This window comes from Paenibacillus sp. BT-177 (assembly GCF_025846815.2).
In the GTDB taxonomy this organism is placed as follows: domain Bacteria; phylum Bacillota; class Bacilli; order Paenibacillales; family Paenibacillaceae; genus Paenibacillus; species Paenibacillus polymyxa_C.
The window spans coordinates 342,809-400,479 of record NZ_JAOYTP010000001.1 but is presented as its reverse complement, the minus strand read 5'-3'; the positions used below and the strand labels follow the sequence as shown (position 1 = coordinate 400,479).

Genomic DNA, 57,671 nt, shown 5'->3' with positions numbered 1-57,671 from the left:
GGTGGTCTAGATACGGTCAATAACGTGTTGTCCAGATTAAATGATGTTCAGAGCTACGACAGTAAAAGCCTTCAGCCCATTGCGGAGCAGATTCAATCTGCTTTCTATCAGTTGGAGGATGCAGCGTTTCAATTACGCTCTTATCGTGAGGATATTGAATTTAATCCGGGCAAGCTGCATGAGGTGGAGCAACGTTTGAATCAAATTACCGGGTTACAGCGAAAATATGGTGATAGTATAGAGCAGATTTTGGAATACTATAGCCGTATTGAGCAGGAAACCGATCTGTTGGAAAATAAAGATGAGCGGCTGGAGCAGCTCATTGCAAAGCGGGATGAGTTGCTTTCGAATTTGCTGGAGATTGCTGAAGAGCTTACAGAGGCACGTGAAATTTGTGCTGAAGAGCTTGCAGAGCAAGTACAGCAGGAATTAAAAGATCTTCAAATGGAAAGAACGTCACTCAAGGTGCGTATTGATCCAATTGAGGATCCACGTGGATATGAATATAAAGGTCTAAAGGTACGACCTACCAAGCAAGGGATAGATAATGCGGAATTTCTGATTTCGCCCAATCCCGGTGAGCCACTTCGCCCACTCGGTAAAATCGCTTCCGGTGGTGAGTTATCACGTATCATGTTGGCGATGAAAAGTATTTTTGCGCGTCATGATCAAATTCCGGTGCTCATTTTTGACGAGGTGGATACCGGGGTAAGTGGTCGTGCAGCTCAGTCCATAGCCGAGAAGCTTTATCGTTTGTCTTCCGTTTGTCAGGTGTTTTCCATTACTCATTTGCCGCAGGTGGCATGTATGGCAGATCATCAGTACCTGATTGAGAAAAATGTTCATGACGGACGGACCATGACTCAAATTGAGGGACTAACGGAGGAAGGTCGTGTCAAGGAATTGGCACGGATGCTGGGCGGGGTAGAAATTACCGAAAAAACATTGCATCACGCACAGGAAATGCTGAATTTGGCGGAAGGAAAGAAAGCCTGAAAAGAGCGGCTGGCGTAATGATTAACAGTTATAAAAGCCTGGGGGCAAGGTTACCTTATAGGTACGCAATTGGCGACCACCTTTACTCGTCAAGCGAAAGAAGCAAAGGGAGCGTGACAGCCATTGAATTTTTACTCCAGGATCAAATTGCTCGGTCTTTTGCTTGTTTTTCTTATGTGTTCTCTCGGTAACGCTCAGCATGTGCAAGCAGCGCTGCCTCTACAAGCTTCTTTGGATTTGTTCGGCACTAAAAGCATGCAAACAACCCAAGAAAGCGTGGTTCCCGATTTGAAAGTATACCCAGGGGGGCAGACGATCGGGGTCAAAGTAAAATCTTCAGGAGTGCTTGTCGTAGGTCACCATATCATTCAGGAAAGCAATGATCGTAAGGTGTCACCTGGTGAGACAGCTGGTATTCGCCTAGGGGACCGGATTACACACATGAACGGCAAACCCCTTAATAGTCTCGCCAGGGTAGCGGAAGCCGTGGACGAGGCAGGTAAAAACAAAAAGCCGCTGGACATCACGCTTTGTCGAGGTGAGCAGACGATTTCCACCAAGTTAACCCCAGCATATGATCAAGATGATAAAGCGTGGCGGCTTGGGTTGTATATTAGAGACTCGGCTGCAGGCGTAGGTACATTAACGTTTTATGCACCGGATCAGGGGGTTTACGGGGCGTTGGGTCATGTAATTACCGATATGAATACTCAAACTCCCATTGTTGTGGGTAGTGGAGAGATTGTGCAATCCAATGTGACGTCAATTGCGAAGAGCCAGAGTGGGGAACCAGGAGAAAAACGTGCTCATTTTCTCAAAGATCATCGGATCTTAGGAAATATAGAACGAAATACGAGCTTTGGAATATTTGGGAAAATGTCAGATGAGCCGCAGAATGGATTGTATTCGACGCCCATTCCGGTGGGACTTGCGAATGAAGTAAAAGAAGGACCGGCAGAAATATTGACTGTATTGGAAGGTCAACAAATTCAGCGTTTTCAGGCAGAAATTGTACACATTTCTCAGCAGGATAAACCGGCAACCAAAGGGCTTGTGATTCGGGTTGTAGATCCTAAACTATTAGATAAGACCGGCGGAATCGTGCAAGGAATGAGTGGGAGTCCGATTATCCAAAATGGTAAGCTGATCGGAGCTGTAACACATGTATTCGTTAATGATCCTAAATCAGGTTATGGATGTTTTATCGAATGGATGTTGCGTGATGCAGGAATCATGCATAATAAATTGAGCTTGAAGTCATCCTCTAATCTTAAGGCGAGCTAGTGGCCTTAAGATTTTTTTGTCGAAAAGCAGGGGAATAACTCAGAATTGCAAGATAAAAATTCAATTATAATTGAATTAATAAAAAAAATAAATAAAAATAATTTTCGACAGAAGGAATTCATAATTCGATGTCGAAATCATATACTCCGACAAGAAATATTTATTTAATGCAAACAGATGTCCCAAAGGAATAACACTCAATAAGGAGGAAGTACATTGCAAAAAATTGAGGTATTGTTGGCTGATGACAACCGGGAATTTACGAATTTGCTTGCTGAATATATTTCCGATCAGGAGGATATGGAAGTTACAGGAATCGCCTTCAACGGTGAAGAAGTACTCCAACGCATCGCAGAATCCCGCAACATACCTGATGTACTTATTTTAGATATTATTATGCCTCATCTGGATGGTCTCGGTGTATTGGAGCGTTTAAGAGAAATGAACCTGACTCCACAACCGAAAATCATTATGCTGACTGCATTCGGTCAAGAAAATATTACACAGAGGGCCGTTCAACTCGGGGCATCTTATTATATTTTGAAGCCGTTTGACATGGAAGTGCTTGCTAACCGTATACGCCAATTGGTAGGACCGCAATTAGTCAGCAATAGCCCGGTAACCGTTTCATCCATGCGGTCCAACGTTGTGCCTATGGGTAAGACGAAAAACCTGGATGCCAGCATCACGGCTATCATCCATGAGATTGGCGTACCAGCTCACATCAAGGGCTATCAATATCTACGCGAAGCCATTACGATGGTGTACAATAATATCGAAATATTGGGAGCCATCACCAAAACCCTATATCCGGCAATTGCCGAAAAGTTCAAAACGACGGCATCTCGCGTGGAACGTGCCATTCGTCATGCTATCGAGGTAGCATGGACCCGTGGAAATATCGACAGCATCTCCCACCTGTTCGGTTACACTATCAATATCAGCAAGTCCAAACCAACCAACTCAGAATTTATAGCGATGGTCGCAGACAAGCTGCGGATTGAGAATAAGGTGTCCTGAAAGTCTGATGAGACGCGAAAAAATGAACGTGAGTAGAACGCAAATTCTCAATAATTTATCGATCGTTGCGCCGGAGATTCCGATGAAGCTCTTCGCAATTGAGTTGAATTTTACGCTTTACACACATATCAATAGGTATTTTTGCTGAAACTAATACTAAATAAGTAACATTATTTGAATAACGCTTATCTCTTCGGAGGTGGGCGTTATTTTTTTGCAAGATGTCGCAAATTTGCAAATCCATCAAATTAGGGTAACTAACCGATAGAGGGCCCCTATACTAGGATTCATCGTATGAACGTTCAAAGAGCAATTAAGAGATGCAAGGTTGAATTATACCAAGCATTTAATGAATAAGGTTATGGAGAGACTACGAGCGAGGTAATTGCGGAGAGTTTATTTTATAGTAGGAATATCATTAAGCAAAACCGTACTTCGAAATGATGCTAATCTATCTCCTTATGCGCATCAGAGTGTAAATCTGCCAATATCATTATATTATTGACTTTACTTCCCATTAAAATGTAAGGTATTAACATACACTATTACTAGGGAAGGTTGTTAGATGATGCGGGTAAAAATTTCAATAATTTTGTTAGTGATTGTTTGGTTTTTCACTACCGGCATTTCCGATCTACAAGCTAAACTGGATAGAGGAATAAAAAACACGGTTACATCTAATATGTTTGGTGCCAGTGGAGACGGGACTGATCAGACAAAAGCTATCCAGTCTGCACTTGACTACCTCGAGAGAGTGGGAGGCGGTAAGCTTATCCTTGGCAAAGGTACGTATCTCCTAAGTATCGCTAAGAGTATTCACAGTAAGGCATGTATTGTCATACCCGCCGGAGTGATTATAGAAGGCTCTGGTATGGGTGTCACCATCATCAAACGGATTAGTAGTGAACGGAAGCAAAACGGCGTATTGCTCGTTAATAAAGGCTACGACACAAAGGGTGGATATAAAGCAGCTGGCAATATCGTGTTACGAAATTTCACGATTACAGACGGTGATGTTACCTCCAAGCCGAGGACTTACGGGGACTTGATTGCGTTGGGACATGCGAATAATGTACTTATTGAGCGTGTCCAATCGTTAAATCATGATCAACATTTCGTAGACATTTGCGGTTCGAGAAATATAACCGTGAGAGATTCTATCAGTAATAATCTTCAAGACACCTATGGGACGGCCACAATCCAAGTTGATCGAGCTAAAAACCTAGGGATATGGGGGTTGCTACTTGACGGAACTAATCCAAAAAATATAACTATAGAGAATAACAAAATCAACTCAATGTCCGAACTGGTGTTACAACTTGGGCATGATCAATCTATTGCAGGAGATATACGTGTAGTAAAAAATGCAATAAATTGCTTGAATAAAGCTAGAGCACAAATAGCAATCGGTAAGGACGAAGATACATCAATATTGACTGCAAACATTAAAGACAATCAAATAAAACTCAATAATGCAAATAGTGTAGGGGTTAATCTAGTGGCCAATACAGCCAACAGACTAGAAAATATCTCAATAGCTGGCAATACTATCACAGGTAAGATGCGGTCAGCGACTATTGTAGGCAATTCTGTCGCATCTGCGGGTTTTGAGGACATTTTGTATTCACATTACGTTGAGGTGTAACACATGAGTTTTCTACGCAGGTTGCTATAGACTTTTTTAATAAATCTTTATAATTTTATGTTAAACTTCTCTCTATATGGGTTACTGTGGCATGTCTGATTAGAAGTATAATTAAAACAAACTTTCAAATGAGGTGAATGGATGTCTTTCCGTATTGTTCGAAGTATTTAGTTTCCGGGCTGGAAAAAAACGCGTACCAGCTGTCAAGGGGGAGTCTGCCTCATTGACTACAAAACTAAAATTTCGAATGATCTCGGTCTGCTATTTTGTAGTTTATTATCTTATTTGAAGGTGGATAAAAATGAATTCAATTGAATATAAAGAGTTTTATGATAAGGTTGGAAAAATCAACGGATGGGATTTTAGCAATGTGAAATGTATTTCTGAAGGAGTAAAATGGGACTTCTATAATGAAGTGTCGAAGACGTGCGAGAAGTCGGACATATTGCTTGATATCGGCACGGGTGGCGGGGAAGCTATTTTGTCAATAGCAGCTTCTGCATTACTTTTAGTCGGAATTGACCAATCTGCTGGAATGATTGATACGGCAAGAAAAAATTCTACTGAAGCAGACATAGCGAATGTTCGTTTTCTACAGATGGATGCTGAAAATCTGAATTTTCCCAAGGAATTCTTTAATGTAATCTCTTCTCGACATTCGTGTTTCTCTGCAAAAGAAATAGCTAAGGTGTTAGTTAAGGGTGGTATATTTTTAACACAGCAAGTGAGCGAAAATGACAAATTAAACATTAAAGAAGCGTTTGGAAGAGGGCAGGCATTGGGTACTAAGAAAGACTCGTTGAAAACTCAATGTATTACAGATCTCAATGAAGCGGGTTTTAACGATATTCAGTCATTTGAATTTAATGCAACCGAATACTATCAGACTCCTGCAGACTTAGTTTTTCTTTTGAAACACACTCCCATTATTCCTGACTTTGGACAAAAACAAATGGATTTTGAAATACTCCAACAATTCATTCTGGACAACCAAACTCCAAAAGGAATTAGGACAAATGCAGAACGATTTATGATTATAGCTAGGAAGTAAAACATAAAGGGATACCCGCTTTGGGGTATCTCTTTTTTGCTTGCAATGCTTTAACGGATGAATTGGATGGACGAAAAATAATACTCTCACGCGGTTTATAAAATAAGCGTCAATCATTATATAACGATCACGAAGAGAAATTTTCCTTTTGTAAACAGTTCTGAAATTCCCTTTAATTTTGATATAAACAATGTGTCGATTCTTGTCGATATAATATCTATTATAAAGAGAACTAAGGAGCGAATATATGAAATTTAACATTCGAACAAAATTGTTATTGGGTTTCCTTGCGGTAATAATCCTGTTGGTTGTGATTAGTACAGTATCGATCTCGCGAATGAAAAAGTTAGGCGATACTTCAATGGAAATTGATAGCCATTGGATGCCAAGTGTGACCATCCTCGGAACACTAAATGGTGATATATCTGATGTAGAGCGGCTCTCATTAAACATTATTGTAGAACGTGACACGGAGGAAATGGAGAAGGTTCAGGCCGAATATGATAAGGTTTTAAAGAAAGTTGAAGAAGGCCGAAAAACATACGAAAAATTAATTGCTACTCCTAAGGAACGTGAAATGTATGAACAATTCTCCAAAACTTATACGGAGTATTTGACTAAGTTACCAGAAATGATTGCAGCAGGGAGAGCTAATGATTACACTCAATCAAGCATCCTTCACCAAGAATCCTATAAGTTATGGTATAGTTCAAACGATATGATCAGTCAGCTCATTAAGTTGAATGCAGATGGATCAAAACTGATTACGAAAGAAGCTGTTGACAACTTTATTTCAGGCAGACAATTAGTTATCGTTTTGAGTATTGCAGCCGTTATACTAGCATTGATCATGGCGATCATTATAGCCCAAATTATTTCTAAGCCCATTTTGCGCATCAGTCGTGCTGCTGAAAGCATTGCGTCCGGTGACCTTACTGGGGAAGCCATTGTCGTGAAGGGCAAGGACGAGATTAGTATTTTGGCCCATTCTTTTAATACGATGGTTGCAAATCTTCGTCAACTGATTCAGTCTGTAAGTAGTACGACCGAGCTGGTAACCACTTCCTCGGAGGAATTGACGGCCAGCGCAGAGCAAAATAGCCAAGCAACTGCGCAAATCACCGAAACAGTGCAAGAAGTTGCTACAGGGACAGGTGACCAGGTGGATATGGTGACCAAATCGTCCCAGGCTATTGAGGAAATGTCCATCGGTGTAGAACAAATTGCAATCCGTGCGCAAAATGTTTTTGCATCAGCTCAGGATGCGGCTCACAAATCAGCTGAAGGTAATCAGATGATCCAGCAGGCTGTTGTCCAAATGAATAGTGTGAATGACTCTATGAATAGCTTGGCTGATCTTATGGCTGGATTGGGAGAGCGTTCAGATGAAATCGGGAAGATTATTGATGTCATCACCAATATTTCAAGTCAAACTAATCTTCTTGCCTTGAACGCGGCCATTGAAGCAGCCCGCGCAGGAGATCACGGTAGCGGATTTGCTGTAGTTGCAGGTGAAGTACGTAAGTTGGCTGAACAATCGGCTCATTCTGCTCAACAAATTACGGAGCTGGTGGGATTGATACAAAAGGATACCTCGCATGCTATTGAGGCGGTAGCGTCCAATGGGCGAGATGTCATGACAGGTCGGGAAGTCGTGCAAAATGCGGGTGCATCCTTTGAGCTTATTCAGGAAACCGTTAATAAAGTGGCCAGTGAAATTGAAGAGGTCTCTGCTGGATCGGAGCAAATGTCTGCAAGTACCGATGAGATTGTTGGCTTTGTTAGACAAATTTCAGCGATTGCTGAAGAGGCTGCAGCTGGGACGCAGCACGTATCTGCCGCGACTCAAGAGCAATTGGCATCGATGGAGGAAATTGCTTCCTCTGCAAGAAACCTGTCCAAAATGGCAGAAGACCTACAAGGACAAATTGGTAAATTTAAAGTATAAATCGTATACCGGTTCTATATTTCAGGGGAAAAAGCCGCTCTATTGTGAGCGGCTTTTTCTATTCATTTTTTAATAAATATATTTGCGATTAAAAGGTGGAGATATGCGGAGCCTGTAATTGGAAAGATATGATATAATGGTGGGAAATTCTTTGAGTTGGAGTGATATCATGGACAATAAGACTGAACTTAAAGCAAGTGACCTGCGTCAGTTAGCGATAGACAAAATCATAGCTGCACCATTTTTGAAAGATTTTAAATATCTTAAAAGCAGAAAAGTTTTGAAAAAAGAAAACAAGGAATTTATATTTGAAATTTGTTTCGGCGCGACCAAATTTAGTGCATTAAAAATTTACATTACCGTGGAATCCAAAAGTATAAAAAAGAAATATAGTACAGGGGCTTGTTTTCACAGTGAGTTGATCGCTCTGACCAAGAAATATACGGGCAACAGGGATTACCTTGTGTCCACAGAAGTAGAAAGAGAACGAGTGATCCAAGAGATTGTGGAAGATATCTACACTTTCGCGTTGCCCTTTTTCAAGCGATTTGAAGATGTAGAAACACTAGCAGAACAAGTACATAAGTCAGGCTTTTTACCGCATCGCAAACGTTTTGATAAATTTAATCCGTTGACGAAAAGATTCATTGATTTTTATTATCAAGGGGAGTAATGTAGCCATCTGGGACATTTTTGTCCTCACCTTTGGAAAGTAGATAAGCATTATGATAAGGAGAACGGTGTCCATGGAGTGGATATTACCGTTTTTCAAAAGAATCATGTACAATTTGTAAAAAGGGTCAATGTACTCCTCGGCATACCAAGATTTACCTAACATGATCAATGTCTCGTTAAGAGGCGAGTCGGATGTTGCCCTGGAGGGTAGATTTTTACATGGGTAGCAATCGAATGAACAACACAGAGGCTGTATACACGGATATATACAATCATATGTTATAGGCAAAAGTCATCGCATTGAACGGGCTAGTGGTATGAATGCAAAAGATTTTAAAGCAAAGAGGGGATGAGAGCATGTGGAATAGTCTGACTTGGGTGATCGTCGGCGTGTTGTTGGTGGTGTTGGGTTGGATTGTTATGGCATGGCGTGGACGTAGCGGCAATCAACAAGCGGATGAACATCGGGGCAGTAATGTTGTTGAATTTCGCCCTCGTAAGCCCGCTCGACAATCCCGCACTGGCAATGAAATGAAGTCTAAAGTGTCTTCGGGTACACGCGCGAATACAAAAGCGGCCGATATTCAGGCCCAAGCTGGATTTGGACTGTTTGACTCCATTCAGAGCACGAGTAAACAAAAATGCTCCTTTTGTAAAAAAGAAGAAAAATTAACCTTTTATGCCGATGATAATGGTTCGCTGTATGGGGTATGTAAAGAGTGTAAGCATAAGGCGGAAAGACAGGATATGCTGCCACTTTAGTCTATACAGACTATGGAGAACCGTCATTAAATAATTCTTATAATTAATAAAAACTCCCAACCGTATGTAAGTAAATTGGTTAGGAGTTTTTTTGTTAGTGTTTTACTACATTGTTAGCGAATTTGCCTGTCAATCAATTCCTCTAGCGCATCAGCTATATGATCTGGTCCGTAAGATAGTTCTTCCCTGCTTAAGCTCAACCAGGCATGACGCTCATCCATATCAAAAGCTGTCTCCAGCCAACCGGACAAGCCCCTGCCTCTCCGATCTACTTCTACAAGCACATGGACACCCTCGGGTTCCAACTGCATAATCAGCTCTAGCTCCTCGATATCCCGTGCATACTCCGAGCCAGGCGTAAACTCAAACTCCTGCACAAATGGAACACCGCGTCCAAGCTTGGGATGACGTTCGCAGGTGGAGGAACGGAATCGGAAGCCTAACAGGTGAACCGCCTCAAACACTGTACTCATATAAGGATGCGGCTCGATTTTAAGTGAATCACGATCGGTCGGGTCCAAAGCCATGCCAATATCCAATGCTGTTTCCAGCCAGACAGGCTGTTTGGCATGAGTAACAGGGGTTTCCAAAGGCAATCTGAAGGAAAAGGGGATTTCAAGCTCCTGTCCTTGCTTTAGATGAAAGCCATCAGATACCTTGATCCGCGCAATGCAGCAGGTGGTGACGTTTTTTTTATCATCGTGCTCTACGATATATTCAGTCTTGAGCTCAATATCAATTTTGCCGATTTCCTGGTCAATTTTACCGCCCTTGATACGTATGATGCCGCTAAGTTCTTCTCCAGGCACATATACAGTTTGATCCACTAACGTATCGACTTTGGCTGAGCCGATTCCTGCACTTGCTAAGATCTTGTTAAAGAAACTCATCATTCCGTCCCCCCGATAATCTTATGGTTATGGTATACACTCGAAAACTAAAACTTGTACAGCTTAACCGGATATACGGGAGAATAGCTTGAACCGTTCCAAAAAAAATGCAAGAAAAAAGTAATGGAAAACAATTAGGCGCATGGAGTTGCCGACCCATGTAGCTTACTAATCGCAGTTCACTTTATGGGGAGGTATAAAACATTTACGACAACGAGGCTCATAAGCCTCAGAATCGCCGATCATCACGATAGGTCCTACAGTGGAAGGTTTTCCATTGACCATACGTTGTGTAAATACTGCTTCCGAGCTGCCGCATACAGCGCAGAAGGAAGTCAGCTTCTCGATGTCATCTGCCATAGCGAGCAGACCACCGACATAGCCGAACTCCTTGCCACGGTAATCCAGATTCAGCCCATCGGCAATGACATGCTTTCCGCAATAAGCTAACTCTTGTATGAGCGACATAATATGCCGACTGAAAAACTGGACTTCGTCAAAGGCAACCACATCGGCATCTTTCGTTTCTTGCAAAATACGCTGAACGAGCTCATCCGTGAGTTTTCTTGGAATAGAGATAGCGGGCAGCCGATATCCGATCCGGCTTACAATTTCATCCTCCGCATAACGGTTATCTTCAGCTGGTTTGTAAGCGACCACCTTGCGATGCCCGTATTGGATTAGTTTCTGACAACGGCGAATCAATTCGCCGGATTTTTCGCTGAACATGGGGCCTGTAATAATCGTAATTCGTCCTGTAGGCAAAGCGAATTCCCCTCTCTTAACATGTACATAACGCTGTAAATCTTCATCTCCGAAAGAAAACGCCATTATAGATTACCATAACGAGCCACATACAGACTAGAGAAAATATATTGTTTTTCGACATGTTTTTGTATGTCTATTCCTAAATCGTAAATGTGGTCGTCATTGCTCTGCCGCCGCGGGCATGATATGGTGAAGCATAGTGGAATGAAGGGAAGAGTGGAAGGCATGGACGAAAAAAACACGGATTATAGTGCCAAAAAAAGAGCATTACTGGAACAAGAACTGATTAGCCCGCAAGCTCTGGAGCTAATCATTGAGTTGGAGACAGAGCTTGATCTTCTGAGCAAGCAAAATGAATCGTTTCGCAAGGCATTGCGAGCCAAATCAGCACAAAGTCCAAGAATGTCTACCAAATTACGAGATGCACTGTATGAATGATATGGAGAGATATCTAGATTAGGTAGATGATGATTTGCAGCCTATGCCTAAACGCTAAATTTTGTACAGTGAAATAAAGAGAGTACAATAAGCTATATATAATCAATGTTAATGGAGGAGAAACATGACTATACATTGTGATGTCGCTATTTTGGGTGGAGGAACCGGAGGGTATGTAGCAGCAATTCGCGCAGCCCAGCTCGGCAAGGAAGTGGTGATCATCGAAAAGGACAAGCTCGGCGGAACCTGTCTGCACCGTGGTTGTATTCCGAGCAAGGCTTTGCTGCGCAGTGCGGAAGTATATGCAACGATTAAAGAAAGTGCGCAATATGGTATTGAGACATCTGGAGCACAGCTTGTATTTCCCAAGGTTCAGGAACGTAAGGAAGCCGTTGTGGAGCAGCTACACCAGGGCGTTCAATTTTTGATGCGTAAAAATAAAATTACGGTGCTTAGCGGTAAGGGACGCGTGATTGGACCGTCTATATTTTCTCCTAAAAGCGGTGCAGTGGCTGTGGAGCTAGAAGATGGTGAGATGGAGACGATTGTTCCGGCACACCTCATTATTGCAACAGGATCACGTCCGCGTGTGCTGCCTGGACTGGAGCCAGATGGCGAATTTATTTTGAGCAGTGACGAAGCATTGACTATGGAGAACCTGCCAGCATCCCTGATTATCGTGGGTGGTGGGGTCATTGGCGTGGAATGGGCTTCCATGCTAAATGATTTTGGCGTGGAGGTTACAGTGGTTGAGGCCGCGAATCGACTTATTCCTACGGAGGACGAGGACGTTTCGCGTGAAATGCAGCGCTTGTTAACCAAGCGTGGTGTCAAGGTGCTGACGGGGGCACAGGTGAAGGCTGAAACCTACGGCAAGGATGAGGAAGGCGTACAGATTGACGTGCAAAAAGGTGAAGAAACCGAAACCCTCAGTGCTTCCAAACTGCTCATTTCTGTAGGTCGTCAGGCGAATGTCGAAAATATCGGGCTGGAAAATACGGATATCCGCGTGGAGCGTGGCTTTATCTCGGTTAATGAGCATTTGCAGACAAATGAGCCACATATCTACGCCATCGGGGATTGCATCGGCGGCTTACAACTGGCCCATGCCGCGAGTCATGAAGGCTTGCAGGCAGTTCATCATTTGGCGGGCGAAGAGTTTCACAGCGTACCCAACTATATGATTCCGCGGTGTATTTACACACGTCCTGAAGCCGCAAGCGTCGGCTTGACGGAGCAGGAAGCCCGTGAACGTGGACACCAGGTGAAAACAGGGAAGTTCCCTTTCCAAGCTATCGGAAAATCGCTAGTATACGGTAGTCGAGACGGCTTCGTGAAAGTGGTGGCGGACCAGCAAACCAATGATATTCTCGGTGTACATATGATCGGTACGCATGTAACGGATCTGATCAGCGAGGCCGCTCTTGCGCAATTGCTGGATGCTACGCCGTGGGAAGTCGGACAGCTTATTCATCCGCATCCAACGTTGTCGGAGATTTTGGGAGAAGCGATGCTGGCAGTCGATGGACAAGCGATAGGCATATAAACGTTTCAAATAAATCGGTACTTTTCTTTTTGGGGCGAAAAGGATTATAATGGGGTTAGTCAGAGTTTAGTACCAGGTTTTAAGACAAGATGGTACTAGGTGCTGAAAGTAGGATGTTTGACATTTAAGGAGGTGCCTCAATGAGTTCTAAAGGCGCTGTAGACGCTGGCTTCAGACATGAGCAGCTGGGACTTACTCACGGACAAGTAATTGATATGTACAGATATATGTTGCTCGCAAGAAGATTTGACGAGCGCAACATGCTCCTGCAACGGGCAGGGAAAATTAATTTCCACGTTTCCGGCATTGGACAGGAAGCGGCACAAGTAGGTGCAGCTTTCGCTCTGGACCGGGAAAAGGACTATTTCCTTCCCTATTACCGGGATTACGGATTCGTGCTTGCAGTCGGCATGACGCCGCGCGAATTGATGCTGTCGGCATTTGCCAAGGCAGATGACCCTAATAGTGGAGGGCGCCAGATGCCAGGGCATTTTGGTAGTAAACGGCTGCGTATTGTGACAGGCTCCAGCCCAGTGACGACACAGGTTCCACATGCAGTGGGTGTTGCGTTGGCCGCCAAGATGCAGAAAAAGGATTTTGTGTCGTTTGTTACGTTTGGGGAAGGCTCCAGTAATCAGGGGGATTTTCACGAAGGCTGTAACTTTGCAGGTGTACAGAAGCTGCCAGTCATCATTATGTGTGAGAACAATCAATATGCAATATCGGTTCCGATTCATAAGCAGTTGGCAGGCAAGGTAAGCGACCGGGCATTGGGTTACGGATTCCCTGGTATTCGTGTCGACGGTAATGATGCGCTAGCCGTATATGCCGCGGTGAAGGAAGCACGTGAACGTGCTGTCCGCGGTGAAGGTCCTACGCTAATCGAAGCGATGATGTACCGTCTATCCCCTCACTCCACCTCGGATAATGATCTGGCTTACCGGACCAAGGAGGAAGTGGATGAGAACTGGGCCAAGGACGGCGTAGCCCGCATGAAGAGTTACTTGATTGAATGCGGCATTTGGGACGAGGCCAAAGATGCAGATCTGTCGGCCGAGCTGCTGCTCGAAGTCAAGGAAGCCATTGAATATGCAGACAATGCGCCTTTTCCAAAGCCTGAAGATACGCTGCTGCATGTGTATGCTGATAGCGATGGGGAGGGTCGGTAACGATGGCGATTATGGAATATATTGATGCGATACGTCTTGCTATGAAAGAAGAAATGGAGCAGGATGAAACGGTTTTTGTATTAGGTGAGGACGTCGGCGTAAAAGGCGGTGTTTTTACAACGACTAAGGGGCTCATGGACCAATTCGGTGAGCAACGTGTCATGGATACGCCATTGGCAGAGTCGGCGATTGCAGGCGTTGCGATTGGTGCGGCAATGTACGGAATGAAGCCGATTGCCGAAATGCAATATTCGGACTTCATGCTGCCAGCGACGAATCAGATTATTAGTGAAGCGGCTAAAATCCGCTACCGCTCTAACAACGATTGGAATTGCCCTGTGGTGATCCGCGCCCCCATCGGTGGCGGTATTTTTGGTGGTTTATATCATTCTCAGTGTCCAGAATCTATCTTTTTTGGTACACCGGGTTTAAAAATTGTTGCTCCATTTACACCTTATGATGCCAAAGGATTGTTGAAAGCAGCCATTCGTGACCCTGATCCAGTGCTGTTTTTTGAAAATAAAAAATCCTATAAGCTGATTAAGGGTGAAGTGCCTGAGGATGATTATATCGTTCCAATTGGCAAGGCTAATCTGCTACGTGAGGGTGACGATATTACAGTCATCGGATATAGCCAGCCGTTGCATTTTGTTATGCAGGCAGCTGAAGAATTGGAGAAGGAAGAGGGCATTACCGCTCATGTTGTGGATTTACGCACACTCCAGCCTTTGGATCGCGAAGCCATTATTGAGGCTGCACGACATACAGGTAAGGTTTTAATCGTTCATGAGGACAACAAAACGGGCGGTATCGGTGCTGAAGTATCGGCTATTATTAATGAAGAGTGTCTGTTCGAACTGGATGCACCGATTGAGCGTCTGTGCGCTCCTGATGTGCCAGCCATGCCGATCAGTCCACCGATGGAGAAGTTTTATATGTTAAACAAGGATAAAGTGAAGGAAGCCATGCGTCGTCTCGCAATGTATTAATATAGAGCAGATTCGGGCGAAAGCATTCCAAAAGTGTAGTGGGGCAGCGATAAAACGCGCCCTTCTATGATGTTAAGGAGTTGAAAAAAATGTCAGACCAAACACAATGGAACGACGTGACCATGCCGCAATTGGCTGAATCGCTCGTATCAGCGACAATCGCCAAATGGCTGAAACAACCTGGTGACCCAGTAGAGCAATTCGAGCCAATTTGCGAGGTCATTACAGATAAAGTGAACGCAGAAATTCCCTCCACATTGGATGGGATTATGGGTGACCTGTTGGCAGAGGAAGGTCAGACGGTAGCGGTAGGCGAGCTGATTTGCCGTATCCAGACGAAGTCGGCTGCACCTACAGCATCAACAGGAGGGACACCTGCGGCATCAGCATCTCAAAGCAACGTGCAAGCACAATCCCAGCAGAGTGCTGGGTCGGATCAGTCCATGCGCGGACGTTTTTCTCCAGCGGTCCAAACACTGGCTGCTGAGCACAATGTAGACTTAAGCAGAGTGCCAGGTACAGGCATGGGGGGAAGAATTACCCGCAAAGACGTGTTGAATTTTGTGCAGCAGGGCGGCTCTGCTCCAACTGGAGTGACTGGTCAGACGAGTGGAACCACGCAAGGACAAGGATCTCCTTTTACAGGACTCCAGCAGTCTGCCGTTCAGCATAGTGCACCAGTTCAAAATATGGACCCTGCGATTCCGGTGCGCAACAGCGGCATTCATTTAACGGAAGCTCCAAAAGTTCCTATGATCGAAGTTGAGGGTGGCAACAATAACAGATCCGAGTATTTTATTGATGTTACACCCATTCGTAGTGCAATTGCCCGCAATATGCGGCAAAGTGTTTCGGAAATTCCTCATGCCTGGACGACGATTGAAGTGGATGTGACCAATCTGGTGATGCTCCGCAACAAGATCAAAAACGAGTTCAAACAAAAAGAAGGCATCAATATTACGTATCTTGCTTTTCTCATGAAAGCAGTCGTGAATGCAATCAAGGAATATCCGATCATGAATTCGGTATGGGCAGTGGATAAAATTATCATCAAAAGAGACATCAATATTTCGTTGGCCGTAGGTACAGAGGACTCCGTTCTTACTCCTGTTATTAAAAAGGCCGATCAGAAAAATATTGCTGGCTTAGCTCGTGAAATTGACGATTTGGCACGTAAAACTCGCGAAGGTACACTCAAACTGGACGACATGCAGGGTGGAACGTTCACCGTCAACAACACAGGTTCCTTTGGTTCAATTTTATCTTATCCGGTGATTAACTATCCGCAGGCTGCAATTCTTACCTTTGAATCCATTGTCAAAAGACCAGTGGTTATTGATGATATGATTGCGGTGCGCTCAATGGCTAATCTGTGTCTGTCGCTGGATCATCGTATTTTAGATGGAGTGATTTGCGGACGATTCCTGCAACGGGTTAAAGAAAATCTAGAAGGCTACACCTTGGATACGAAGCTGTACTAATCATCCGAACAGTTAGGTAAATGGACGGAGAGGAAGTGACAGGCCGTGAATAGACGACCGCTTGATGTAACCTATACGAATAGGATGGAATATGCCCATGCTTGGGATGTCCAGAAGGAGATTGTGGGAAAGCTGGATGCGGGGGAGGCGAGAGAAACGCTTATGCTTCTCCAGCATCCACCAACCTACACCATTGGTTCCCAAAGGCATCCTGAGCATTTGCTCCTTACACCAGAGCAGCTGAAAGAGCAGGGAATCAGCGTCTTTCAGATTGATCGTGGGGGAGACATTACATATCATGGACCAGGGCAACTTGTCGGATATCCCCTACTTGTGCTTGGCAACCGAGAGGCGTTAAATCTGCACGGATACCTTCGAAGTCTGGAAGAAGTGATCATTCAGTTGCTGGCATCTTATGGGATTGAAGGGAGCCGTAAGCCTGAATATACGGGGGTATGGATCGGGAATCTTAAAATTGCGGCCATTGGTGTCAAATTTAACAAATGTAAGCACCGCCGGGGCTTCGTAACCAGCCATGGCTTTGCCTTTAACATCAAGTCAGGAATACAGCATGAGGGCTTTGAAGGCATTGTTCCGTGCGGAATTCAGGAATACGGTGTGACATCATTAGAGGACTGTACACAGCAGTCTTTTTCGGTGGAACAGATTGCGAAGGAAATTGTACCGTACTTTGAACAGCAATTTTCATTTGCTGCGCAATGGCAAACGCATTCCTTCCAATAAAGGTCAGGCGGGCAATTGTGTAATTAACACGGGAGCCCGCCTCTTTGCTTGTGCAGCAGCTCGTCCACACATAGCTTCAACGGATCTTGAAGTAGTTCAACCTTGAGCGGTATAGCTATTATAGTGGCATAATAAACGGCTCAATCACCATGAACAGTGTAGAACCAATCATAGCTGCGAGCATAACGTAGACGAAAAAACGAACCCATTTTTTGTTAGACATGTGTAACTCCTTTAGGATAGGTTTAAGTCATAGATAAGAACATCTATCCGTATTGTAACGTAATCGGGAAAGAGAGGAAAGTTTAATGACAGTAGAGATAGTAAAAGACCGAATCGTACAGGAATTTATGGAACTCGTACAGGTGGATAGTGAAACGAAGCATGAACAGGAAATATCACGTGTTCTGAAAGAAAAGTTTAATGCACTAGGACTAGAAGTCGTAGAAGATGATTCTCGCGAAAGAACGGGACATGGTTCGGGCAATTTGATTGTTACCTGGAAAGCGGAAGGTGTGGAGCAAGCACCCAAAATATTTTTCACCTGTCACATGGATACCGTGACTCCAGGCAAAGGAATCAAACCGCAGTTGGGTGAGGATGGCTGGATTCGCAGTGATGGTTCAACAATTCTGGGTGCGGACGACAAGGCTGGGATTGCTGCTTTGTTCGAGGCGATTCGTGTCGTGCGCGAGCAGAACATACCCCATGGTCAAATTCAGTTCGTGATTACGGCTGGCGAGGAATCTGGTTTAATGGGTGCACGGGCGATGAAGCCGGAAGTCTTGGATTCTGACTTCGGATACGCTTTGGATTCGAACGGTGAAGTCGGTTCTATTTGTATAGCTGCTCCCACACAGGCACGTATTGAAATGAGAATTACTGGAAAGTCCGCTCATGCGGGGGTCAATCCTGAAGATGGCATTAGTGCCATTCAAGTCGCTTCTAAAGCAATTTCTAAAATGAAATTGGGACGCATTGATAAGGAGACGACCGCTAACATCGGCAGTTTCGAAGGCGGCGGCGCAACGAATGTGGTCTGCGATTTTGTATTGATCCGTGCGGAGGCTCGTAGTATTGTACAGGAAAAGGTTAATCATCAAATTCAGCATATGCGTGAAGCGCTTGAAACCACTACGCGTGAATTTGGTGCTCAGGGAGAGTTCCGCAGTGAAGTCATCTATCCAGCATTCAGCTTTACGGAGCATGATGAAGTTGTACAGGTTGCACAGCGTGCCATTCAAGGACTGGGAATGGCAACATCAACCTTCCATTCCGGTGGCGGCTCAGATGCCAATGTATTCAACGGGCTTGGTATTCCAACGGTGAATTTGGCGGTAGGCTACCAGAACATCCACACCACAGAGGAAAAGATCAAGGCCGATGATTTAGTGAAGGTTGCTGAAGTAGTCGTAGCTCTGATCCAAGAAACTACAAAGTAAGACTTACTTCTTACATTTACAATATACCGAAAAAAGGGTTCAGGCTAAAGACAGGAACGGTGTTCCTCCTTTAGATCTGAACCTTTTTTGGGGCAGTTAGCGAAGCAATAGTGGCTGTAGGTCCGTATTCCTTTTGCCATTGACGCAGGAGGGCTTGTATCTGCCAGGCTTTGCCGACGATATGGAGGGTGGTTTCAGTTCGGTAGCTTTTCATGTTCTGAAATCTCCTTATAGCAGAAGTTTTGATATACTACCCCCAGCATATGTCCCAAGTGGACAAGTTAGACTAATGTTGGAGATAATTAATAATGAAAGAAAGATAGAAGACGAAGGAGGAAACATGTCTGATGAACGACCAAACGAACGAACAAGTGAACAATCCAACAAACAATACACTTCGCAAGCCTTATTCCAATCCTGCGCTGGAGGAAAAGACCGTGTCCACACAGCCTATTTTTGAAGGAAAGGTCATTACGGTACAGGTAGACACGGTAGAGCTTCCCGACGGTTCCACTGGAAAACGTGAAATCGTAAAGCATCCAGGTGCGGTGGCAGTTTTGGCTCTGCATGAGGGGAAAATGCTGGTCGTGGACCAGTACAGACAAGCTATGGGGCGATGTGAGGTTGAAATCCCCGCAGGCAAGCTGGAGCGAGGTGAAGACCCAATGGAAGCAGCGGGACGTGAATTGAGAGAAGAAACAGGCTATACAGCCAAATCGTTGAAGCTGCTGCACTCTTTTTATACATCTCCTGGCTTTGCGGATGAAATCATACATCTGTATGTGGCCGAAGACCTGGGGCGAGGTGAGATGGAACCGGATGAGGATGAATTTCTGGAGCTATTTGAAGTGACCCTGGAAGAAGCGCACACGCTTATTCGTGAAGGACGCATTAGTGATGCCAAAACGATTCTGGCCGTCTATGCATGGCAACTTCGCCAACAAACAGGGAGCTTCTAAGCGGATGGATACAAATATAATAGAACTTAACAACTACTTTGCAGACTTGCATATTCATATTGGCAGAACGGAGAAAGGAGCTCCAGTCAAAATTAGTGGTAGCCGTGATCTAACGTTTGCCAATATAGCCAAGGAAGCCTCCGGTCGCAAAGGGATTGGGCTTATCGGGATTATTGACTGCCATGCGCCTAATGTACAGGAAGATATTCGTAGCTATTTGCATACAGGTGAAATGGAAGAAATCAGCGGTGGTGGCATCGCATACAGGGATACAGTGATTCTACTTGGCACGGAGCTGGAAATACGGGCTGAAGGTCGTCCCGAAGCACACGTACTGGCTTATTTTCCTGATCTGGCGGCGATGGAGGATTTTACCCAATGGCTGAGTAAGCATATGAAAAATGTCAATCTCAGCTCACAACGGATCTACGCACCGCCACGTGAGTTGCAGCAGCAAATTTACGGTCGTGGAGGCATTATGGTGCCTGCGCATGTGTTCACTCCGCATAAGGGCATTTATGGCAGTTCTGCAGCCCGTATGGAGGAACTGCTGGATATGGAGCTCATTAGCGGGGTGGAACTGGGGCTGAGCGCAGATTCATCTATGGCTGGTTTGATTTCGGAGCTGGATCGTTTCAGCTTTCTCACGAATTCAGATGCCCATTCACTTGGGAAAATTGGACGAGAGTACAACAAATTATCATTGGCGAAGCCCAGTTTTGATGAATTCAGGATGGCTTTGGAGCGGCGTGAAGGACGACGAGTGTGTGCCAACTACGGTTTGAATCCCAAACTTGGAAAATACCATCGCTCTTACTGTCAAAGCTGCGGTACGATTATTGATGAGCAGCAGATGGCGGACGAACGTTGCCCTAACTGTGGCCATACCAAGCTGGTGCGGGGTGTGCTCGATCGAATCTGGAGCATTGCCGATCGTGAACAGCCCGTAATTCCCTCCCATCGTCCTCCGTACATTTACCAGATTCCGCTGGAATTTATTCCAGGCTTGGGTAAAGCCAAGCTGAACCAGCTGTTAGCAGCCTTCGGAACAGAAATGAATATTTTACATGAGGTTATGCAGGAGGAACTGTCAGAGGTCGTCGGTAAAGTGTTGGCAGAGCAGATTGTGCTTTCACGCGAAGGACGCCTGGCGCTGGTATCCGGTGGTGGTGGAACATACGGAAAAATAGCGAAGTCCTAGTAAAGTGTCCTAGTCAAGTCTTGTCTCCCTAAAAAGGCATATCAGCGTCTGCTTGTTCATAACCATAAAATATCTCTGCCGTTGGCTTGGCGCATCATTCGTGATGTTAGGTTTGTAGCGAAAGCTGCCCCATTTCTAGCCATCAGCCGTCGGATTACGGTTGTTTTTTGGACAAACAAGCAGATGAAAGGGGCAGGACCCGATGCAATGGTTTCGTCATACGTTAAAGGATCAGACGCCGTATTATGTTTTCTTGGCTGTACTGTTTCTAGTGGGAGTTGTCTTTGGCGCACTCATGGTAAATGCACTCTCCCTGGAACAGTTACAGGATTTGTCCCGTTACCTGAAGGATTTTTTTGTGACGGTCAATCAAAACAAGCAGGGCTTTGCTGATTCGCAGGCGGCCTCGACCTTTTGGGACAGCGTATCACTACATCTTAAATGGGTGGGCCTCATCTGGGTATGCGGGCTTTCGGTCATTGGACTCCCAGGTATTCTTGTATTGAATTTTCTCAAGGGTGTGCTGATCGGATTTTCTGTAGGTTATATGGTAGGGCAATATTCGTGGAAAGGACTATTATTTTCATTGGTTTCCGTTGCTCCACATAACCTACTCGTGATTCCGGTACTGCTCGTCTGTAGTGTGGCTGCGATGACTTTTTCCATTCATATGATCAAAACTAAAATACTTGCTACTCGGCCATCAGACGGGATGTTGCGTCCGTTGCTTTCTTACGCAGGATTGACTGCTGTGATGATGGTGCTGCTTATCGGCAGCGCATCCTTTGAAACCTGGGTCACCCCGGTTATGATGCAATGGGTCACTCCTATGCTGACGGCTTCCGTGACATCTTGATCTCATTTCAAAATGTTTGACTTTATTTGTATAGACCCCCTATAATAATAGGAGTGAAAAAAAGTGCAGTAGGCAGTAGCTTTGCAGGGGGAGGGAGACACATGGAAGCACGGATCGAAAAAATTAAGCAGCAGCTGCAATCCCAGGGCTACAAACTAACGCCTCAGCGGGAAGCCACCGTCAGAGTTTTACTTGAGAACGAAGATGATCATCTGAGTGCGGAAGATGTATTTATGCTCGTCAAAGAGAAAGCTCCCGAAATCGGTCTGGCAACCGTATACCGTACCCTAGAACTGCTAAGTGAACTGCATGTCGTGGAGAAAATTAATTTTGGCGATGGCGTTGCGCGTTATGACTTACGCGGCGATACAGCCAAACATCACCACCACCATTTGATATGTGTGCAGTGCGGCAGTGTAGATGAAATACTGGAAGATTGGCTGGGACCGTTAGAGGAGCGTTTGGAACGGGAATATAATTTTACTGTAGTGGACCATCGTTTGGACTTCCACGGTATTTGTTATCGTTGTAAGGCGAAGAACGATACAACTGCCCAGAAATCCTCGAGCAAAACCAAGAAAAACAAATCCCAGGATTAATAAGCTGACTACCCAAGCTCTCACCGACGAAGACGCGTTCGGGGGAGCTTTTTTGGTTCGGAATTTACTGTGTAGGACCAAGTGGTATAAAACGGAATAGCTTGTCATACCCTTCCATAGAGAGCCCTACATAGGGACTATATTTTGGGAAGGCGGCTGATCCACATGGTACTATCATTACGGAGAGGACTACAATGGCTGCGCTTGCTGATATTGTTCGGGGTGTTGGCATGTATGTTCTTTTATAGCCTCAGGCTGTTTACAGATTGGATAACACCTGTAGATCATTACCGAATACCGGAAGGACATGCAGTTAAGGTATTTGGCGGACAAACAGTGAATGAAGGGTCCGAGCAACGAATCGGAGTGTTGGAACGTTTACGTTTCTTTTATTGGTATGGTGAGTAGTCTATGTAATCTTCACGATGAGATGATGATATGAAGGCCGCACACGAAGAAGCAGGCGCAACAACTTGAATCGCTGTATGCAGGACAAGGAGACTTTTGGAACTCATGAAAATGTATATTCAACCTTTCGTTCAATATATGGAAGAGGAAAAAGGTTTGTCGCGCAGCACATTGGAAGCGTATCAGCGGGACGTACAGCAGTTTGCCGAATTCGCAGAAAGCTGTGGCCTTGAGCAGCCGGACAATGTACAGCGGTCACATCTGGTGCTGTATTTGGGGCATCTGAAGGAACAGGGAAAAGCCGCGGCGACAATTTCACGTAGCGTCGCCTCTATACGCTCCTTTTTTCATTTTCTCATTCGGGAGGGAATCGCAATCCATGACCCGTCCGTTCTGGTGGAACTGCCCAAGGCCACTAAAAAGAAGCCCTCGGTGTTAACACAGGATGAAATAGAGCGTTTACTGGCAGTGCCGGATGTGAGTGCCCCGCAAGGGGGGCGAGATAAGGCCATGCTAGAGTTGTTGTATGCGACCGGCATCCGCGTATCAGAGCTGATTGCCCTGAACGTGTGTGATGTGCGCATAGATTTGCGCTTTGTACACTGTGGCGGTGAGGCGGGCAAGGAGCGTGTTGTACCGATCAGTCGTGAGGCATCACAGTGGGCACAAGCTTACTTGGACGAGCAGCGTCCAGCGTTGCTGCGACCCGGGCAGGGTGAAGAGGCTCAGACAGAGCAGGAAGCCTTGTTCTTGAATGTATCGGGTCAGCGGCTTAGTAGACAGGGCTTCTGGAAAATAATTAAGAAGTACGCTCAGGAAGCAGGCATAAGCAAGGATATCACGCCCCATACGCTGCGACACTCCTTTGCGGTACATATGCTGGAGGGCGGAGCGGACTTACGCTCTGTACAGGAAATGCTGGGTCATGCAGATCTATCAACGACGCAGGTATATGCACAGACCGCTAGACGGAACATGAAGGAAGTATATGAAATGCATCACCCGCACGGCGGCAACCGCACTTCTCATGATAGCAAGGATCAAACGTAACGTCGCTTTGCTATTATAGAAAATGTGATAATGACTATAACTTTACGATTGTACAAGTCAGGAGAGATATTTATGTCAACAGCCAACCAAGCTACAATTCAGGAAGCAGCAGACTATATCCGTGCCAAGAGCGGAATAACTCCAGAGATTGGTCTTATTCTGGGATCGGGCCTCGGTATTTTGGCAGATTTGATTCAAGATGGAGTTAGTATACCCTATCAGGATATTCCCCATTTTCCCGTATCAACGGTAGAAGGCCACGAGGGGGAGTTACTGTTAGGCACTATTGAAGGTCGCGCTGTCGTCATGATGAAGGGGCGCTTTCATATGTATGAGGGCTATGGCCCGCAACTGACGGCTTTTCCTGTTCGGGTAATGAAGCAGCTCGGGATTCAAAGCCTGCTCGTGACAAATGCGGCAGGTGGTGTAAACACTTCCTACAAAGCGGGCGATCTGATGGTCATCTCGGACCATCTGAATCTGACCGGACAAAATCCGCTGATTGGACCGAACGATGCTGCTCTGGGTGTTCGCTTCCCAGACATGTCAGAGGCATACAGCCGCCGCTTGCGTGAAATTGCCAAACAAACAGCTACCCAACAAGGCTTCAGCCTGCAGGAAGGTGTATATGCCGGATTGCTGGGGCCCAACTATGAGACGCCTGCTGAAATCGTTATGCTGCGTACACTGGGGGCAGATGCAGTAGGGATGTCGACCGTGTCTGAAGTTATTGTAGCTCGTCATGCGGGGATTGAGGTACTAGGCTTCTCCTGTATCACTAATATGGCTGCAGGCATTCTGGACCAGCCTTTGTCTCATGATGAAGTGATGGAGACGGCAGAGAAGGTACGTGAACAATTTCTGAAATTGGTACTGGCGATTATTCCACAAATGTAGATTAAGTATAATTTTCCATTCGAAACGGTGGTTATATTCAAAGAACCCCATATCCGAGCGCCTTTTGATGGCGTGGGATACGGGGTTCTTTTACATACCGCGGTTGAGCTGAGTAAGATTGCCTAGTGAAGAGGGCGTGTGCTCCATGCAGCTGTATTCGCTTTTTCTGCTACAGTTAGTCTATGTCGCTCTTGCACCTTGATCACAATGACCATGAATATAATCCAGTAGATGGATAATGAGTTCAGAAAACGGCTATCCGTTATATTGTTTAACACGATGAACAGGAAGAAGACGGCTGCCGTCAGCCAAGTATACATATCTGTTTTGCCAATTCTGAATTTAAATAAGGTAGTTACGACGAGTATAACCGTTGCGAGTAGTCCTATGAGACCCACATCGATCCACAGATCTCGAAAGCCGCTATGGCTGCTGGTCAGATCAAAGCGGATGCCGTTCGCATAAATGCTGGGCCGGGCTGCCCAGAAGGAGCCATAACCATGGCCGAACCAGTAGTGGCTCTGAATAGCACCATCAATTCCCTGCCAGATTTCCGTTCTTCCGGTTAAGGTTGTTGTTTTTCCGAATTCCGAGGCAATCGCATCTCCATAAGTAAAGGTAAGTGCCAAACCCAAAAGAACAAGTAGGCAGGAACAGCTAACAAAGAACCCCCGCAACGCGATGCTTCGAATTCTTTTGAATAGCAATATAAACAAAATAAATACGAACAGTGAAGATGTCAGCACCAATGAGGTGGTAGATTGGCATTCGATGAGTAATAAGGCATTGAGTAAGATGAAGCCAATATGTAAAGCTTTGCGTGTGCCCCTGAAAAAATAAATGACATGTGAAACAAAACTTAACAGAGAGAGGGTTCCAAGTGTATTTTTATGGCCGGAGATTCCCTTCCACAGTCCAGTATGTTCTATACCGCCATGAATGGCAAAGGAAGGAACGAGTACAACGGCGAGTAGATTGAGTACGCTCAGGATACTTAATGTAACGACTAAGAGGCGTATGCAGCCCTGTGTTGTATAATGGGTGACCAGATAAAGTCCAAAGGTAGAGAAGGCAATAAATTTGAGAACCATGAGCACGGAAGAAGTCTGCTCTTGTTCAGCCCATATACAGGAGGCGGCGATGTACATCATGAGTAAAGTCAGCAACGGATTATCAGCTAGGGTTGCGATTAATGACTTGAGTGAAGGCAGAAGCATGGTGTAGCTAAACAACAAGATAAGCAGGGAAATCGTGATCACTCTGGGAGACAAACCCTGACAGGCAAAGGGGATCGAGAAAGCCAGTAAACCGGCTACTGTGAGTATGTGTTTCACGGTTTCACCGCCTAGATACGTTATGTATCTATAATATACAAAATGTATCTTCTTGTACAATCATAATAAAATATTTATTTTCATTTTTCACGATCCTAGAGCAAGCCTTATTGTGCATATACTCAGTCCATGCTAAGAAAATGAAGAATTCTTCGGGCATAGTCTGAAAGTATTTTCACGTTTTTAACAATGGGGGTGTTTGGGTGGCAGATTTTACAGACCGATTGAAGTTGAATTTGAGTGGTACGGGCAAAGAGTTAACGCCTCAGCAGTTAAATGACAATTTTAAAGCCATTGAAAAAGAATTCATGGAACGCAGTGTAAACGTAAGCTGGTTTGGAGCTGCTGGTGATGGTATTCAGGACGACACGGCAGCTATGCAAGAATTGATTAACAAGACCCCCGATTACTCCATTCTTCACATCCCCAGTGGCCGATACAAAATAACATCTACCCTTCAGATTCGGAAGCAGGGTATGCGCATTTTTGGGATTCATAAGGGCAGATACCGACAGGGTAAGGGAGTTACGTCGATTGAATATTATGGTACGGGTCCTTGTTTCCAAATTGGAGACGAAAGTCTGCCATCGTTTAGTGGCTTTCAAAATGTGCAGTTCCATGACTTATCGATCCGGTACGAAGGGACCGACAGAGCTACCTTAAATAATCCGTTTTCGCAGTCAGTGAAGCGCGGGTATTATGGCAAAGGTACTTTGGGCATTCAGGATTGGAAGGGCGGCGGCGTTGTCCTGGATAACGTGTTGATTGAGCATTTTGAAACGGCTTTTTGGGGCTATGAAAGTGATGTGAACTTATTTAAATGCACGGAGATAAATTACAATAAAATAGGGATTCACTTGCAGAACAGAAGTTCACAGTTTACAAGCATTGCGCTTTTTACGCTCGGAAACGATACGGCGCTGGACCTAAATAGTTCTAACGGGGCGAGATTCATGGCTAGCCAGCACATTAAGGATGGGAGCTCCAGTGATATTCCCATTCTAATAAATGATTTTATGAATGCAGAATTTATAGGCTGCTGGTTTGAGGGACTAAGCAGAGAACACAAGGTGACAGTACCTTCTTTTATTCAAATTGGTGCTACGAAAGAAACCAAAAATGTTGCCTTGCGCGACTCTATTTTGGCGATAGCAGACAAATACGATGACACCCAATCAGTGTGCAATTATTTTGTGGATGTGGTCATTGGCAAAAAAGTTTTGGTGGACGAGGTGGGCGGATATCCCCGTAATCTAAAACAGCTTATTTGTTTCTCTGGTAGCTCCTCCACACAGCAGGTGACACTTCGCTCACATTTGGATTTTAGTTATAGCAATCATCGTTATGACGAGAATAATGGGACAGGGCAAGCGTTGTTACTCGTAGAGAAATATTCGAATAATGGTTTTGAACATTTGAATGAAACCTTTGTCAAAGCCTACCTTGGTTCAAGGCAAAATATCCCTGCAGGTAGCTGGCAGAAAGTAAGGTTCAATCAAATCAATCATGATGAGTTGACCGAATTCGATGGTTCGAATAGTCGGTGGCGAGCCAAGCGAGCTGGGAAATACAGAATACAAGTCTACGTTTCGACCGATCCCCAAGTAGATGGTAACCGGACACGGCTGGCACTTCACCTGAATGATGAGCAGCTTGCCGGAAGTTCTGCCTATGCATATCTCGATGACAGGGTGATTGGCGGGCTGAACTATGGTGCATTGAGTGGAGCAATGGAACTTAGACTTGAAGCGAATTCTTTTATTGATATACGGGTGTTTAGTCAAAATGCAGTGGATATTTTACCGGGTGGAGGTATTACATACCTCACCGTTAGCCGGATTTGAACGATTTTTATAGATCCTGTTACAGACGATACATGTTGTGTCATTTATAGATTGGAAAATAGCACCATGCTGGCTCAGCTTGGTGCTATTTGATGTTTTTATTCATATGGAATATTTTTCTTTCAATCTGACGACAATGGTTAGCAGCACGCGAATAGATCGGGGAGATCAGTAAATGGGCTCCGATGCTTTACGCCAATATGTTGAGGAGGGGACCGATTGTGAAGAAAAAAGTGGTGGCGTTCATCCTGGCTTGTCTGGTAGCCTTGACTGCCGTCCCTGTCGGCGGTTGGGCCGAAGAAAGCAGACCTGAAAGCAAAACCAAAGTAGGATCAGCAGCTGAGCTGGCTCCCGAGGCTCTTTCGGCGATCTTGATGGATGCAGATACAGGCACAGTCATCTATGAAAAAAACAGTCGTGAAAAGCTTCCTCCAGCAAGCATCACTAAGATCATGACGATGCTGCTAACAATGGAGGCCATTCATGATGGCAAGCTCAAGCTGACCGATAAAGTACGGGCCAGTGAGTATGCGTCTTCAATGGGAGGCTCGCAAATTTTCTTGGAGCCGGGAGAAGAAATGACGGTCGATGAGATGCTGAAGGGAATTGCGATGGCTTCGGGCAACGACGCCTCTGTAGCGATGGCGGAGAAAATTGCAGGGTCTGAACAGGCTTTTGTCGAGATGATGAATGCCAAGGTGCAGCAGCTCGGACTCAAAGATACGCATTTTGCCAATTGCAACGGTTTACCCGTAGAAAATCACTATTCCTCTGCGCATGATATTGCGGTTATGAGCCGGGAACTGTTGAAATATCCACAAATTACGAAATATACGGGAGCATATCAGGACTATTTGCGCAAATCCTCGGTCAAGCCCTTTTGGCTGGTGAATACGAATAAGCTTGTTCGCTTCTATACCGGAGCAGACGGTCTGAAAACGGGCTATACGTCAGAAGCAAAGTTCTGCCTTTCCGCTACGGCGAAGCGTGATGGCTTACGTGTCGTAGCTGTCGTACTCGGTGAGCCGAACACGAAGATACGCAACAATGAGGTTTCTTCCATGTTCGACTACGCATTTTCTCAATATACAATGAAATCCATATATAAACCAGGTGAAAAGCTGGGCAGTGTAAAAGTTGAAAAAGGTGTATTACCAGAGCTGGAAATTCAGGCGGACCGTTCTTACAGTGTGCTGGTGAAAAAAGGCGGCAACAAACAAACACTGCGTCACGAGTTGCAACTGACTCCAAGCCTTAAAGCTCCTGTCCGGGTGGGTGACCCCGTTGGTAAGCTGGTCGTCTATCAGGATGGACAACGTCTTAAGGAGTTTAATATCACTTCGCCTGTGGCGATCGAGAAGGCCGGCTGGTGGAAATTGTTTAAACGTACCATGTCAAACCTATTTTCTTTGTAGATTTTACGGGGTTTTCTTCTAGTTTTGTCGGAGGGCAGGAATCGTCTGCGACTACGTAGAAATCCTTGTCCAAGACCGGGAGGAGAGTGAGCAAGCATGAACCTGCAAATTGAAATGGAGCATCACCGGGGAGTACTTATTGTAAGGCTGTCTGGTGAACTTGATCACCATACGTCAGATATGGTCCGTATGCAAATGGATGAGGCGATTCAACGCCGGCAATGCGAGCATATCGTGCTCAGCCTGAAGAATCTTCAGTTTATGGATAGTTCCGGCCTTGGCGTTATCTTGGGACGATACAAACTGATCAAGCAAAAGGGCGGGAAAATGGCAGTCTGTGATGTCAATCCGCCGGTACATCGACTGCTGGATATGTCAGGCTTATTTAAAATCATGCCCATCTATGACAACGAGGGAAATGCGCTCACGGAATTGGAGGTTGTGTCATGAGAGAAGGCACGGGGAACAATTTCATGAGCTTGCAGTTTGCCGCCAAATCGGAAAATGAAGCATTTGCCCGCGTGGCTGTGGCAGCCTTTATTTCCAGGCTTGATCCCACGATGGATGAGCTTAGCGATTTGAAGACCGTCGTGTCTGAAGCGGTGACAAACAGTATTATTCACGGTTATGACAGCGATCCGTCAGGTGTTGTAACGATTAAAGTTGGGATTGAAGCGGACGTGATCACGTTAGTCGTTGAGGATGCAGGACGGGGAATTGAGGATCTGGAGCTGGCCAAGCAGCCTCTCTATACGTCCAAGCCTGAATTGGAACGCTCTGGCATGGGCTTTACGATTATGGAAAATTTTATGGATGAGTTCGAAGCAGTCAGTGAGCCGGGCGGAGGCACGTCGGTCCGGATGAAGAAAAGGATTGAATCCAAGAAAGCTTTATATAATTAGGAGTTGATCCTATGGAAGCAGGAGGAAAAAAAACTTCGCACAGCTATTTGGAGGATACAGAGGTCAAGCGGCTTATTGCACTGAGCCAATCTGGTGATAATGATGCTCGTGAGACACTGGTCAATAGTAATATCCGGCTCGTCTGGTCTGTCGTGCAGCGCTTTATGAACCGGGGGTATGAACCTGACGATCTTTTTCAAATTGGTTGCATCGGATTGTTAAAATCGGTGGATAAATTCGATCTCAGCTACGAAGTCAAATTTTCAACGTATGCGGTACCTATGATTATCGGTGAAATTCAACGGTTCCTTCGAGATGACGGTACACTCAAGGTTAGCCGTTCCTTGAAGGAAACAGCCAATAAGGTCCGCAAAATGAAGGACGAGCTATCCAAACGGCTCAATCGCCTGCCTACAGTCAAGGAGGTTGCTGATGAGCTTGGAGTGACACCGGAGGATGTTGTTTTTGCGCAGGAGGCGAATAAGCCTCCTACCTCGATTCACGAAACAGTGTTTGAAAATGACGGGGACCCGATTACACTTATGGATCAGATTGCCGACGAATCACAGGAAAGATGGTTCGACAAGCTGGCGCTGAATGAGGCCATTGACGGATTATCTGAGCGGGAGCGATTGATTGTGTACTTGCGTTATTATCGGGATCAGACTCAATCAGAGGTTGCAAGTCGTCTTGGTATTTCTCAGGTGCAGGTATCACGATTGGAAAAAAAGATTTTACAACTGATCCGCGATCAGATTGCCCAATAATAATGGGCAGGATTTTAGTAAAACTTTATGCTTACGCATTTTAAAGGGTATTCCAAAGCCATTTTAATGGCCAGGAGTACTCTTTTTTGCGTGCGACAAAAGACAATACACAGAATAGGTTTGCTTGCTTCACTCCATACTAATCGGTAATTACGAGGATAAGGAGGGAATCGGATGAATCATAGTCCGGCTCCTATTGTCTATTTGCGGCTCCGCAGCCGTGTGCGTATGATCCAAGGGCAGGATTTACATTTGGGCGATGTAGCCCATCTGCTGACGGAGCCCGAATGGGAAAAGGATCTGCTTGAACTTGTTCTCAAGCGGCCGCAGAAGCAGGATGGTAACCTGATACTGGTGGACATGCTACAGATCATATCAAAAATTAGAGATCATATTCCGGGAGTTGTAGTTGAATCTCTCGGGAAACCGCATGTACTTGTGGAACTCGTGGAGAGACCCCGTAAGCCATCCAAAATACTGTTCGTGTTGGTATGGTTACTTCTGTTTTTTGGCTCTGCGCTGACGATTATGAACTTTCATGCTGACGTTAGCATGATGGAGGTACAGGTTCGGATTGTAGAAATGATTACGGGACAAAAGGATGAGCACCCGTACTTGTTCCAAATTGCTTACTCGATCGGCATCGGCTTTGGTATGATCGTATTTTTTAATCACTTGTTCAAGAAAAAATGGAATGAGGAGCCGACGCCACTGGAGGTGGAAATGTATCTGTATCAGGAAAATGTGGATCAGTATGTTGTGGCAGAGGAGTATGAAAAGATGGCTCGTTTGCAGCCAAAGGATAAGAAACCATGATATTTGTACAGGCTGCACTTCAGATTATTTTGGGTATCGCTGGGGGGCTGGCGGTAGGTAGCGGTGTGATTGCTTTTTTTATTGTGCTGGATATTATGCCGCGATTAGCACAACTCACCCGGACGTATAAAAAATCACGTGCATACGAAAAGGCGATGATTTTAGGTTCAGTGGTGGGAACCGTGGCCGATTTTTGGAACATCTGCTTGCCATTACCGGGCATATTTACATGGATACCTGGTTTGTTTTGCGGAGTGTTTATTGGCTTGCTCGCCGCGGCTCTAACAGAGGTGCTGAATCTCCTGCCCATACTGGCCAAGCGACTCCATATGACTGTATACATGTTCGGTCTGTTAATGGCAATGGTGCTTGGCAAGGTAACGGGTTCCTTATTTGATTGGTTTGTATACAACCGTTAATAGTGAAAGAGAAGGGGGCAAGAAGTATGGATCACAGAACGGATCAGGATCAGCAGGAGCATTATCATGGAGACGGAGCAATTGGAAAGGAAAATCATACTGACGGGGAAAGTTTGGGCTCCTGGAAGCAAAAGCAGGAGCAGGAAGCCGCCCGTCTTAAGCACAAAAAAGAAAGCGAGCGTTCTGATAATGTAGAGGAATCCATTCGTTATTGGCAGATTGAGGATGATATTTCGCCAAAGATGAAGGAAAATCGTGAAACCCTTAAGATGGTATTGGGTTTGGGAGAAACCTTTGATGTTGTATTTAGGGAAATGACAACAGGTGGCCGCCATATCGGGTATTTGTTCCTGAATACCTTTGCCAAGGATCAGATCATGCTTGAGGTGCTAAAGCGGCTCACCTATCTGACGCCGAATGACATGACTTCAGCTGGACTCCAAGCGTATTTCGAAAATTTTATTCCACATATACAGGTGGAGAAGACGGATAAGATGTCCGTTGTTATAAACAAGGTACTGACGGGAATGAGTGCTCTCTTCATGGAAGGCGAGCGTTTTGCTGTTATTCTGGATACTCGTAATTACCCTGTACGGAGCCCAGAAGAACCTTCCTTGGAGAGAGTTGTGCGCGGTGCACGTGATGGTTTTACTGAAACGATGCTTACAAATGTAGGTTTAGTGCGTCGGCGTTTGCGAGACCCCGGACTTAAATTCGAGGCCATGCAGGTCGGACGCCGAACTCGAACAGATGTATGCTTGGGCTACATTGATGATATTGTGGATAAGGTTATGGTGGATACGGTACGAGACAAAATTAAAAATGTTAATCTGGATGGTATTCCACTGGCTGATAAGCAATTAGAGGAGACGATTATCAATAAAGGTTGGAATCCATATCCATTAGTACGATATTCAGAGCGACCAGATGTTGTAGCTTCGCATATTATGGAAGGAAGGCTCGTTATTTTCGTTGATACCTCACCCAGCGTAATGATTTTGCCTACCACTTTTTTTGACCTGTGCCAGCATGCAGAAGAGAATCGGCAAACCGCTTTTATGGGTAGCTATTTACGCTGGGTACGTTTTATAGGCATATTCGCCTCGATGTTTCTGCTTCCGATGTGGCTACTAATGGTTATCAATCCCGAATTAAAACCGGCGTTTCTCGATTTTATCGGCCCTCAAAAGGAAGCGCATTTTCCGCTGATTGCCCAGTTTATCATTGTGGAACTAGGGGTCGATCTTATGCGAATGGCAGCTGTGCATACTCCGACACCATTGGCTTCCGCCATGGGGTTGATTGCAGCGATTCTGGTTGGTGATATAGCGGTTAAGACGGGGCTGTTCGTAAATGAAGTCGTATTGTACATGGCTGTTGCTGCCATAGGAATGTTCGCGACACCAAGCTATGAGTTGGGGCTCGCGAATAGACTGATTCGACTATTCCTGCTGATTGCTGTTGCTATTTTTCACGTACCAGGCTTTGTCGTGGGCACGACACTGATCATTTTGATGCTGACACTGCATCGGTCATATAATTCTTCGTATTTGTGGCCGTTTATTCCTTTTAATGCCAAAGCGTTAGCTTCCATCTTGTTCCGTATGCCTGTACTTGATGCGCCTAACCGCCCGTCATTTAATAAAACGAGGGACAATACGCGTATGCCCCATACGGATGCCAACACAGATTCGAACTCAGGCAATGGACAGGAGCATTAATGTAAATGATCTGCATAAAAATCCATTGTGCTTGATGTTTTTTTTGCTATACTGGTGTAAACATTCGATGGAATATGACTAGCTTGTTCCAGAAAGAGAGGCGCCAGAACATGTATTTGCATGGAAGCAGTAAAATTAACAGCAATGGACATTTGGAGATTGGCGGATGTGATACCACGCTTTTGAAAGAGCGTTTTGGCACGCCGCTATATATTGTAGACGAACAGTTAGTCCGCCGGCGCTGCCGGGAATTTATAGAAGCATTTCGTGAGACCGGTTTAAAGTTTCAAGTGGCTTATGCAAGCAAAGCATTTTGTGTTATGGCAATGTGCGCTTTAGCTGCTGAAGAAGGGATGTCGCTCGACGTTGTTTCCAGCGGAGAGCTGTTCACGGCGCTGCAAGCAGGATTCCCGGCAGAACGAATCCATTTTCATGGCAATAACAAGACGCCGGAAGAAATTGAAATGGCGTTAGAGGCTCAAATTGGCTGCTTTGTCGTTGATAGCAAAATGGAATTGCATTTGTTACAGGCTCTCGCCTCTGAAAAAGGACAACAGGTCAATATTTTACTGCGGGTTACGCCGGGGGTTGAGGCGCATACGCATGAATATATGGCCACAGGTCAAGAAGATTCAAAATTTGGTTTTGACATTGCGAATGGCACAGCCCGTCAAGCGGTGGAACAGGCTATCAAGCTGGATCATCTTAATCTGCTGGGAGTACATTCTCATATCGGCTCGCAAATCTTCGAAGTCAATGGCTTCCAAATGGCTGCCGAGCGGGTCGCAGTTTTTTGCAGGGAGATTAAAGAACAGCTTCAGTATTCCTTCAAGGTGATTAATCTCGGTGGGGGATTTGGTATCCGTTACACAGAGGAGGACACACCGCTGAAACTATCCACCTATGTACAGGCTATCGGCGAAGCGGTAAAAACTCATTTTTCAGGGCTTTACGATGAACTTCCAGAAATTTGGATTGAGCCGGGACGCAGTATTGTAGGTGATTCAGGTACAACCTTGTATACGGTAGGAAGCATCAAGGATATTCCGCAGGTTCGTAAATACGTTTCTGTAGACGGCGGAATGACAGATAATCCACGTCCTGCACTGTATCAGGCCAAGTATGAAGCAATGCTGGCTAATCGAGCCCAAGATGCGAACGAAGAGACAGTGTCCATTGCAGGCAAATGCTGTGAAAGCGGCGATATGCTTATTTGGGATGTAGAACTGCCTCGCCCGAATAGCGGAGACTTGCTCGCTGTTGCCTCAACCGGAGCTTATAATTACTCCATGGCGAGCAATTATAACCGGATACGCCGACCAGCAGTTGTATTTGTCAACAACGGTGAGGCCGAGCTGGTAGTGCGTCGGGAAACCTACGAGGATATCGTTCGCAATGATGTTTTGCCACAGCGCTTGGTTCGTGATCAAGCCAGTTCAGTGGTTCAGCCCAATGCCAAGATTACGGTTTCGTCCTGATTGTGGAATTTAAAATTCAAGCAGGCCATTGCGTCGGTAATAATAAACCGGGGACAATGGCCCCTTTTTTTTGGACAAGGCTTTGCTAAGCGCGCCAATTCATAGTAAACTGGAACTTGATGTTATTTAGTTCTCAAAACAGGTTGAAAAGGAGATACAAACAATGAAAAAAGGTAGAATAGATCTTGAAAACGGCGGTATCGTCGAAATTGACTTTTTCCCAGAAGAAGCTCCAAACACCGTTGCTAACTTTGAAAAGCTGGCAAACAGCGGTTACTACAATGGTTTGAGCTTCCACCGTGTCATCCCGGGCTTTGTTGCTCAAGGGGGTTGTCCGATCGGTAATGGTACTGGCGGTCCTGGCTACACCATTGACTGTGAAACAGCTACGAATACAACCAAGCATGCCAAAGGCGTTCTGTCCATGGCTCATGCAGGTCGCAACACAGGTGGCAGTCAATTCTTTATTTGCTACGCTCCACAGCCGCATTTAGATGGAGTACATACTGTATTTGGTAAAGTAACCAAAGGTATGGAATTCATTGATGCTGTAAAACAAGGCGACAAAATGAAAGAGGTTAAAGTATTTGACGTGTAATTTACCATTACATGCATGATTTGAATTTTTTTAAATAGCGTTGCACCTAAGCCGTTCTGTCTTTGGACAGGGCGGCTTTTGTTGTCTTTTGTTTGACGGTTTGCTGATTTTTACAATCACGTAGGTATTACAGTGCGTAAGATCACATTCGAAAAGTAAGTGTTGTGATAGCCTTTTCATAAGAATGCATTTTCCATTTATTTTATATGAGTATTCAAGCTTAGTAAGAGTTGGAAAAGAAGGGGGCTTATCACATTGTCTATTTTAACGCGCACAAATCGACTCGGATTTTTTGAAATCCGGCTGGAATCCATTGGTGGGCTCGGCGCAAATCTGGCTGGCAAAATGTTGGCCGAAACTGGGGTGCTTGGTCTGGGACTGAATGCTTCAAATTTCTCATCCTACGGTTCGGAAAAGAAGGGATCTCCAGTTAAAAGCTTTGTTCGCTTCTGTGAGCCGGAGGTGGATATTCGCGATCACAGTCCGATCGAGCAACCGCATGTGGTAGGCATTTTCCATGAAACGTTATACAAAACGGTAAATGTAATCAGCGGCCTGCCAGCAGATGGGATTGTAGTGGTAAATTCCACACGTCCGGCAGAAGAAATACGGGCTGATTTGGGACTGGTATCCGGTACATTAGCAGTGGTGGATGCGATGGGCATCGCACTGGAAGAGCGGACCAAACTAAATACGTCCATGCTAGGTGCCTTGTTCCGTGTCTGTGATTTCCTGGACCCGGAAGCAATGAGATCGGTTATTCGCAGTACTTTTGAAAAGAAAAATCCACAATTAGTGGAACCTAATCTGCGTACGTTTAATCGTGGTTTTGAAGAAATGCAACTACATGTATATCCGGTTACTGCTGATGCGCAGGATCGGGTTTTTGAACGTCCGCAGCCTTTGCTAGGGTACGAAACTCAATTGCTGGGGGGCGTTATTGCAACTCAGGGCAACAGCATGACGAAAGATGTTAGTGGTTCACGTCAGGGTTATGTACCTGAGTATGAAGCTGATAAATGTACTCATTGTGCCAAGTGTGATTCGATTTGCCCGGATTACTGCTTTGTATGGGAAGAGCAAGCAGACAAACGCGGAAGAATGATGCCGTTTTTGCAAGGGATTGATTACCAGTATTGCAAAGGGTGTCTGAAGTGTGTAGATATTTGCCCGTCGGGGGCATTAAGCTCGCGTCGCGAACAATGGGGCTGGGCGGAGCAGAATCGCGTTGCCCACCAATTTCCAGTATATGAAGGAGGGCGTGCGTAATGGCAAAGCTAGAGGAAGAACTCAAACAGACGGGCGCCGCACAAGTGACAACATTCGAATCCGGTAATGAAATGGCAGCTACAGCGGCTGCGCAGATCAATTATCATATGATGGGATATTTCCCGATTACGCCATCGACTGAGGTAGCACAGTATCTGGATCAAATGAAAACGCGTGGTCAGCATAATATTAAGCTGGTTGCAGCAGATGGAGAACACGGATCGGCAGGGATTTGTTATGGAGCTGCGGCAGCAGGAGCGCGGGTTGTGAACGCTACCAGTTCGCAAGGTTTCCTATACATGCTGGAGCAGTTGCCTGTTCAGTCGGGTACCCGTTTTCCTATGGTTATGAATCTGGTGACAAGAGCTGTCAGTGGTCCCTTGGATATTCGGGGGGATCATTCGGACCTGTATTATGGTTTGAATACAGGCTGGGTCATTTTGACGGCAAGTACGCCACAGGCTGTGTATGATATGAACATTATGGCCCTGAAAATTGCAGAGCATAGCGATGTACGGTTGCCTGTAATGGTCGCATACGACGGTTTTTATACGTCCCATCAAAAACGTAAAGTGCAATATTTTGCCGATGCAGAGACCGTGCGCGATTTTGTAGGCCCCAACCCGAACCTAAATTATCCGAATATTACGGATTTTGATCATCCTGTCACTGTGGGTGCGCATATGAACGGCGATGATCTGACGAATAATCACGTTCAACTGTCCGAAGCGTTGAAGCTTTCAGAAGGAGTATATGAGCAGGTAGCAGCAGAATATGCCGCTTTATCCGGTCGGGAATATCCGATTTTGGATCTGTATCATATGGAGGATGCTGAGGTTGCGGTATTTTTGCTGAATTCGGCGGCTGAATCGGCCAAGGATGTGGCAGATCAACTCCGCACGCGAGGCATTAAAGCCGGTGTGATTCGTCCGAATATCATCCGGCCATTCCCAGCTGCACAACTGCGGGAGGCATTGCGCCATGTCAAGGCGCTGTTGGTGGGTGAACGTGCAGATTCGTACGGGTCAGATGGTGGTAACTTGACGCATGAAATCAAGGCGGCGTTACAAGAGGACCCATTGAACCAAACCATCGTATTAAGCCGTATCTTTGGCTTGGGTGGTAAGGATTTTTATGCGGAAGATGCAGAGGCGTTCTTCCAGCTTGCGATTCAGGCGGCAGAGGCTGGACGAGCGGAAAAGCCCTTTGATTATTACGGGATTAATCCGGGTTCACCGGACAAAGTGATGCCGCAAGTCATGCAGCCACCACGTGGCAATGCATATCGTACGGGTCTGATTCAGGTTACGCCGGACGAGGCGACTGGGAAGCTCAAAGTCAAGGTACCACCTCTGCGTTCGTTGACAACCAAACCACGTCGTCTTACACCAGGGCATGGGGCTTGTCCTGGTTGTGGAGCCTTGTCTGCGCTTGAGCTATTTTTTAAAGGAATTGAAGGCGATATTGTCGTACTGTTCCAGACTGGCTGCGTTTATGTGGTGACGACAGGGTATCCATATACATCACACAAGCAACCGATGATCCACAATCTTTTTCAAAACGGGGCCGCTACCCTTTCAGGTGCGCTGGAAGCTTACATGGAGATGAAGCGACGTAATGAAATTGAGATGTCGGATGATCCGACCTTTATCATGATCAGTGGTGACGGCGGGATGGACATTGGTATGGGTTCTGCGATTGGTGCGGCTCTGCGTAACCATAAACTGATTATGCTGGAATATGACAACGAGGGGTACATGAATACAGGTTCGCAGCAATCGTACTCCACTCCAATGGGGCATATGACCAGTACGTCGGGTGTAGGGAAAATGCAAAAAGGGAAGCAAGGGCATCATAAGGATACCGTGCAAATCATGGCCGCCTGTAACATCCCGTATGCCTTTACAGCAGCCGAAAGTCATCCGCAGGATATGCTGCGCAAAGCCGCCAAGGCTCAATGGTATGCCAACAACGTGGGTACGGCATATGGTAAAATTCTTTGCGCCTGCCCACTCAACTGGAAATCCGAAGACAGACTGGGTACTAACATCGTGGGCGCCGCAGTCGAGTCTTGCTTCTTTCCTTTGTATGAAATCGAGCAGGGAAGTACGACGATTACGTACAATCCGGAAGACAAGGGAAAACGGATTCCAGCCGCAGAATGGTTAAAACTAATGGGTAAAACGAAGCATCTTCTCAAAGAGGAAGCAACGCTGGCTACCTTTGAGCAGGAGATTGAGCGTCGCTGGACTATCCTGAAAAAGAAACATGAAATTTCGGAGTTATAATTCTGTTTTTTGCATAATAATCGTGTAACATTGTTAGCCGCTGTTTCGGCACCAGTTCGATTGAGATTCCTTGCGCTTGCTGCGCAAGGAATCTTTTTTTGCGTTTATGGACTGAGGCATAAAAAAACAGGTAATGATTTCCGATATAGGAGTGGAGGCCTATAGAAGGCATGTTATAAAGTTTTCTTCTGAATTTTAAGATGCAATGAGGTGCAGGTAATGATTAAGCTGAATACAGTTGAAATAATTGAAATTATAAAGAAGCAAATCCCCAAGGTTATGAACATTACGCCAGTGGAACTCAAGTTTACGGATGATTTTGGACGAGCATCGCTGGCGGCAACAGAACACAAATTCACGCTGACGAACCAGCATTATTCTGCCAAGGTGATGGATTGTGTGTTAGAAACACAAGTGCGCCCTATTTTAATGTGTGAAATTATTTATTTTCTAAAATGCGAGTTTATTGATGGGCATGTGGATGTGCGACTGGATTATGAAGCATGTTCTGAGGGAGAGCGAGGACCTGTTGCTTCGGCCGTTATTACCTTTGACCATGATACACAGCTTGGAGTCGACGAACTGGCCGATCTGATTGATCTGGCACTTCATATGAATGATAAAACCTGGTTTGAAGAACTCTCCAGCCAATATGTCAAAACCAAAGCAGGAGCTTCTATTAGATAACTTGCTTTTTTTTGAAGTCGGTGCTAATATACGTAACAAGTTTAATGTTAATTCAATTAAATAAGAGCAAGATCCTTCGGGGCGGGGCGAAATTCCCCACCGGCGGTGATGGCATGTTTGTGAATCGCTTCTGCGAACACAGCATGGCTTAGTCCGTGACCCGGATGCTGAACAATCAGCAGAAGGTGGACCTGGTGTAATTCCGGGACCGACAGTATAGTCTGGATGGGAGAAGGATACGAAGCGCATGTGCATGACGTGACATGTGCCAATTTTTAGCATACGTAAAAATGCGTACGGCTTATTTCGTTGTAGGACAGTATCGGACGACAGCTTTGATTAAGCTTTCTTTTTGATAACGTTCTGAGCGTAATTGCTGTATCTTCGATCATGCTTTCTTTTGGCAAACCTATGATTTCATGTCATTTTAAGACATACATGAACTGCGCTTGTATACTACATATGTGACTCTCATCACCCCCATGACGGATTGAATCCTGACTGGGGGTTATTTGCGCTTACAGCAGATGAATTAGGGATAAACTGAAATGTAGTGGAAAGGAGTGAAAGTATGTTTACCGGATTGGTCGAGGAAGTGGGTCGCATTCAAAGTATTTCCAAAAGCGGTGAAGCGATGGTGCTGGGGATTTCGGGTTCTGTGGTATTGGGCGATTTGAAAATAGGCGATAGTGTCTCGGTAAATGGGGTTTGCCTGACGGCAATACAGATTGGTACTAAAGATTTTAAGGTTGATGTGATGCCAGAGACTTTTCGCAGCAGTAATTTAAGGGAACTCAGATCCGGTAGCCGAGTCAACCTGGAGCGAGCGATGGCGGCGAATGGAAGGTTCGGAGGACATATCGTACAGGGACATGTGGACGGGACGGGTACGATTCGCGGAGTAACATCAGACCAGAATGCAGTTGTGTTCGAAGTTGAGCCTTCTGATCAAGCATTATTTAAATATGTTCTCCTCAAAGGGTCAATTACAATTGATGGTATCAGCCTCACAGTCGCGCAGCGTACGAGAGATAGCTTTGCCGTATCCATCATCCCCCACACCTTAGCTGAAACGGCCTTACAAGCCAAACGTGAGGGAGACACTGTGAATATTGAATGCGACATATTGGGCAAATATGTGGAGCAGCTTTTACATTACAGAGGTTCAGTACCGATGAAGAGAGCAGATCAAGCTCCTCTTAGTTTGGACTATTTGGCGAAACACGGCTTTGCTTGATACAGCCTGATACAGAATGATAGAAAATTTGGTTCAGGAGCATTCGTGACATAAGACATAAGGAGGAGAGGGTTATGGATAGAGGCATCCAAACAAGTGCGACGACAAACATCATGGAGCAGGGCGAGTTGCACCATGACGAAGAGATTCGATTGGATTCCATCGAAGAAGCATTGGAGGATTTAAAGAACGGCAAAGTCGTTATTGTAGTGGATGATGAACAGCGGGAAAATGAAGGCGACTTTATCGCTTTGGCTGAGAAAGCATCGCCTGAGGTCATCAACTTCATGATTACAGAAGGTCGCGGGTTGGTCTGCGTGCCGATCACACAGCACAGAGCCGAGGCATTGGAATTGCATCCTATGGTAGAGCAAAACACAGATTTTCACGGTACCGCCTTTACGGTATCGGTAGATCATATGAAGACAACAACGGGGATTTCAGCGGCCGAGCGCTCTTTGACTGTTCGCGCCTTAGCCGACGAAGCAATCACGGGCAGCGATTTCCGCAAACCTGGTCACATGTTCCCGCTAATTGCTCGCGATGGTGGGGTCTTGCAACGCGCCGGTCATACTGAAGCGGCTGTCGACCTGGCCCGACTCAGCGGCTTCAAGCCCGCCGGGGTCATTTGCGAAATTATAAAGGAAGATGGCTCAATGGCCCGCTTGCCTGATTTGGTCGTGATCGCCAAGCGACATCAATTGAAGCTGATTAGCATTCAACATTTAATTGAATACCGTCGTCGTTTGTCATTGTAAAAAATTAAAAAAAAAGAGAGGTTGATAAGCATGGCACGTTTTCTGGAAGGTAATCTTGTATCAAGTGGTTTAAAGTATGGTATTGTGGTGGGCAGATTTAATGAGTTTATTACAAGCAAACTGTTAAGTGGTGCGCTTGACGCACTTCAACGACATGGTGCACAGGAAGATGAAATTGATGTAGCATGGGTGCCGGGTGCATTTGAAATCTCACTTATTGCACAAAAAATGGCTGCAAGCGGAAAATATGATGCCGTCATTACGCTTGGCACGGTTATCCGTGGCTCTACTTCACACTATGATATCGTCTGCAATGAAGTGGCCAAGGGTGTGGCGGCAAGCAGTCTGAAAACGGGTGTCCCCATTATTTTTGGTGTAGTGACTACGGAAAATATTGAGCAGGCTATTGAACGAGCAGGTACGAAGGCTGGTAATAAAGGTTGGGATTCTGCGCTGGCTGCGATTGAAATGGCCAATCTCGGTAAGCAGTTCTAATGATATAAATGGCTGAAAGAACGGCATATACTGCAAAGTGGAAAAGGGATTGGATTGTTAAGCAAGGCGATGACGTATATACTACAGAAAGAGGGATTGATAACGTAGAGCATAAGTGCTAATGGGGAAAGGTATTGTTGAATGATGATTGGAGTAAGGCAGGGGGAAGCACATTGACAGTCGTAAATTACAAGCTGGAAACATTCGAGGGTCCGCTGGATCTACTGTTGCATCTGATTGATAAAGCCGAGATCGACATTCAGGATATCCCGATTAGCGATATTACTGATCAGTACATGGCTTTTTTGCACAGTATGCAGGAGCTGGAGCTGGACATTACAAGCGAGTTTCTAGTGATGGCGGCGACGCTCTTATCCATTAAGAGTAAATTGTTGCTTCCCAAGCCACCTGTGATGGAATATGACGATTTGGATTATTATGAAGAAGAGGACTATGATCCACGCGAGGAACTGGTTCGCAAGCTGGTGGAGTATCGCAAATACAAAGGGATTGCTCGCCACCTGAGTGAACGGGAGTGGGAACGGAGTCTGATTTATGGCAAGGAGCCGGAAGATTTGAGCGCATTCTTGCCAACCGAACCCGCGAATCCGGTGCATGGGCTGCATGCAAGTGATTTGGTCGCGGCCTTTCAGCGTGCATTGCGCAAAGCTGAACGACGTACGACGGTAACCCGTGTTCATCGGGACGAAATTTCAGTCAAGGACCGTATCCGGCAAGTTATCGGGGCGTTAGAGATGGTGGGGACTGGAGGACGGCTGCTGTTCTCCAAGCTGATGCATGAGGACATGTATCGGCATGAGGTGGTTGTAACCTTTTTGGCTATTCTTGAATTGATGAAAATGAAGCAAATCTTCTGTTATCAGGAGAAGCTTTTCGATGATATTGTAATGGAGTGGAGAGGGGATTTACGGGTTAATGGATTATCTGAAGCTGAAATCAATTATTGAGGGGCTGCTGTTTCTTGCGGGAGAGGAAGGGTTGTCCACCAAGCAGATCGCCGACATTGTAGAGCAGCAGCAAGAGCTGGTTGAAAAGTGTCTGGAGGATATGAAAAAGGACATGGAGCAGGGAGGAAGAGGCCTGCAGCTTGTCCGTATTGCTGGCCATTATCAGCTTGCAACCTTATCCGAACATGCACCCTATTTTGAAAAGCTCGCCTACTCTCCGGCGCGTGCCTCACTGTCTCAAGCTGCTTTGGAGACACTGGCTATTGTGGCCTATCGCCAGCCCATTACAAGAGTTGAAATCGAAGAAATTCGGGGTGTCAAATCCGAGCGGGCCATACATACACTGGTCAACAAGGAGCTCATTGAAGAGAAAGGTCGAGCTGAGGCCATCGGACGACCAATATTGTATGGAACGACGAAATCATTCTTGGATTATTTCGGTCTAGGCTCTCTCGAAGATCTACCGCAACCGGAGCAGTTCGAGGATTCAGACAATTTGGAAGAAGAGACACAGCTATTGTTCGAGCGTCTGGAGAGCAGCCAGTCTGCGGAGAACGATTCGGATCTGGAATCCTAAGTTCATAAAATTCAAAAGACAGCCAGTCCTTACGTTGTTGAGGGCTGGCTGTTTGGCATTTTAAGATGCATGATTTTCCGCCGAAGGGTCATACTATTTTTGCCATGATATTCTATAGCAAAAGGGTAGGGAGGACTCGCCAGTGTGGAAATGGATCAGTATCGCCATCATCATCGTTATATTCATCGTACTGGCTATTCTGCTCTCTCGTATTCGATTGAAGCTGGAAATTGCCAAGCATGACAATGATGATCGGGCGCATCTAGAGATCAGAATTCTATACGGGTTGGTCAAAATGGATTACGATATTCCAGCCATTCTCATAACAGGTTTGAAAAAAGGGCTTCTCTATCGGCTTGACCGCAATAAAAACATACATAAAACGGATGCTTCTGTGGATAGCGGAAATATTGATATCGAAAAAATCAAGCAATTTATACATGATATACGGGTTTTGCTCAAGGGAACACAATCTTTACAGCGATGGCTGCGACATACATTGGCCCATGTAACAGTGTCCAAAATGGAGTGGTCTACCAATATTAGTCTGGCTGACGCAGCTTATACAGCGACCTCAACTGGTATGTTATGGGGGTTAAAAACGACCTTGATCGGTTTTGCTTCCAGCATTGTGCGCATGGATTGTACCCCAAAGGTGTTTGTTGTGCCTTATTGGGTGGACCGACTACGTTTTACTACCATCTTGAACTGTGAAGCAAAAATATCACTCGGTTATTTAATCTTTTCCATGCTCAGATTAGCTTTCCGTATATGGCGCGTTCCGGGAGGACCAGAGGCATGGAGGCGGGTTATTTCTAAAAATCCTGAGAATCAACAAGCCAGCAGTGAGGAATAAACAGTGTAGAGGATTGACATACATATTTCCCTGAACCTTTGCGCACAATAGCGAAAGAAAAGCAGTCTACGCTTGAGATAAGCAGAGGAGGAATAAAACATGTCAGATCATCCGATTCAAGGGCTCATGCAAACCGCGATGGAGAACATCAAGGCCATGGTAGACGTGAATACGATTGTGGGAGACGCGGTGGAAACACCCGATGGTTCCGTTATTTTGCCAATCAGTAAGGTAGGATTTGGGTTCGCAGCCGGGGGAAGTGATTTTAACGTAGATGAAGAGGCGCTCCATACTTCCTCAGCATCCGGTAATCATAGTGGGAAGGAAGTACATCCTTTTGGTGGCGGTAGCGGTGGTGGTGTATCTATTCATCCCATTGCCTTTCTAGTTGTTGGCAAACAGGGAGCACAAATCGTTCCGCTGGACAATCAAACGCATCTGTTTGAGAAAATAATCGACTCCACACCATACCTGATCGATAAGGTTCAGTCTATCTTCCAGAATTCAGGCAGCAACATGCAGACTCCACCTCCACAGGTACCTGCAAATGCTAATACTGACCAAAGTCAATCTGGACCGGCTTACTTGTAAAAGTTATTGAAATTAAAAGTGTGCTCTCAAGAAGGTATCCCCAAGGCGAGCGTGGCCTAGGAATACCTTCTTTTTAGTATGAACTCGGCCTCTATTCCTGAATATACTGCCTTCCACCAATGACAGCATGTATACAGTGACTGAATTCTTGGTAATAAAATGTATTCACTGATAGTTCATTTTTTCGGTTTTCTTCGGGTGCGAACTGGGATAGGTAAACGAAGTCAGGGTAGATCACTTCATTCGTCAAATAAGCAGATACCGTGGCATCCGGGCGACGATGTCGATTAAGAGAATCAATAATACCTTGAGCCGGCAAGATGCCAATCCCATGGCCATAGAAAGAATCTTCCTTCAGTTTGACGACATTTTCTCCCTTCCATTCCAATGCATCGGACGACACATCTGGATTGTTAAAATACAGAATGTCCCCAGAAACCGCTTTATGGCTGCCTTGCTGTTGTATAAGCCTGAGATCACTGTCATAGTGCCAATCATACAACAGCATATCTGCAAAAATCTGATTAAACTCACTTTCTAGAATGGAATCCAGTACTCCTTTGTACAACACAATAACCATTGCTGTTGCACATTCAAAAGCGTACTGTTGACCGTTTATAAAGATATCTCTGATCCCTTGCGCCGGAGTGACACCTGCTTTGATCCGAAAACCGCCTTTTTCCGTTAACTCCCAAAATTGTGGGTTGCAACGCGCGGTAGCAAAAGTGGCGAAGGATACACCACTTTGATGCAATGCTTGTGCGGACTCTACAATCCGCGATCTTAAAATCATTTCAAACTGTAATCGCTGCATGTTGTAACCCCCGATTCATATTTAACGTTTAGTAACTAATATTATATGTGTTCAGGAGTGCAAGTTGCTTGGTTAACATAGAAAGAAAGCAAAAGAGGAGCGGCTAATGACTGTCCTGTACAAGGAATTTTCTGTTATAAAGGTGGACATACTTTGAACAGCTTGGACATAGAATGGTACAAGACTTGCTCAAAACCGGAGGAATCCAAATGTTTAAAAAAAAACAACATATCCATGCGGACCACAGCCATTTTAAGAATAAGGCACGCGCATTTGTTTTACCGCTAGCGCTTATGCTTGTTTTGTCATTGCCGCTTACATTGCTGAGTCCACAGCCTGTTCTGGGAGCGGTGACAACAGAAGCAACACCGCCCGCGTTAGGAACTCATGCACAGGCTGCTTCTTTAATTGATGTCACATCAGGACGGATCATATATTCAGCCGAAGGTGACCGGGAGCTCCGAATAGCTAGCCTAACCAAAATTATGACTGCGATTGTAGCCATTGAACATGGACACTTGCAGGACCGAGTAAAAGTGAGTTCAACGGCGTATGCCAAAGAAGGCTCCTCGCTTTTTCTGCAAATGGGTGAACAAATGACGCTGGAAAATATGCTATACGGCTTAATGCTCCGTTCGGGTAATGATGCAGCTTCTGCCATTGCCGAGCATATTGGGGGGACAGAGGAGGGATTTGTCCATTTAATGAATGACAAGGCGGTTCAGCTTGGGCTAAACCATACGCATTTTGCTAATCCTCATGGGCTGGATGCCGATGGACATTATTCCTCAGCCAACGATATGGCCCGGCTCACTGCTTATGCGCTGCATAACCCAACTTTTGCCCGTATCGTAAAAACAGAACTGAAGAAAGCACCGAACCCCAACGATTCCTGGGACTATTCATGGCATAATAAAAACAAAATGCTGCGGCTGTATGAGGGAGCTGACGGTGTAAAAACAGGCTTTACTAAAAAAGCGTTTCGTTGCCTGGTCAGCTCGGCTACGCGTGAGGGGCGCCAGCTCGCTGCAGTTACCTTGAATGACGGGGACGATTGGAATGACCATGCCCGTATGCTTGATTACGGCTTTCGATATTATCCTCTCATTCCGATTACGGACAAGCAGCAGCCTATTGATGGTTACCCCCTCTTGACAGGGGCGAGTTTTTCTTATCCTCTACATGATGGTGAGAAGACTCAATTGCACAAAAGACTGGTGTTGTTTAAAAATTCCGCTTCGGCGGATAGAGCTGACGTGTCTTTTGGTTTACGAGGACGGGTCGAATTTTTACTGGAAGGTAAATTGATCGGTTCTGTTCCTGTATATGAAAAAGGTAGTAAGCTGCCTTCTCAAACTATTGTACAGCCACAGCAGGAGGCTCCGACTGCACAAGTTCCTGCAAACCATACTCAGCCACGAGGTTGGACGAGCAAATGGAATGAAATTCTTAAAAATCTGTTCAGATCATAAGGCAAGTAGGCTTGATGCTATAAAGATGCGGTGTCACATCATTGGGAAAAGGGGGAATCAGTCATGATTCATCTCATATGGGTGGCTTTGATTTGTATAGGATTTGTATTTGCAGCCGCACAGGGAAATATAGAGGTGGTGACGAAGGCGGCTTTTGACGGGGCAACTACGGGTGTTACAGTATGCTTTGGACTGATAAGTGTGCTGGTATTCTGGATGGGCATGATGAGGTTGGCTGAAGACGGTGGGCTCTTGCAGAAAATATCTAAGCTGCTTTCTCCTTTGGTCGCCTTTCTCTTTCCTGATGTTCCGCGTAATCATCCCGCTATGGGCTACATTTTGTCCAATATGAGCGCCAATCTGCTCGGACTGGGGAATGCAGCAACGCCCATGGGGATCAAAGCGATGCAAGAGTTACAAACGCTCAATCCAGATAAGCAAACCGCTACACCTGCCATGTGTACGCTGCTAGCGCTGAATACAGCCAGCATTACGCTTATTCCTACTACGTTGATCGCCATTCGGCTAAATTTTCATTCCGCACACCCAGCAGAAATCGTCGGAACGACTCTGGTGGCGACCGCAATAGCCACCTTTGCTGCCATTGCGGCGGATCGTTGGTATCGTAGTCGAGAATTGCGCCGCCGTCCTCCAGCGAATCCGCCATCCCAGACCTCCTTGGCGCTACGTACCTCGCAAGCACCAACATCTGTGGCTTCTTTACATGTACCGCCCATATCTTCAACTGCCGTGCCGCGAACGGGAATCACAGCTACCAAGGGCAGGGACACCACTTGGAAAGGATGAGGGAGGCATGCTGAATCTTATTAACCTCGTATCGACTTGGGCCATCCCGGTTATTCTTGCTTTTATTCCTTTATATGCATATGCCAAAAAGGTCCCTGTCTACGATTCTTTTGTAGATGGAGCCAAAGACGGCTTTTCTACCGCCATCAGCATTATTCCTCATCTTGTAGGCATGATGGTGGCGATTAGCATTTTTCGAGCATCCGGCGCTTTGGACTATGTAATATCCTGGGTAACCCCGTGGATTAAAAACTGGGGCGTACCTGGCGAGGTGCTGCCTTTAGGTTTGCTCCGTCCATTGACGGGCACTGGTTCACTTGCGTTCACGACGGATCTAATTCGCACTTATGGTCCCGATTCCATGATCGGTCGGATTGCTTCAACGATTCAGGGCAGCACAGATACGACGCTGTATGTATTAACTGTATATTTTGGTGCGGTAGGTATCCGCAATGGACGATATGCCTTGAAGGTGGGACTATTTTCAGATGTGATTGGTTTTGTGGCGGCTATTGCCATTTGTTTGCTTGTATTTTGAATTTTGCATCGTTTTTTGAACGGGGGTTGTGATTTTGCTCATGGATGGGTATCATTAGCATGAGGTGAATTAGCGAACATGGAAAGATTGCAGAAAATATTGGCCCAAGCCGGTGTAGCTTCCAGACGTAAATGTGAGGAGCTTATTCAGGCGGGCAGTGTGGAAGTAAACGGGGTTACCGTAACTGAGCTGGGAACGAAAGCAGACCCTGATCAAGATATGATTACAGTAAAGGGACGCCCGATCAAAACTGAGAAAAAAATCTATTTGATGATGAACAAACCCAAAGGGGTCATTACAAGCGCTTCCGATCCGGAAGGTCGCAAAATTGTGTCTGACTATCTAAAAGGCGTCAAGGAACGCGTATATCCGGTCGGACGTCTTGATTACGACACCGAAGGGCTGCTGTTGCTTACTAATGACGGAGAGTTCGCCAATCTGCTCACCCATCCCAAGCATCATGTGCCGAAGACGTATGTGGCTACAGTCAAAGGTGTTCCGCACGGTACTGAGCTGGACAAGCTGAAAAAAGGAATCGTGCTGGAGGATGGCATTACTGCACCGGCCGAGGTAGAATATAAGGATGTAGATCCGGACGGTAAGGAATCTGTGATCCAGATTACCATTTATGAAGGCAGAAATCGCCAGGTAAGACGGATGTTTGAGGCCATTTCGCACCCAGTCATCAGACTCAAGCGGATTGCTTTTGGGGATCTATTGCTTCAAAACTTGAAGCGTGGTCTCACCAGACCCCTAACCAAGGACGAAATCAACCGTCTCATTCAACTTGCCAAATCAGACAACACGAAAAAGAAACGGACAGGACGGGGGTCATAACCCCGGCCTTTTTGGCGTAAAGAGACTATTGGATGAGAGTAAAGTTTGACCAAGCACGGGAAAATAGTAAAATAGAGAGAATGCTTTTTTTAGCGAAGGGGCTGGGAATATGTCAGAACAAAGCAACCGCATATTAATTGTAGATGATGAAGAACGCATTCGCCGCCTTCTGCGGATGTATCTAGAAAAAGAAGGATACGAGATTGAAGAAGCTGAGGATGGCGAGATTGCTCTCCAAAAAGCGACTGCAAGCGATTACAGTATTATTTTGCTCGATGTGATGCTTCCGGGTATGGACGGGATTGAAGTGTGTACACGGCTGCGCCAAACCAAATCTACACCTGTGATTATGCTGACAGCCAAAGGCGAGGAAGTGAACCGCGTGCAAGGCTTCGAAGTCGGAGCTGATGATTACGTGGTCAAGCCCTTCAGCCCGCGAGAGGTCATTTATCGGGTAAAGGCAATTTTACGACGGTCGTCGGAGACTGCTTTTTTAACGAAAGAGGCTGTGCCAAGCAATAGTATTGTTTTTCCAAATCTTATTATTGAGCATGATGCACACCGGGTAACTGCAGGCGGAATTGAAATCAGTCTAACGCCTAAAGAGTACGAGCTGTTGCATTATTTGGCGGTGTCGCCAGATAAAGTATTCTCACGCGAAGAACTGCTGAAAGATGTTTGGAATTACGAATTTTTTGGTGATCTACGCACCGTGGACACGCATGTGAAACGGCTTCGTGAAAAGCTGAATAAGGTATCGCCAGAGGCAGCGGCTATGATTACGACCGTATGGGGCGTAGGTTATAAGCTGGAGGTTCCAAAATAACGTGAACTTCTGGAGATCGCTGGTAGGCAAGCTGTGGATCACCATCATTTGTCTTGTAGGTTCTGTGCTTATTTTTCTGGGGCTTTTTTTATTGCCGTACATCAACAGAAATTTTGCAGCACATGAATCGACGGAAATCAAGCATTTATTCACCTATACATGTATTGTCGGATTTTTATTGACGACCTTTTTTGCTCTATTTCTTTTTACTAAAATCACACAGCCTATGCAGCTGTTGATTCAGGCGGCGAATGCCATCCGTGAGGGAAGGTATGATACTCGGCTTCCGCTGGTGACCAGCGATGAAATTGGAGAGCTGGCGAAAACTTTTAACCATATGTCTACGGAACTGGAAGCGACGATCCGCAGTCTGAATGAGGAGAAAAACCACTTATCCAGTGTGCTGCGAAGTATGTCTGATGCCGTATTTACCTTCGACAGAAGTGGACAAATCATCTTGACGAATCCGCCTGCACAAAGTTTGCTGGATATTTGGGAAAAGCTGGAGTGGCAGGGGCGTGATCTGGAGGAATTCGGAGCTTCTGTGCCTGAGCCTTTGCTGCCTTTGTTCCATACGGTTATGGACAGAGGCGAGGATGTCGGAGACTACATCCATGTCAAGAAAGGCTCGTGGTCAGTGCAAATGGCGCCGCTATATACAGATAACGCTATTCGTGGTGCAGTAGCTGTACTTAGAGATATTACGGAAGAAGTAAAACTTGAGAAGATGCGTAGCGATTTTGTAGCCAACGTATCCCATGAAATCCGTACACCCTTATCTATGATGCAGGGATACAGTGAGGCTTTGCTGGACGGCATGGCAGGTTCACCGGAAGAGTCTGAGGAGCTAGTACAGGTTATCCATGATGAATCATTGCGTATGGGAAGATTAGTCAAGGATCTGCTGGATCTGGCCCGAATGGAGGCAGGTCATACAGACATGTACCGTCAGGAAGTGGATGTGAATGAACTGATCGAGCGTGTTCACCGGAAATTTACGGTTCGTTCCAAGGAACGGGGACTGACACTCGATTATTATGAGTCAGATCAACACTTGCTGTTGCCTGAGGCAGATGAAGACCGATTGGAGCAGGTGTTGACCAATTTGCTGGATAATGCGTTCAGACATACACCCTCTGGGAAAAAAGTTACCATTGCGGCGGATCAAATTCGGGGAGAACGGAATGAGTTAATCCGCATTCGTATTAAAGATGAAGGTGTGGGCATTGCCAGTGAGGACCTACCTTATATTTTTGACCGCTTCTACAAGGCAGACAAGGCTAGAGTACGTGGTGAGGACAAAGGGACTGGGCTGGGGCTTGCCATTGTTAGAAACATCGTAGAGGCTCACGGAGGCTCTGTCTCAGCTGCTAGCGTACTGGGAGAAGGGACGGAATTTACTATTTTGCTGCCAATCTCCATCAAAACAAGACAGGGCTCTGTAACAAGCTTATAACGACAGCTCATATGTCCCAGTTTGCAGGCATCCTCGGAAGAGGGTGCTTTTTGTTGAAAAATCAACATTTATCTTGTTCAACGTGGAACATTCAGTTTCAAGATGGATGCTTCTATGTTAGATAAGGGTATAAGAAAAGGCGCCTCGGTAGCCGGGCGCCTCTCTTTATAAATAAAACCAAGGAAGTTTTCACACTGACTGGAACTAATCCAGCACTACTTCTTGGGCAGTATTCAGTTCTGGCAAGCCTACGAGTTGAATCAGTACGTCTTTAGGCACAGCTTTGTCAACGGTCAGGATCATGATAGCTTCACCGCCAACAATTTTACGACCTACTTGCATAGAAGCGATGTTGACGCTGTTCTCCCCAAGCAAGGTGCCGACACGGCCGATAATGCCGGGTTTATCATTGTGTGAGATGAGCAGGAAATGAGCCTCCGGTGCCACATCTACCGGGAACTGGTTCAATCGAACAATACGTTCACCATAGCCTGCGAGCAGGGTGCCGGAAACACGTTGTTCTTCGCCGCTTTGCGTTTTGAGCGTAACGGTGATCAGGTTGGTAAAGCCCTTGGTGGCAGGCGCCTGAGAGACGATGAGATGAACGTCACGTGTTTTGGCAAGATGCACAGAGTTTACGATGTTCACATCGCTGCCCAGATGACGGCTAAGTACGCCTTTCAAAATATAACGTGTGAGCGGCTGTGTATCCACAGAAGACAAATCGCCAGCGTAATCCACCTGGATTTCACGTACAGCCTGGTTGGTGATCTGAGCGGCAAAGCTGCCCAGCTTCTCTCCGAGTGAGAAATATGGCTGCAATTGCGTCATGACATTGGATGGTACTGGAGGCATGTTGACCGCATTTTTAAACGGCTCATCCCGTAAAATATGCAGCACCTGCTCAGACACGTCGATCGCCACGTTCTCCTGAGCTTCGACAGTCGATGCACCCAGATGTGGTGTAACGATAATTTTTGGATGGCTCAGGAACGGATGATCCTGTGCTGGTGGTTCCGACTCGAATACGTCAAAGGCTGCACCGGCAACGATACCTTCATCAATAGCTTCAACAAGTGCCATTTCATCGATAACTCCGCCTCGGGCACAGTTGATGATGCGCATTCCTTTCTTCATCACTTCAAACTGCGGACGTGCGATCATATGCTTGGTTTCTGGTGTTAATGGCGTGTGTACGGTCATGAAATCTGCGTTGCGGATAATTTCGTCCACGCTGGCCAGCTTGATGCCCAGCTTCTCAGCGCGTTCTTCAGTCAGAAACGGATCATAACCGAGGATGCTCATGCCAAATGCTTTGGCGCGTTTAGCCACCTCACTGCCAATACGTCCCATGCCGAGAACTCCAAGTGTTTTGTTACGTAGTTCGACACCGAGGAATGTTTTACGATCCCATGTACCACCGATGGTTTTAGCGTAAGCCTGTGGAATATGGCGAGCCAGTGCCATCATCATGGCAAAAGTGTGCTCACATGTCGTAATTGTATTGCCGTCAGGAGCATTAATAACGATAATCCCGCGTTGTGTTGCTGCTTCAAGGTCGATGTTGTCCACTCCGACCCCGGCACGTCCGACAACCTTGAGGTTTTTACCTGCCGCCATGATGCGTTCGGTTACCCGGGTTTGGCTTCGGACGAGTAATGCGTCATAGTCACCAATAATTTGAACCAATTCATCCTCGCTGAGACCTGTGTTCTTGTCCACCGTGACATCGTCTGCATCCATCAGCTGCTGAATACCCAGGTCACTGATTGGATCGGATACTAACACTTTAAACATTTGGTTTCCTCCTCAAAGTTAACTTCTTTTATGGACAGGATGTACTTCAAACTGAAATACATTCCATAAAGAACATGAAAAAACTTGAAATGCTTCTAAAAAGTACAGGAGAGCGGTCGAAACACTAGTGTGATAACGCATTGACGCAGAAAAGGAATAAAATAGTATTTTGCACCAAACTGACAACCAAAGGCCTTATGCGGAGTCGCTTTATGGTTTTCGGGCATCAAAAAAACTCCCGAATCACATACTATCTCCATAGTAAGGGACGAGAGTTATCGTGGTACCACCCTAATTCGCAGCCATTTCGCAATGGACTGCCTTCAGCGGTCATATAATGACCGAAAGGATAACGGTTTTCTGCCGATTGCATCTAATGTCGGAAAATGATTCCCTAGACCTCGATGCAATAACTCAGGAGCGCTGAAAGTAGTTACTTCGCCACCGGCTTCCACCCAAGCACCGGTTCTCTGAGGACGAAATCAATACCTTTTCTCCATCATTGTTGTTGTCGCTAATAATTTTTTCATAATGTATCATGGCTTACATGGGCATGTCAATAGGACATGCGACATGTGTGGATAGACGACTAGATACATAGCTACAGAATGCGGAAAAATTAAGATTTAAGTCTTCTTGAATCCGTCCGACTTTTTGGCTATGATGCTAAAGAAGACTAAGCAGAGGACTAACTAACTATGAAAAAGCTTAAAGTGAAATGGAAAAGAGCGCAAATTCATCAATTGAATGACCGCTTGCTGCTTTACAATTTGTATCTAACTCAGGGTCTGACCCTGCTGATTGGCGCAATCTGGATTATATTTCAGAAAAGAAATGTGTTTGAACTGTTTGCATTGCCCAACACTGTACACGTCTTATGGTGGGGATTGGGACTGGCGGCCGCTATGCTATTAGTGGATCTGCTGCTATCTCGGATCATGCCTGAGGATGCCATGGATGACGGTGGTATTAATCAAATGCTGTTTCAAAAGCGACCGGTTTGGCATATTATTTGTATAGCTGCTATCGTCTCCATCTGTGAGGAACTTTTGTTTAGAGGTGCGATTCAGTACAGCTTTGGTCCTTATTGGACAAGCATTTTGTTTGCGGTTATTCATATCCGATATTTACGGCATTGGATTCCCACGGGCTGGGTTTTCCTTAGCAGTTATGGATTGGGATATATCTATGTGCAGACAGGCAGCCTGTGGGCACCAATCATTTGTCATTTTGTGATTGACCTTATATCTGGCTTAGCGTTACGTTTTCGGAGGTATGAAGAATGAATCAGGAACTTAGCAGAGTGCAGACCTATGGTAGCCGCCGAAATGGTCGCAAAGGCAAGGAGGAGGACAGGTCAAAGCCCAAACCGGTTCGCTCCCGTGCTTCACGGCCCACGCCAGAATTGGCTGACGTTGCCGCTGCACCAGAAGTTGCTGTGACAATGGAGGAAGACATTCCTGCCAGTGAGTACCGAACACGGACAGAAATGTTTCCGTCCCGCCGTATTCGGGTAAGTAAGTGGTTTTTAAATTTTTTGAGCACTCTTTTTGTGCTTATTACAGCAGCGTTACTATGGTGGGGAATTAAGGGTGCACCACCCATTAGTGAAATGCTGTGGTGATATAAAGGCATTGTGACAGCGTGCGTCTAGTACGTGCGTGCAACGTTACGCTAAAAAGGCCTCCATCTCCCACAAGTTATGTGGAGATGGAGGCCTTTTTACATTATTTATTTTTACGTCATCTACATTTGACCATATGAGCATATGCACAAGTGACTATTAACTGGCAGGAATCTCAATGCTTTGTGGATCGACAAATTGATAACCCTTCTGCTCAAGGCGCGTCAATAGACTGTCCAGTGCCTCCGCTGTCCATGGCAGCTCATGCATCAAAATATTGCCGCCTGGATGAAGTTGTTCTGTTACGTTTTTGAGAAGTGTCTCCGTTTTATGAGGTTGATTTTTTTTCATGGTCCAGTCCAGAGAACCTACGGACCATGTCATATACAAGAGCCCATTTTCCTTCGCCACCTTGCGACCTACGTCTCCACCAGCACCATGAGGCGGACGAAAGAATACGGGTGCTTGGCCTGTAGTATCTTTAACGATTTTTTGTACCGCTTCAATCTGTTTTTTGACCTCAGCCTCAGACTTGTTCTTGAGAACGATGTGGTCCCAGCTATGGTTGCCAATGGGCTGTCCACGATCATGGATAAGCTTGAGCAACTCAGGATGTTCTTTTACACGATAACCGTTTACGAAGAAAATCGCTTTTGCCTTGTGCTTATCCAAAATATCTATGATTTTGTTAATCATGACCGCTTCCTTCGGACCATCATCAAAAGTCAGCAACACCACTCTTTTTTCGGCACCTTGTTGTTTAGGAATTACATTGTAAGCTTTGTCCAAGTGATACATTTTGTTAGTGGTAACCGCAGTTGTCGAAACTGTAGTTCCGTTGCTCTCAACGGCGGTTTTGTCATTTTGTGTATTTGTTGTACTCACTGATTTTTGCTCATCACTGTCTGCTTGCTTACTGCTTCCTTTTGGGGAAGATATACTGCTTTGATCTTTGGCACTGTTACTTGAATTAGAAGTTACTGAATCCTGATGGTTACTGGAATCCGCAGATTCCGGCATCGTCGCAGTGCAAGCACTAAGCAGCAGACATGCTGTTAGCAAAATGGCTGCTGTTTTTGTACCCATTAATTCATCTCACCTTCCTGTATTTATACCGTATGAGTTTGTCTCTGCTGACGAACACTATGCTTGATTCTACCACAAAGGGAGGTTTTAATTGTGAAAACATCTTCATTTTTCCTGGGAATCGTCTTGGGGGCTGTTGCAAGCTCTCTGATCTCTCGTAACCGCAATGCGTTGGGCTTATCCATGGACATGGGCGGAAAAAAAAGCGGAAATTTGGTGCAGAAAGCTCGTACAAAAATGATGGACGCCGCATTTCCAGGCATGGGTGATATTGCGCTGAATACACAAGACACCCACAAGGATCATGATCATCGTTCACAAGCAGATAAAACCGTGCATAACGCCCAAACTGCCAAGAGCAAGGAAGAGAATATGAAGTTGATTAAAGAGTTTATTAGCACAAGTCCCGATGTTAAACGTGAGGTCGAGCAAATACTGAAAGAAACTCATACAGCCGTACCGGGATTGTAACCCGAAACCTCTATTCCGAATCATTTTGCGGCTTTTTTGTTAAAGCCGTTCAAATGATTCTTTTTTTTATCATTTTTATTCGTGCATTTACGATTATAAAATGAT

At 45.6% G+C, this 57,671-nt stretch carries 59 protein-coding genes, 1 riboswitch and 1 other annotated feature (1 of these 61 cut by a window edge); of the genes, 51 read left to right on the top strand and 8 right to left on the bottom strand.

The window, feature by feature from the left end:
- The 8 genes from recN to OIU26_RS01980 all read left to right on the top strand — a co-directional run.
- Positions 1-996: the 3' portion of a DNA repair protein RecN gene (gene recN, locus OIU26_RS02015; protein WP_264215808.1), read on the top strand. 723 nt of this gene lie to the left of the window's left edge; the window shows 996 of its 1,719 coding nt (coding positions 724-1,719); its start codon lies beyond the left edge, outside the window; its stop codon occupies positions 994-996.
- 123 nt (positions 997-1,119) lie between these two features.
- Complete coding sequence (gene spoIVB / locus OIU26_RS02010) at positions 1,120-2,280, top strand: SpoIVB peptidase (RefSeq protein WP_058829761.1); 1,161 nt, start codon at positions 1,120-1,122, stop codon at positions 2,278-2,280.
- A 216-nt stretch (positions 2,281-2,496) separates the two neighbouring features.
- On the top strand, positions 2,497-3,300 hold the full coding sequence (spo0A, locus tag OIU26_RS02005; RefSeq protein WP_013371763.1) for a sporulation transcription factor Spo0A: 804 nt from the start codon (positions 2,497-2,499) through the stop codon (positions 3,298-3,300).
- 565 nt (positions 3,301-3,865) lie between these two features.
- On the top strand, positions 3,866-4,945 hold the full coding sequence (locus OIU26_RS02000) for a hypothetical protein (protein WP_264215807.1): 1,080 nt from the start codon (positions 3,866-3,868) through the stop codon (positions 4,943-4,945).
- Between the two features lie 301 nt (positions 4,946-5,246).
- Complete coding sequence (locus OIU26_RS01995) at positions 5,247-5,996, top strand: class I SAM-dependent methyltransferase (RefSeq protein WP_025675619.1); 750 nt, start codon at positions 5,247-5,249, stop codon at positions 5,994-5,996.
- A gap of 247 nt (positions 5,997-6,243) precedes the next feature.
- On the top strand, positions 6,244-7,944 hold the full coding sequence (locus tag OIU26_RS01990) for a methyl-accepting chemotaxis protein (RefSeq protein ID WP_264215806.1): 1,701 nt from the start codon (positions 6,244-6,246) through the stop codon (positions 7,942-7,944).
- Positions 7,945-8,113: 169 nt separating this feature from the next.
- Positions 8,114-8,617: a hypothetical protein gene (locus tag OIU26_RS01985; RefSeq protein ID WP_264215805.1), complete on the top strand. Its 504-nt coding sequence runs from the start codon at positions 8,114-8,116 to the stop codon at positions 8,615-8,617.
- A 359-nt stretch (positions 8,618-8,976) separates the two neighbouring features.
- Positions 8,977-9,381 carry a hypothetical protein gene (locus OIU26_RS01980; RefSeq protein WP_165082293.1) on the top strand — a complete coding sequence of 135 codons (405 nt, stop codon included), beginning with the start codon at positions 8,977-8,979 and terminating at the stop codon, positions 9,379-9,381.
- Between the two features lie 113 nt (positions 9,382-9,494).
- Here the strand turns inward: OIU26_RS01980 and OIU26_RS01975 are convergent, their stop codons facing one another.
- Positions 9,495-10,271, bottom strand: coding sequence for a sporulation protein (locus OIU26_RS01975; protein ID WP_165082461.1), 777 nt, complete (start codon positions 10,269-10,271; stop codon positions 9,495-9,497).
- Between the two features lie 168 nt (positions 10,272-10,439).
- Positions 10,440-11,036 carry a thymidine kinase gene (locus OIU26_RS01970; protein ID WP_185156523.1) on the bottom strand — a complete coding sequence of 199 codons (597 nt, stop codon included), beginning with the start codon at positions 11,034-11,036 and terminating at the stop codon, positions 10,440-10,442.
- Positions 11,037-11,243: 207 nt separating this feature from the next.
- On the opposite strand from OIU26_RS01970, the gene OIU26_RS01965 reads away from it, so the two are divergent.
- The 6 genes from OIU26_RS01965 to lipB all read left to right on the top strand — a co-directional run bounded on the left by OIU26_RS01965 (position 11,244) and on the right by lipB (position 17,406).
- Positions 11,244-11,477 (top strand): hypothetical protein, encoded by a 234-nt coding sequence (locus OIU26_RS01965; RefSeq protein WP_264215804.1) that lies wholly within the window; start codon positions 11,244-11,246, stop codon positions 11,475-11,477.
- 124 nt (positions 11,478-11,601) lie between these two features.
- Positions 11,602-13,023: a dihydrolipoyl dehydrogenase gene (gene lpdA, locus OIU26_RS01960; RefSeq protein ID WP_165082297.1), complete on the top strand. Its 1,422-nt coding sequence runs from the start codon at positions 11,602-11,604 to the stop codon at positions 13,021-13,023.
- Between the two features lie 140 nt (positions 13,024-13,163).
- Entirely contained in the window at positions 13,164-14,192 is a 1,029-nt protein-coding gene (locus tag OIU26_RS01955; protein WP_013371751.1) for a thiamine pyrophosphate-dependent dehydrogenase E1 component subunit alpha, read from the top strand.
- Between the two features lie 2 nt (positions 14,193-14,194).
- On the top strand, positions 14,195-15,181 hold the full coding sequence (locus tag OIU26_RS01950) for an alpha-ketoacid dehydrogenase subunit beta (RefSeq protein WP_013310796.1): 987 nt from the start codon (positions 14,195-14,197) through the stop codon (positions 15,179-15,181).
- A gap of 89 nt (positions 15,182-15,270) precedes the next feature.
- Positions 15,271-16,662, top strand: coding sequence for a dihydrolipoamide acetyltransferase family protein (locus OIU26_RS01945; protein ID WP_058829755.1), 1,392 nt, complete (start codon positions 15,271-15,273; stop codon positions 16,660-16,662).
- A 45-nt stretch (positions 16,663-16,707) separates the two neighbouring features.
- Entirely contained in the window at positions 16,708-17,406 is a 699-nt protein-coding gene (gene lipB, locus OIU26_RS01940; protein WP_025675624.1) for a lipoyl(octanoyl) transferase LipB, read from the top strand.
- Positions 17,407-17,524: 118 nt separating this feature from the next.
- On the opposite strand, the gene prli42 is transcribed toward lipB, so the two are convergent.
- The gene (gene prli42, locus OIU26_RS01935) at positions 17,525-17,629 is read right to left on the bottom strand and encodes a stressosome-associated protein Prli42 (protein WP_016822268.1); all 105 of its coding nucleotides are present in this window, start codon (positions 17,627-17,629) and stop codon (positions 17,525-17,527) included.
- Between the two features lie 85 nt (positions 17,630-17,714).
- Between prli42 and OIU26_RS01930 the strand changes: the two genes are divergently transcribed.
- Positions 17,715-18,848, top strand: coding sequence for a tripeptidase T (locus OIU26_RS01930; RefSeq protein ID WP_058829754.1), 1,134 nt, complete (start codon positions 17,715-17,717; stop codon positions 18,846-18,848).
- 70 nt (positions 18,849-18,918) lie between these two features.
- On the opposite strand, the gene mciZ is transcribed toward OIU26_RS01930, so the two are convergent.
- Entirely contained in the window at positions 18,919-19,062 is a 144-nt protein-coding gene (gene mciZ, locus OIU26_RS01925; protein ID WP_264215802.1) for a Z-ring formation inhibitor MciZ, read from the bottom strand.
- Between the two features lie 133 nt (positions 19,063-19,195).
- Here mciZ and OIU26_RS01920 point away from each other — a divergent pair, with 133 nt between their 5' ends.
- The 7 genes from OIU26_RS01920 to OIU26_RS01890 all read left to right on the top strand — a co-directional run bounded on the left by OIU26_RS01920 (position 19,196) and on the right by OIU26_RS01890 (position 24,818).
- Positions 19,196-19,807 carry an NUDIX hydrolase gene (locus tag OIU26_RS01920; protein WP_264215801.1) on the top strand — a complete coding sequence of 204 codons (612 nt, stop codon included), beginning with the start codon at positions 19,196-19,198 and terminating at the stop codon, positions 19,805-19,807.
- Positions 19,808-19,811: 4 nt separating this feature from the next.
- A complete protein-coding gene (locus OIU26_RS01915) occupies positions 19,812-21,008 on the top strand; it encodes an endonuclease Q family protein (RefSeq protein ID WP_264216251.1) in 1,197 nt (398 codons plus the stop codon).
- A 202-nt stretch (positions 21,009-21,210) separates the two neighbouring features.
- Entirely contained in the window at positions 21,211-21,864 is a 654-nt protein-coding gene (spoIIM, locus tag OIU26_RS01910) for a stage II sporulation protein M (protein ID WP_013371743.1), read from the top strand.
- A 101-nt stretch (positions 21,865-21,965) separates the two neighbouring features.
- A complete protein-coding gene (locus OIU26_RS01905) occupies positions 21,966-22,463 on the top strand; it encodes a Fur family transcriptional regulator (protein ID WP_264215800.1) in 498 nt (165 codons plus the stop codon).
- A gap of 165 nt (positions 22,464-22,628) precedes the next feature.
- The gene (locus OIU26_RS01900; RefSeq protein WP_013371741.1) at positions 22,629-22,871 is read left to right on the top strand and encodes a YqzK family protein; all 243 of its coding nucleotides are present in this window, start codon (positions 22,629-22,631) and stop codon (positions 22,869-22,871) included.
- 105 nt (positions 22,872-22,976) lie between these two features.
- Positions 22,977-23,921 (top strand): site-specific tyrosine recombinase XerD, encoded by a 945-nt coding sequence (gene xerD / locus OIU26_RS01895; protein WP_264215799.1) that lies wholly within the window; start codon positions 22,977-22,979, stop codon positions 23,919-23,921.
- A gap of 72 nt (positions 23,922-23,993) precedes the next feature.
- Positions 23,994-24,818: a purine-nucleoside phosphorylase gene (locus tag OIU26_RS01890; RefSeq protein WP_264215798.1), complete on the top strand. Its 825-nt coding sequence runs from the start codon at positions 23,994-23,996 to the stop codon at positions 24,816-24,818.
- Between the two features lie 122 nt (positions 24,819-24,940).
- Here OIU26_RS01890 and OIU26_RS01885 read toward each other — a convergent pair whose 3' ends face one another.
- Positions 24,941-26,152 carry an O-antigen ligase family protein gene (locus OIU26_RS01885; RefSeq protein WP_264215797.1) on the bottom strand — a complete coding sequence of 404 codons (1,212 nt, stop codon included), beginning with the start codon at positions 26,150-26,152 and terminating at the stop codon, positions 24,941-24,943.
- Between the two features lie 203 nt (positions 26,153-26,355).
- On the opposite strand from OIU26_RS01885, the gene OIU26_RS01880 reads away from it, so the two are divergent.
- The 20 genes from OIU26_RS01880 (at position 26,356) to ytfJ (ending at position 45,838) form a co-directional block, all read left to right on the top strand.
- Complete coding sequence (locus OIU26_RS01880; protein WP_264215796.1) at positions 26,356-27,996, top strand: glycoside hydrolase family 55 protein; 1,641 nt, start codon at positions 26,356-26,358, stop codon at positions 27,994-27,996.
- A gap of 221 nt (positions 27,997-28,217) precedes the next feature.
- Entirely contained in the window at positions 28,218-29,411 is a 1,194-nt protein-coding gene (locus OIU26_RS01875; RefSeq protein ID WP_013371735.1) for a D-alanyl-D-alanine carboxypeptidase family protein, read from the top strand.
- A 96-nt stretch (positions 29,412-29,507) separates the two neighbouring features.
- Positions 29,508-29,861: an anti-sigma F factor antagonist gene (gene spoIIAA, locus OIU26_RS01870; protein ID WP_013310782.1), complete on the top strand. Its 354-nt coding sequence runs from the start codon at positions 29,508-29,510 to the stop codon at positions 29,859-29,861.
- Positions 29,858-30,313: an anti-sigma F factor gene (gene spoIIAB, locus OIU26_RS01865; protein WP_013310781.1), complete on the top strand. Its 456-nt coding sequence runs from the start codon at positions 29,858-29,860 to the stop codon at positions 30,311-30,313. The genes spoIIAA and spoIIAB overlap by 4 nt, the downstream gene beginning before the upstream one ends.
- An 11-nt stretch (positions 30,314-30,324) precedes the next feature.
- The gene (gene sigF / locus OIU26_RS01860) at positions 30,325-31,080 is read left to right on the top strand and encodes an RNA polymerase sporulation sigma factor SigF (protein ID WP_013371734.1); all 756 of its coding nucleotides are present in this window, start codon (positions 30,325-30,327) and stop codon (positions 31,078-31,080) included.
- A 174-nt stretch (positions 31,081-31,254) separates the two neighbouring features.
- Positions 31,255-31,896, top strand: a complete 642-nt coding sequence (locus OIU26_RS01855; RefSeq protein WP_013371733.1) for a stage V sporulation protein AA — start codon at positions 31,255-31,257, stop codon at positions 31,894-31,896.
- The gene (locus OIU26_RS01850; protein ID WP_013371732.1) at positions 31,893-32,315 is read left to right on the top strand and encodes a stage V sporulation protein AB; all 423 of its coding nucleotides are present in this window, start codon (positions 31,893-31,895) and stop codon (positions 32,313-32,315) included. The genes OIU26_RS01855 and OIU26_RS01850 overlap by 4 nt, the downstream gene beginning before the upstream one ends.
- A gap of 26 nt (positions 32,316-32,341) precedes the next feature.
- The gene (locus OIU26_RS01845; RefSeq protein ID WP_264215795.1) at positions 32,342-34,036 is read left to right on the top strand and encodes a spore germination protein; all 1,695 of its coding nucleotides are present in this window, start codon (positions 32,342-32,344) and stop codon (positions 34,034-34,036) included.
- 110 nt (positions 34,037-34,146) lie between these two features.
- Entirely contained in the window at positions 34,147-35,514 is a 1,368-nt protein-coding gene (gene lysA / locus OIU26_RS01840) for a diaminopimelate decarboxylase (protein ID WP_013371730.1), read from the top strand.
- Between the two features lie 163 nt (positions 35,515-35,677).
- On the top strand, positions 35,678-36,112 hold the full coding sequence (locus tag OIU26_RS01835) for a peptidylprolyl isomerase (protein ID WP_013310775.1): 435 nt from the start codon (positions 35,678-35,680) through the stop codon (positions 36,110-36,112).
- Positions 36,113-36,367: 255 nt separating this feature from the next.
- Complete coding sequence (locus tag OIU26_RS01830) at positions 36,368-37,381, top strand: 2-oxoacid:acceptor oxidoreductase family protein (protein WP_013371729.1); 1,014 nt, start codon at positions 36,368-36,370, stop codon at positions 37,379-37,381.
- Positions 37,381-39,669: a thiamine pyrophosphate-dependent enzyme gene (locus OIU26_RS01825; protein ID WP_264215794.1), complete on the top strand. Its 2,289-nt coding sequence runs from the start codon at positions 37,381-37,383 to the stop codon at positions 39,667-39,669. Before OIU26_RS01830 ends, OIU26_RS01825 begins: the two co-directional genes overlap by 1 nt.
- 219 nt (positions 39,670-39,888) lie before the next feature.
- Positions 39,889-40,356, top strand: coding sequence for an IDEAL domain-containing protein (locus OIU26_RS01820; protein ID WP_058829742.1), 468 nt, complete (start codon positions 39,889-39,891; stop codon positions 40,354-40,356).
- Between the two features lie 68 nt (positions 40,357-40,424).
- Positions 40,425-40,597: riboswitch (FMN riboswitch) on the top strand.
- Positions 40,598-40,927: 330 nt separating this feature from the next.
- Positions 40,928-41,593 (top strand): riboflavin synthase, encoded by a 666-nt coding sequence (gene ribE / locus OIU26_RS01815; RefSeq protein ID WP_025675636.1) that lies wholly within the window; start codon positions 40,928-40,930, stop codon positions 41,591-41,593.
- A 74-nt stretch (positions 41,594-41,667) separates the two neighbouring features.
- Positions 41,668-42,351, top strand: coding sequence for a 3,4-dihydroxy-2-butanone-4-phosphate synthase (gene ribB, locus OIU26_RS01810; protein ID WP_436449011.1), 684 nt, complete (start codon positions 41,668-41,670; stop codon positions 42,349-42,351).
- 30 nt (positions 42,352-42,381) lie between these two features.
- Positions 42,382-42,846, top strand: coding sequence for a 6,7-dimethyl-8-ribityllumazine synthase (ribH, locus tag OIU26_RS01805; protein WP_013371724.1), 465 nt, complete (start codon positions 42,382-42,384; stop codon positions 42,844-42,846).
- Positions 42,847-43,019: 173 nt separating this feature from the next.
- Positions 43,020-43,814, top strand: coding sequence for a segregation and condensation protein A (locus OIU26_RS01800; protein WP_040103467.1), 795 nt, complete (start codon positions 43,020-43,022; stop codon positions 43,812-43,814).
- Positions 43,783-44,391: an SMC-Scp complex subunit ScpB gene (gene scpB / locus OIU26_RS01795; protein WP_264215793.1), complete on the top strand. Its 609-nt coding sequence runs from the start codon at positions 43,783-43,785 to the stop codon at positions 44,389-44,391. The genes OIU26_RS01800 and scpB overlap by 32 nt, the downstream gene beginning before the upstream one ends.
- Before the next feature lie 142 nt (positions 44,392-44,533).
- On the top strand, positions 44,534-45,247 hold the full coding sequence (locus OIU26_RS01790; protein ID WP_264215792.1) for a DUF2953 domain-containing protein: 714 nt from the start codon (positions 44,534-44,536) through the stop codon (positions 45,245-45,247).
- Positions 45,248-45,346: 99 nt separating this feature from the next.
- The gene (gene ytfJ / locus OIU26_RS01785) at positions 45,347-45,838 is read left to right on the top strand and encodes a GerW family sporulation protein (RefSeq protein ID WP_013371720.1); all 492 of its coding nucleotides are present in this window, start codon (positions 45,347-45,349) and stop codon (positions 45,836-45,838) included.
- Between the two features lie 91 nt (positions 45,839-45,929).
- On the opposite strand, the gene OIU26_RS01780 is transcribed toward ytfJ, so the two are convergent.
- Positions 45,930-46,652: a protein-glutamine gamma-glutamyltransferase gene (locus tag OIU26_RS01780; RefSeq protein ID WP_264215791.1), complete on the bottom strand. Its 723-nt coding sequence runs from the start codon at positions 46,650-46,652 to the stop codon at positions 45,930-45,932.
- A gap of 209 nt (positions 46,653-46,861) precedes the next feature.
- Here OIU26_RS01780 and OIU26_RS01775 point away from each other — a divergent pair, with 209 nt between their 5' ends.
- The 6 genes from OIU26_RS01775 (at position 46,862) to OIU26_RS01750 (ending at position 52,588) form a co-directional block, all read left to right on the top strand.
- Positions 46,862-48,124, top strand: coding sequence for a D-alanyl-D-alanine carboxypeptidase family protein (locus tag OIU26_RS01775; protein WP_264215790.1), 1,263 nt, complete (start codon positions 46,862-46,864; stop codon positions 48,122-48,124).
- 63 nt (positions 48,125-48,187) lie between these two features.
- The gene (locus OIU26_RS01770) at positions 48,188-48,931 is read left to right on the top strand and encodes a nucleoside recognition domain-containing protein (protein WP_264215789.1); all 744 of its coding nucleotides are present in this window, start codon (positions 48,188-48,190) and stop codon (positions 48,929-48,931) included.
- A gap of 7 nt (positions 48,932-48,938) precedes the next feature.
- Complete coding sequence (locus OIU26_RS01765) at positions 48,939-49,469, top strand: spore maturation protein (RefSeq protein WP_436449010.1); 531 nt, start codon at positions 48,939-48,941, stop codon at positions 49,467-49,469.
- Between the two features lie 78 nt (positions 49,470-49,547).
- On the top strand, positions 49,548-50,306 hold the full coding sequence (locus OIU26_RS01760; RefSeq protein WP_013371714.1) for a pseudouridine synthase: 759 nt from the start codon (positions 49,548-49,550) through the stop codon (positions 50,304-50,306).
- Positions 50,307-50,415: 109 nt separating this feature from the next.
- Complete coding sequence (locus tag OIU26_RS01755) at positions 50,416-51,132, top strand: response regulator transcription factor (RefSeq protein WP_013371713.1); 717 nt, start codon at positions 50,416-50,418, stop codon at positions 51,130-51,132.
- 1 nt (position 51,133) lies between these two features.
- Positions 51,134-52,588: a cell wall metabolism sensor histidine kinase WalK gene (locus OIU26_RS01750; RefSeq protein ID WP_264215788.1), complete on the top strand. Its 1,455-nt coding sequence runs from the start codon at positions 51,134-51,136 to the stop codon at positions 52,586-52,588.
- 204 nt (positions 52,589-52,792) lie between these two features.
- Here OIU26_RS01750 and serA read toward each other — a convergent pair whose 3' ends face one another.
- On the bottom strand, positions 52,793-54,385 hold the full coding sequence (gene serA, locus OIU26_RS01745; RefSeq protein ID WP_013371711.1) for a phosphoglycerate dehydrogenase: 1,593 nt from the start codon (positions 54,383-54,385) through the stop codon (positions 52,793-52,795).
- A 261-nt stretch (positions 54,386-54,646) separates the two neighbouring features.
- Positions 54,647-54,897, bottom strand: a binding site (T-box leader).
- Positions 54,898-55,083: 186 nt separating this feature from the next.
- Between serA and OIU26_RS01740 the strand changes: the two genes are divergently transcribed.
- Together OIU26_RS01740 and OIU26_RS01735 are read left to right on the top strand one after the other, a co-directional pair.
- Positions 55,084-55,671: a CPBP family intramembrane glutamic endopeptidase gene (locus OIU26_RS01740; RefSeq protein WP_058711105.1), complete on the top strand. Its 588-nt coding sequence runs from the start codon at positions 55,084-55,086 to the stop codon at positions 55,669-55,671.
- Positions 55,668-56,009, top strand: coding sequence for a hypothetical protein (locus tag OIU26_RS01735; protein ID WP_264215787.1), 342 nt, complete (start codon positions 55,668-55,670; stop codon positions 56,007-56,009). Before OIU26_RS01740 ends, OIU26_RS01735 begins: the two co-directional genes overlap by 4 nt.
- A 159-nt stretch (positions 56,010-56,168) precedes the next feature.
- Here the strand turns inward: OIU26_RS01735 and OIU26_RS01730 are convergent, their stop codons facing one another.
- Positions 56,169-57,095 (bottom strand): polysaccharide deacetylase family protein, encoded by a 927-nt coding sequence (locus OIU26_RS01730; RefSeq protein WP_264215786.1) that lies wholly within the window; start codon positions 57,093-57,095, stop codon positions 56,169-56,171.
- Between the two features lie 93 nt (positions 57,096-57,188).
- Here OIU26_RS01730 and OIU26_RS01725 point away from each other — a divergent pair, with 93 nt between their 5' ends.
- A complete protein-coding gene (locus OIU26_RS01725; RefSeq protein WP_129549512.1) occupies positions 57,189-57,566 on the top strand; it encodes a hypothetical protein in 378 nt (125 codons plus the stop codon).
- Positions 57,567-57,671: the final 105 nt, after the last annotated feature.

Coding starts and splice junctions, on each gene's coding strand:
- OIU26_RS01955 (WP_013371751.1), top strand. CDS start 13,164: ATGAGTTCTAAAGGCGCTGTAGACGCTGGCTTCAGACATGAGCAGCTG.
- OIU26_RS01965 (WP_264215804.1), top strand. CDS start 11,244: ATGAAGGGAAGAGTGGAAGGCATGGACGAAAAAAACACGGATTATAGT.
- ytfJ (WP_013371720.1), top strand. CDS start 45,347: ATGTCAGATCATCCGATTCAAGGGCTCATGCAAACCGCGATGGAGAAC.
- OIU26_RS01730 (WP_264215786.1), bottom strand. CDS start 57,095: ATGGGTACAAAAACAGCAGCCATTTTGCTAACAGCATGTCTGCTGCTT.
- OIU26_RS01980 (WP_165082293.1), top strand. CDS start 8,977: ATGTGGAATAGTCTGACTTGGGTGATCGTCGGCGTGTTGTTGGTGGTG.
- mciZ (WP_264215802.1), bottom strand. CDS start 19,062: ATGAAAAGCTACCGAACTGAAACCACCCTCCATATCGTCGGCAAAGCC.
- spoIIM (WP_013371743.1), top strand. CDS start 21,211: ATGCAATGGTTTCGTCATACGTTAAAGGATCAGACGCCGTATTATGTT.
- sigF (WP_013371734.1), top strand. CDS start 30,325: ATGGAAGCAGGAGGAAAAAAAACTTCGCACAGCTATTTGGAGGATACA.
- ribH (WP_013371724.1), top strand. CDS start 42,382: ATGGCACGTTTTCTGGAAGGTAATCTTGTATCAAGTGGTTTAAAGTAT.
- OIU26_RS01735 (WP_264215787.1), top strand. CDS start 55,668: ATGAATCAGGAACTTAGCAGAGTGCAGACCTATGGTAGCCGCCGAAAT.
- scpB (WP_264215793.1), top strand. CDS start 43,783: ATGGATTATCTGAAGCTGAAATCAATTATTGAGGGGCTGCTGTTTCTT.
- OIU26_RS01995 (WP_025675619.1), top strand. CDS start 5,247: ATGAATTCAATTGAATATAAAGAGTTTTATGATAAGGTTGGAAAAATC.
- OIU26_RS01975 (WP_165082461.1), bottom strand. CDS start 10,271: ATGAGTTTCTTTAACAAGATCTTAGCAAGTGCAGGAATCGGCTCAGCC.
- OIU26_RS01850 (WP_013371732.1), top strand. CDS start 31,893: ATGATATTTGTACAGGCTGCACTTCAGATTATTTTGGGTATCGCTGGG.
- lpdA (WP_165082297.1), top strand. CDS start 11,602: ATGACTATACATTGTGATGTCGCTATTTTGGGTGGAGGAACCGGAGGG.
- ribB (WP_436449011.1), top strand. CDS start 41,668: ATGGATAGAGGCATCCAAACAAGTGCGACGACAAACATCATGGAGCAG.
- OIU26_RS01930 (WP_058829754.1), top strand. CDS start 17,715: ATGACAGTAGAGATAGTAAAAGACCGAATCGTACAGGAATTTATGGAA.
- OIU26_RS02000 (WP_264215807.1), top strand. CDS start 3,866: ATGATGCGGGTAAAAATTTCAATAATTTTGTTAGTGATTGTTTGGTTT.
- OIU26_RS01770 (WP_264215789.1), top strand. CDS start 48,188: ATGATTCATCTCATATGGGTGGCTTTGATTTGTATAGGATTTGTATTT.
- OIU26_RS01905 (WP_264215800.1), top strand. CDS start 21,966: ATGGAAGCACGGATCGAAAAAATTAAGCAGCAGCTGCAATCCCAGGGC.
- OIU26_RS01835 (WP_013310775.1), top strand. CDS start 35,678: ATGAAAAAAGGTAGAATAGATCTTGAAAACGGCGGTATCGTCGAAATT.
- spoIIAB (WP_013310781.1), top strand. CDS start 29,858: ATGAGAGAAGGCACGGGGAACAATTTCATGAGCTTGCAGTTTGCCGCC.
- OIU26_RS01765 (WP_436449010.1), top strand. CDS start 48,939: ATGCTGAATCTTATTAACCTCGTATCGACTTGGGCCATCCCGGTTATT.
- ribE (WP_025675636.1), top strand. CDS start 40,928: ATGTTTACCGGATTGGTCGAGGAAGTGGGTCGCATTCAAAGTATTTCC.
- serA (WP_013371711.1), bottom strand. CDS start 54,385: ATGTTTAAAGTGTTAGTATCCGATCCAATCAGTGACCTGGGTATTCAG.
- OIU26_RS01740 (WP_058711105.1), top strand. CDS start 55,084: ATGAAAAAGCTTAAAGTGAAATGGAAAAGAGCGCAAATTCATCAATTG.
- OIU26_RS01755 (WP_013371713.1), top strand. CDS start 50,416: ATGTCAGAACAAAGCAACCGCATATTAATTGTAGATGATGAAGAACGC.
- xerD (WP_264215799.1), top strand. CDS start 22,977: ATGAAAATGTATATTCAACCTTTCGTTCAATATATGGAAGAGGAAAAA.
- spoIIAA (WP_013310782.1), top strand. CDS start 29,508: ATGAACCTGCAAATTGAAATGGAGCATCACCGGGGAGTACTTATTGTA.
- OIU26_RS01920 (WP_264215801.1), top strand. CDS start 19,196: ATGAACGACCAAACGAACGAACAAGTGAACAATCCAACAAACAATACA.
- OIU26_RS01820 (WP_058829742.1), top strand. CDS start 39,889: ATGATTAAGCTGAATACAGTTGAAATAATTGAAATTATAAAGAAGCAA.
- OIU26_RS01825 (WP_264215794.1), top strand. CDS start 37,381: ATGGCAAAGCTAGAGGAAGAACTCAAACAGACGGGCGCCGCACAAGTG.
- OIU26_RS01945 (WP_058829755.1), top strand. CDS start 15,271: ATGTCAGACCAAACACAATGGAACGACGTGACCATGCCGCAATTGGCT.
- OIU26_RS01775 (WP_264215790.1), top strand. CDS start 46,862: ATGTTTAAAAAAAAACAACATATCCATGCGGACCACAGCCATTTTAAG.
- OIU26_RS01890 (WP_264215798.1), top strand. CDS start 23,994: ATGTCAACAGCCAACCAAGCTACAATTCAGGAAGCAGCAGACTATATC.
- prli42 (WP_016822268.1), bottom strand. CDS start 17,629: ATGTCTAACAAAAAATGGGTTCGTTTTTTCGTCTACGTTATGCTCGCA.
- OIU26_RS01760 (WP_013371714.1), top strand. CDS start 49,548: ATGGAAAGATTGCAGAAAATATTGGCCCAAGCCGGTGTAGCTTCCAGA.
- OIU26_RS01900 (WP_013371741.1), top strand. CDS start 22,629: ATGGTACTATCATTACGGAGAGGACTACAATGGCTGCGCTTGCTGATA.
- OIU26_RS01855 (WP_013371733.1), top strand. CDS start 31,255: ATGAATCATAGTCCGGCTCCTATTGTCTATTTGCGGCTCCGCAGCCGT.
- OIU26_RS01985 (WP_264215805.1), top strand. CDS start 8,114: ATGGACAATAAGACTGAACTTAAAGCAAGTGACCTGCGTCAGTTAGCG.
- OIU26_RS01780 (WP_264215791.1), bottom strand. CDS start 46,652: ATGCAGCGATTACAGTTTGAAATGATTTTAAGATCGCGGATTGTAGAG.
- OIU26_RS01990 (WP_264215806.1), top strand. CDS start 6,244: ATGAAATTTAACATTCGAACAAAATTGTTATTGGGTTTCCTTGCGGTA.
- lysA (WP_013371730.1), top strand. CDS start 34,147: ATGTATTTGCATGGAAGCAGTAAAATTAACAGCAATGGACATTTGGAG.
- OIU26_RS01950 (WP_013310796.1), top strand. CDS start 14,195: ATGGCGATTATGGAATATATTGATGCGATACGTCTTGCTATGAAAGAA.
- OIU26_RS01915 (WP_264216251.1), top strand. CDS start 19,812: ATGGATACAAATATAATAGAACTTAACAACTACTTTGCAGACTTGCAT.
- OIU26_RS01845 (WP_264215795.1), top strand. CDS start 32,342: ATGGATCACAGAACGGATCAGGATCAGCAGGAGCATTATCATGGAGAC.